Raw genomic sequence first — 55,309 nt, forward strand, 5'->3', positions numbered from 1 at the left:
AGAGACCATCGTCCCACCAGCTGTAGAACAGACCGGCGCGGAAGCCCGCGACGTCGAGGTAAGCGGAGTCGAGGATGGCGTCCTGATCGGTGGCATTGTCAGCATTGAACTGCATGACGATGACGCCGGTCAGCGGACCATACTCGGTGTCGCTCTTGGCCGTGAACTGAACCTGACCGCGGGTGACGGCATCCCAGTCCGAATCGCCGCCGACATCTTCGCCAACGTTGACCTGGAAACGGATGTAGCCTTCGATCTTGAGGCAGGTTTCGGTGCCCGGGATGTAGAAGTAGCCGGTGCCGTAAGCGTCGCAGACGCGAACATATTCAACCGGTTCCGGCTCAGCAGCAACAATAGCGTCAGCTGCAAGAACCGGCGTCGATGCAGCAAATGCTGCTGCTGATGCAAGCAAAACCATTCTGATGTTCATTTACCAATCCATTCCTTTGTCGATCGGGGCTGGCTTCAGATCGGGTAGTCGATTTGAAGCCGGCCCAGTTTGAACAGCCATCTCGGCGTGCGGATCGATCGAACCGCCAAACCGTCATCACATACAAGGCTCTATCAAGCAATTGTCGATATACGCCAGATGGGTTCTCACGGGCTACTTTCCCCGGCAACGTGATTTTTATACAACAATTTCAAATATTTATACGAAAAACATGCAAAACGGCTCCGCGACGGAGATCCTCCATCGCAAGCCGCACACGCTACACCCATTGTCAAATTCTCCACCGTCCGACCCCGTCGAACATACTGGTGAAGCGCATAAACTCTACCGCCGGCTAACAAGCACAAACAAGGTGGCGGTTTAGAACATAGTGTTCTGAATTCGATACCAATGAGACAAAATTATGACATGTCGCCCACTGGTTTTATCGACCATAACCCCAGAATCCTTACCAGRCTATTCATTTTTCCAGGAATTTGGTTCGATTTGAGCGTTTTTTCGCTATTTTTGAGGCTTTTTTCAGTCGGGGGACCGCACATCCCCAAACTCGGCCTTGCTAACTGGCATTCCCACGTGCGGCCAGGATGTCACAAGTCGCCTCCAACGGGCATATCCGAGGTCGCAGACTCACGCCTGGTATGAGGCCGCGCTGGACTTTGCAGTGTCGCGTGCGGTCACGGCCGCACGCTTGACTTCAATCCTCGTTGGATTTGGCATTATCGAGAATCATGTAGTCGAGTGGCAGCTGCGTCGAATACTTGATCTGCTCCATCGCAAAGGCGGAGGAAACGTCGCGAATCTCGATCTTGGCGATCATCCGCTTATAAAAGGCGTCATAGGCGGCAATATCGGGCACGACGACTCGCAAGAGATAATCGACATCACCACTCATCCGGTAGAATTCCACCACTTCGGGGAATTCGGCGACCACCTCGGAAAAGCGGCGCAGCCATTCGATCGAATGGGTGGCAGTGCGAATCGACACGAAGACGGTGACCTTGGTGTTGACCTTCTCCGGATCGAGGATGGCGACTCGGCGCTTGATGACGCCGTCTTCTTCCATCTTCTGGATGCGCCGCCAGCATGGCGTCGTCGAGAGACCCACTTTCTTGGCGAGATCGGCAACGGCAAGCGTCGAATCTTCTTGCAGAAGACGCAGTATTTTTCGGTCGAGGCGGTCCATGCGCACAACAGTCCTTTCGAATTATTTTCTTTGTATAACTCGATTCCGCGCAACTAAAAGAATTTTGTTTCAGGAAAGCAGCGTTTTCGTCCGTTCCCGCAAGACCGGGAGCAATTCTTTCTCGAACCAGGGATTGCGCTTCAGCCAGCCGCTGTTGCGCCAGCTCGGATGCGGCAGCGGCAGCACGGCCGGCGATCGGTCGGACAGAAGACAGTCACGCCATGCCCGCACCGTCTCGGTCATATTGTCCCGCTTTTCACCGGCCATATGCCAGACCTGCGCATATTGGCCGATGACCAGCACCAGTTCGATTTGCGGCATGGCTGAGATCACTCTTTGCCGCCAGAACGGCGCGCATTCGCGCCGCGGCGGCAGATCGGCGCCCTTGTCGTCATAGCCAGGAAAGCAGAAGCCCATGGGCACGATGGCGAATCGGCCGCGGTCGTAGAAGCTTGCCCTGTCAACGCCGAGCCATGACCGCAACCGGTCGCCCGAGGCATCGTCGAATGGCAGGCCGCTCTCATGCACCCGAAGCCCCGGCGCCTGCCCGGCGATCAGGATGCGCGCGCTCGACGAGATCACCGCCACCGGCCGCGGCTCGTGCGGCAGCCGGTGTTCAGGGCCTTTCGCCGGCGTGTCACGACAGATCCGACAGGAGACGATCTCCCGCCGGAGCGTCTCCAGCATGGCTTCGTCGGTCATGACTTTACTCCCATCCGACGATCTGCGCGATGAAACGCAGGGCGCCGTCGAAACCCGACCTMTGGTGCGCATGATTGCGCACGTCGCGCGGCCGCTCGAAAGTTCCGGCCCAGAGGCCTGCCTTCTGAGCCCTCGCCTCGGCCTCCTGTTTGCCATAACCACCATAGGAAATGGCCATACCCCGGCGCACCATTGCGGCATTGATGTCACCGCCTGCCCCGCTCCGGCAGATGACGAGCAGCCTGTCGTAGCGGTCGCGCCGGCTGCCCTGACAAAGTGTTCCCGATGCCAGCACCATGTCCTGCAGCGCCTCGCGCGCCGCGCGCCCGCAGGCCCAGGCTTTCCCCGCCCGCTCGCAGCTCTGGTTGAGTTCCGGCGCATCGATGCCTTCGAGGCGCAAACGTTCGTCTCCCAATGTCAGACTGTCGCCGTCGGCAGCATGAAAGGCGCCGGCATGCTCGATTTTTGCTGTATCGTTGAGCTTGGCGGCGATCAGCGCCACGAGCGCCAGCAGGGCAAAAGCGGTCACGCCGTCGCGAATCAGGCGCAGGCCCCGTGTCACGCTTTCGCCTCCTTAAAAAACAAATCCTTGGCAAAGATGGCAAACATCTTCTTAAGAATTGCCGGTTAAGCTCTTATCCACCCTGGGATGAAGTTTCAACGTGCACATGAGTACCGGCGTAAGCACATCGACCGACAAGATCATCGTCGACAGGTCGCGCAGCCACCGCAACAAGGCCGTTTCCAAGGCCGTGCGGCAGACGCGCGAACGTCTTCAGTCCGGTCACGCGTCCAATTCCTCCTTCGATCTTGACGTGCTCAAGATGTATGTGGCGTCGGTGCTGCAGAGCGCGACGATCATGCCCCTCTTCGTCGTCATCATCACCGCGCTTGGCGTCTATTTCACCCAGAACACGCAATTGCTCTTCTGGGCGCTGCTGACGCTCACCTGTCACGCCGGTAATATCCTGCTCGCAAGGCGCGCGCGCCGGCAGGAGATTACCTCCGAGAGCGCCCGCAAATGGCGCCGGCTGCTGCTGCTCGGCCAGTTCCTCCTCGGCTGCTGCTGGGCCGTCTTTGCGCTGCAGGGCTGCGATACCTGCGAGCCGTCGAGCTTCATTCTTTATAAGGGCGCGACGCTGCTGATCGCGCTCTCCGTCACGGCGATGTCGAACTTCATGCTGACGCCGGCCGTGCTCGCCGCCTTTTCACCTGCGGTCCTGGCACTCGCCGCCAAGAGCGGCCTGTCACGCGACCTCCTCGAAATCAGCCTGACGGGGGCCTTCACCACCACCCTTGTCTTCTTCAATTATATCAGCGACCGGCTCTTCAAGTCGAACCTCAGGATTCTCTCCTATCAGTCGGAGAAGGACGACCTGATCGCCGAGCTGGAAGTGGCGAAATCGATGTCGGACGAGGCTCGCCGCCGCGCCGAAGAGGCAAACCTCGCCAAGTCGCGCTTCCTTGCCTCCATGTCGCACGAGCTCAGGACCCCGCTAAACGCCATCCTCGGCTTTTCCGAGGTGATGTCGGCCGAAGTCATGGGACCGCTCGCCAATCCGACCTACAAGGAATATGCCGGCGATATCCACCGCTCCGGCCAGCATCTGCTCGATCTCATCAACGAGATCCTCGACCTGTCGCGCATCGAGGCCGGCAAATACGAGCTGAGCGAAGAGGCGATTTCGCTGCTCGATATCACCGAAGATTGCATCGGCATGGTCCAGTTGCGCGCCCGCGCCAAGAACATTGCCATTTCGGACCAGTTCGAGCGGCAACTGCCGGCCATCTGGGCGGATGAGAAGTCGATGCGCCAGGTGGTGCTCAACCTTCTCTCCAATGCCGTCAAGTTCACGCCGCAGGGCGGCGAGATCCACGTCAAGGTCGGCTGGACAGCTGGCGGCGGACAGTACATCTCGATCAAGGACAACGGACCCGGCATTCCGGAAGAAGAGATTCCTGTCGTCCTGTCGGCCTTCGGTCAGGGCTCGATCGCCATCAAGAGCGCCGAACAGGGTACCGGCCTCGGTCTGCCGATCGTCCAGGCGATCCTTGCCAAGCATGACGGACAGTTCCTGCTGAAATCGAAGCTACGTGAAGGCACCGAAGTTATCGCCATCCTGCCCGCCAAACGCGTGCTCCAGAGCCTGCCGGCCGTCGAGGAGGCTCAGGCCGTCGCGCGCAAGCGCAAGAGTTTTGCCTGATTCAGCTAAAGCATGATGCCGAAAAGTGTGATCGGTTTTCGGGCAACATCATGCTCCAATTTTTAGACTTGGATCCGGATGACTTCAGGCCGATCCAGCGTGAAATCATCCGGATCCAAAGAACAGGTGCTTGCTGAGGACGAAGCCGAGATAGAGGCAGCAGGCGGCGATCATGCAGGTCACCGCGAATGAGCCGAGATCCTTGGCATGTTTGCCGACGATTGAAATCTCCGGCGAAATCCGGTCGATCACCTCTTCAACGGCGGTATTCATCGCCTCCATCGAAAAGAGCCCGAGAAACAGAAGCACTGCGACGACGATCTCGCCCGCAGTCGCTCCCACCAGCGCCAACGCCGCGATCGAAACGACGAAGAAACCGAGTTCCTGGCGGAAGGCCGCCTCTTTCAGCGCCCGCAGGAAGCCCGCCCAAGAGTAGCTGGCGGCAGCGATGAAATGCCGAAGTCCGCTCTCTTTCGTCACCGCAGGCTTCGTCAAGATGCCCTCTCCTCTTACCGTTGCATCACAGACCGGGAGGGGCTTTGCCGTCTCCTCTTTGATGAGCGAATACGCAAATACCGAATCCACTTGAGGCGCGCAAGCGAACGCGTGCGGATCGACGGCGCCCACCGCGGCCTTAATGCTTATTCGACACACCTGCCTGGGCGAAAGTCGCCATGCCGGAATGACAGGCGGCAGCCGCCTTGACGATACCGGCGGCAAGCGCCGCACCGGTGCCTTCGCCGAGCCGCATACCGAGCGCCAGAAGCGGCGTCTTGCCGAGCATCTCGATTGCGCGAAGATGCCCGGGCTCGCCGGAGACATGGCCGATCAGGCAATGATCGAGCGCGGACGGATTGGCGGCTTTCAGGATCGCCGCCGCCGCGGTCGCGACATAACCGTCGATCAGCACCGGGATGCGCTCCATGCGGGCGGCAAGAATGGCGCCGGCCATCKCCGCGATCTCGCGGCCGCCGAGCCGGCGCATGATCTCGAGCGGATCGTCGAGATGGTCACCATGCAGTGCCACCGCCTTTTCCACCGCCGCGATCTTGCGCTCCAGCATCTCGCCTTCCGAACCGGTGCCGGGTCCCACCCAGTCGCGCGCAGAACCGCCGTAGAGCGCATAGTTGATCGCCGCCGCAATCGTCGTATTGCCGATGCCCATCTCGCCGATGCAAAGCAGGTCGGTGCCGCCGGCGATTGCCTCCATGCCGAAGGCCATGGTCGCGGCGCAATCGCGCTCGGAAAGCGCGGCCTCCTCGGTAATGTCGCCGGTGGGATAATCGAGCGCCAGGTCGAAGACTTTCAGCCCGAGATCATAGGCAACACAGATCTGGTTGATCGCAGCACCGCCGGCCGCGAAGTTCTCGACCATCTGTTGCGTCACCGTGGGCGGAAAGGGCGTGATGCCCTGTTTGGTGACACCGTGATTGCCGGCAAAGATCGCCACCAGCGGCCGATTGACGGCGGGTGTGCGGCCCGTCCAGGCGGCAAGCCAGAAGGCGATCTCCTCGAGCCGTCCGAGCGCGCCCGGCGGCTTCGTCAGTTGCGCGTCGCGTTCGCGGGCAGCCACCAGCGCGCGGGCATCCGGCCCAGGCAGGTCGCGGAGCAGGGTACGGAAATCGTCGAACGGCAGGCCTGAAACGCTCATTTGTGCGGTTTTCCTATGAATCCGGGTATTCTTGTTTTTTCCACGCAAATCAGCTTCCTTGCGGGTGGCAACTCTCTTAAAGCGGGCGGACGAGGCGAACAACTCCAAAAGCGCCGCCGCGACCATAAGCCGAGACCTCCGGGCGGAACGAAGTAGAATGAAGATCAAGGATCATGCGGTCGATACCGCCCGCGCCGTCGCCTTCCTCAGCCGTATTCCCCTGCCGCAATCACTGTTCAAAGGCTATGACGGCAGGCTTGGCCGGCTGGTGCGCGCCTTTCCCTTCGCCGGCATCGTCATCGGCTTTGTCCCCGCACTCGCCCTCCTCCTGCTTTTGGGGCTGCGCGCCGATCCGCTGATGGCGGCCCTGATCGCGCTTTCCGTCCAGGTCCTCGTCACCGGGGCGCTGCACGAGGACGGCCTGGCCGATACGGCCGATGGCATTGGCGGCGGCAAGAGCCGCGAGCAGAGCCTCCTCATCATGAAGGACAGCCGGATCGGCACCTATGGCGCGATAGCGCTGATCCTCTCTTTCGCGATCCGCGCAGCCGCGCTTGCAGCTATCGCCGGCCATTCCTCGCCGCTCGCTGCCGCCCTTGCCATTCCCGCCGTCGCGGCCCTCAGTCGCGGCGCCATCGCCTGGCACTGGCAACGGCTGCCGCCGGCAAAGGCCGATGGCGTAGCCGCCTCGACCGGCCAGCCGGATGAGGCGGCGATGCAGTTTGCGCTCGCCTCGGCCGGCCTCGTCGCAGCGCTTCTGATCTGGCCGGCTTTCGGCCTGCGGCCGCTCATCGCAAGCCTGCTCGCCACCGGTATCGCAGGCCTTGCCTTCACCGCTTTCATCCGCCGCAAGCTTGCCGGCCACACCGGCGATACGCTGGGCGCGACGCAGCAGATTTGCGAGATCGCCACTCTTTGCGCCCTTGCCACCGCTCTTTGAAACTCCGATATATCCTTCATGCAAACACCCTGCATTCACCTCTGCTCCCTCGTTTCAGCCACCGGATTTTGCGCCGGATGCGGGCGGACTCTTCAGGAAATCAGCAGCTGGATGAGCTACTCCGACATCGAGCGAAGACAGATCATGGCACTGCTGCCGGCAAGGCTTGCAGGTTCCGCCACGGTGCCGAACCATATCAAATCAAGCCTCGTCGCCGGGCCGGAGCGGCCTTTATGATTCGTTTGACTGTCTTCCTCGTCGTAATCGGCATCGGCCTTGCCGTGCTGATCGTCAACAATGACAACAGCCGCATCCTCGGCCTGCAGAGTGATGACTTCGGCCGTGTCGTCTACCTGCTGCCGATCGCGCTGATGCTATCGGCCGGCATCTGGGCGAGCCGGCGCAGCGTCGGTGAAACGATGCGACATATGATGATCTGGCTGGTCATCATCCTGGCACTCGTGACCGTCTATCTCTATCGCCAGGAAGCACTCGGCGTCGGCAACAGGCTGCTCGCCGGTCTCGTTCCCGGCCGTGCCGTTGTCGTCACGACAAGCGAGGGCGGCCAGGAAATCATTCTGCACAAGCTGCTGAACGGCCATTTCGAAGCCGATGTCGCTGTCAACGGCCAGACGATCGAGATGCTCGTCGATACCGGCGCCAGCATGGTGGCGCTGTCGCGCGAAGATGCCGAACGGATCGGTATCGACCTCTCCCGCCTCACCTATTCCATGACGGTCATGACAGCCAACGGCCGCGGCCGCGCAGCACCTGTCACCCTCGACCAGGTGGCGATCGGCCCGATCGTCCGCAACAATGTCGCAGCCAGCGTCTCCGAGGACGGCCGGCTCGACCAGAGCCTGCTCGGTATGAGCTTCCTGGAAACGCTGGGCTCGCTGCAGATGCAGACCGACGAACTCCGTATGCGCGACTAATTGCGGCTCCGCCGCTTTACGGCGACGACCGGATCTGACAGCTTGAGCCCAAGAACAACAAGACCACAAAGAGCAAAAAGAAACTCCTAGTCTGGTGGCACCGCATGTTCGACCGGCCTTTGCCCAAGGCGAGGCCTTGACCCATGGGTGCGACAGGAGTTTCGCAATGAATTCACTCTGGCCGATCGTCATCGGCGGCATTCTGCCTGCCATTTTCTGGGGCATCACCGCCATCTTCCAGAAGCAGAGTGCGACCGCCGCCACCGGCTCCGCCGTCTATCTGATCGCCTTCGGCGCTGCCTGCGCGCTCGCCGGCGTGATCGCCGCACTGATCTGGCGCCCCGCCCCCTGGACCGCCGAGGGCCTTGGCTTTGCCGCCACATCAGGCGCCTGCTTTGCCGTCGGTACCGGCCTCATCAGCTTTACGCTCTTCGCCTACGGCGTCCCGGTCTCGAAACTCGCCCCAATCTGGAGCTGCAACGTGCTGGTGACCCTGGCAATCGGCGCCGTCTTTCTCGGCGAAGCCTCTGATCTGAACATGGTCAAGCTCACCGCCGGCACGCTGCTCATCATATCGGGCGCGTTGCTCGTCAGCAGCGCCTGAGGGGAATCAGTAAGAGATGAGGACTTTACCGATCCTCGGGCGTCGCCTCACAACCAGCAGAGTCGTGATACCAGAGTCAGCCTCACCGGACAAAATATCGACAGTCGCTCGCCGACCGGAGAAATCGATCCGCGATCGCGAATTCTGGAAGGAACAAGGATTGGGTAAGCAATAGATACCCAATTCACCATGGGCCTTTGAGCCCGAATACAACGTGATCGTGAGATCGATGGTTGGATCGGTTTCGTCAGCGAGACTGCAGGGGCTATCTGGAAGGCATGACACCTCAGCAGAGAAAGGCTCCTTTCCCTCCATCACCACGGCATAGGTAACCTTGATGGGATGGGCGGTCTCCTGCGACAGGCTTTGCTGCGGGATTAGACAATAGATCGAAGCGATTGCGACACATCCAAGCACATTGCTGGTGACCATCAGATTGCCCCATGACCGATGACGTCTTGCTGAGCAATCCTTCATGTTGAAATTGCGGCATTTCTGCCGGATCAGTTGCGCAGCCGGTAGCCGGTCTTGAAGATCCAGCCGAGTGTTCCCAGGCAGATCACCAGGAACACTGTGATCATCGCCAGGCTGATCGCCGGGTTGACGTCGGCGATCCCGTAAAAACTCCAGCGGAAGCCGCTGACGAGATAGAGCACCGGGTTGAGGTGGCTGACCGCCTGCCAGAACGGCGGCAGCATGCTGACGGAATAGAAGCTCCCGCCGAGGAAGGTCAGCGGCGGCACGACCAGCATGGGAATGAGGTTCAGCTGCTCGAAATTACCGGCCCAGATGCCGATCATGAAGCCGAACAGGCTGAAGGTGATCGCCGTCAACAAGAAAAATAGGATCATCATGAAGGGATGTTCGATCCTGACGTCGACGAAGAGATTGGCGGTCAGGAGGATGATGAAGCCGATGATCATGCCCTTGGTCGCCGCCGCCCCGACATAACCGAGCAGGATCTCAGTCATCGCTACCGGCGCCGAAAGCACCTCGTAGATCGTGCYGGTGAATTTCGGGAAATAGATGCCGAAAGAGCCGTTGCTGATGCACTGGCCAAGCAGCGTCAGCATGATCAAGCCGGGCGTAATAAAGGCGCCGTAGGACACGCCCTCCACCTCCTGAATGCGTGATCCCACAGCGGCGCCGAAGACGATGAAATAGAGCGAGGTTGAGATGACGGGCGAGATGACGCTCTGCAGCAGCGTGCGGCGCGTGCGCGCCATCTCGAAGAAATAGATGGATTTGACGGCCTCGACGTTCATTTGCTCGCTCCCACCAGCGCCACGAAGATGTCCTCGAGCGAGCTTTGCCGCGTCGAGAGATCCTTGAAATGGATATTGTTCTCGCCGAGCCGGGTCAGCAGAGCCGCAATGCTTTCCTGCTCATCGTCAGTGTCGAAATCATAGGTCAGGCGGTTGCCGTCTGCCTCCAGCGTCAGTCCATTGCCGGCAAAACAATCCGGCAGCCCGCTCAGCGGTTCGGTGAGATCGAGGATGAGCTGCTTGCGGCCGAGCTTGGCCATCAGCGTCGCCTTGTCCTCCACGAGCAGCAATTCGCCGCCGTTGATGACTCCGACGCGGTCGGCGATTTCCTCGGCCTCTTCGATATAATGGGTGGTCAGGATGATGGTGACGCCGGAGGCCCGAAGCTCTTCGACGACATGCCACATGTCCTTGCGCAGCGTCACGTCGACGCCGGCGGTCGGCTCGTCGAGGAAAAGAATATCCGGCTCATGGGATAGCGCCTTGGCGATCAGCACCCGCCGCTTCATGCCGCCGGAGAGCTGGCGCAGCATATTGTCCTTCTTGTCCCAGAGCGAGAGCGCGCGGAGCACCTTCTCGATATGGGCAGGATTGGCTTTCTTGCCGTGCAGACCGCGCGAAAAGCTTACCGTATTGAACACCGTTTCGAACTGATCGGTGGTCAGCTCCTGCGGCACTAGCCCGATCATCCCGCGGGTGGCGCGGAAATCCTTCACGACGTCGCGGCCGGCGACCAGTACCCGGCCGCCGCTTGGATTGGCGATGCCGCAGATGATCGAGATCAGCGTCGTCTTGCCGGCACCGTTCGGCCCGAGCAGCGCCAGAATCTCACCCTTTTCGACGTCTAGGTTGATGCCCTTCAGGGCCTCGAACCCATTGGCGTAGGTCTTGGTAAGGTTTTGAACGGAAATGATGGGGGCCATGCGGGACTCTTGCGGATTCTCGGGGGTTACTTCGGCCCGCTATATAGTCCCTTTGTAACGCTTTAACATCCTTAAGCCTATGAACACTGCATTCGCGCGCTGCTAACATAGTTGGCCCGCCGAAGCGGTTGGCCGGCGAAAGAAAGGCAGCAACCGGCTTCAGATGTCATCATCCGGTGATCTTCGTGCCCGATAAGAGAGCCGAGGTCAGCACCGGCATCCGCCCCGCCGCCCACCCCTTTGCGGAGCCGTCTCCGGGTGTTCTCGTTGCGCCCCATTTTTGCTGCCTCGGCATGTAGTGAAAGTTATTGTTCAGTCACGAAGTGCTTGGAACCGGCCAGTATCCCCTGTTCAGCCGCGTTCCGTCTTAGCCGGCCCTGCGCCGGCTTTCTTTTTTCGTTCTGCACCTCATTCTTTCCGTGGTCCACCGCGGATGAAAGCGACCAGGGGTGCCCCTCACAGCTCGTCGTAATTGAACCAGTCAAAATCCGCGATCTTCGCCCGGCCTGACGTGTCGAAGRCAAACACGCCGGCGAAAGCGCCGGTGAAGGAGCCGTGTTCGCCGCGTCCGCCCTCGTCTGAGATCACACCGGCGTCGAGGACCGGGCCGATCGGCTGCCAGGCGCCCTTGCCCTCGGTCTGCCAGAAGAATTGCAGGTCGTTCTCGCGGATTTCCATGGCGAGCTGGACACGACCCTCGGCGGCAATCGCCACGCCGCTTTCGGCGGGAAAGCTCAGCCGTCCGTTCGGGTAGTCGCCGTTGCAGGAGAGGATCGTCACGCAGCGGCCCAGTGTCTCGTGCAGCGTCACGGCGACGGCGTGGAATTTGTGGCGGTTGTAGTAATGCGTCAGCCCCGCCACCTGCTGGTAGGTGTCGGGCGAGAATTCGACCACGGTCTCGGCACGGAAACTGTGATGCTCCTGGCGGCGGGCAACCAGCGACTGTTCGAACCAGGAGCCGATGCTTTCGCGCGCAATCAGGCGCAGATGGCCGGCACGATCCGTCAGGTTGAAGATGCGCGCGGGCTCTGGCGTGCGCAGCCATTGGAAATCGGCGGGCAGCGTGCCGCCATCGAAGCTGTATTCGCTGCGCATCGGCTTTTCCACCGGCACCGCGCCAAAGAGGCCCGGCACATCGACATCGGGCACTGAGGTGCCGTTTTCAAGATAGAGCCAGTCATCGTCGCGCCAGACGCATTTCTGTAAGGACGTCTCGCGCCCCAGCGTGCAGCGCCGTTTCGGTGGCAGCGGCCGGCCGCAGAGATGGGTGTGATAGGCCTCCCCCTCCGGCGTCTCGACATATTGGCCATGCCCTGCTCGCTGCAGCACTGCGCCCGGATGATCCTTGGAGGTGATGAGATGCATGTTCGGATGCATCTCATAGGGCCCGTCGATATCGCGCGACCGCGCCATGGTGACGGCATGGTCGTAGCCGGTGCCGCCCTCGGCGGTGGTCAGATAATACCAGCCATTGCGCTTGAAGAGATGCGGGCCCTCGACGAGGCCGAGTGGGCTGCCGGCGAAGACGTTCTTGATCGGCCCCTTCAACGCCTTTGTCGCCGGATCCCATTCCTGCAGCAGGATGCCGTCGAAGGCCGGCGATTTCGGCGAGCCGCCATAGCTTTCGGTGCGGTGGTTCCACTGCATGTTGACGAACCACTTGCGGCCGTCATCGTCGTGGAAGAGCGAGGGATCGAAGCCGGAGGAATTGACATAGACCGGCTCGGACCATTCGGCCTCGATCGTAGGTGCAGTGACGATGTAGTTCGGCGCGTCCTTGAAATTGCCGTCGTAGCGCTTGACGTCGGTATAGACCAGCCAGAACTGCCCGTCGGCATAGGACAGGCACGGCGCCCAGATGCCGCAGCTATCGGGATTGCCGCGCATGTCGAGCTGCGATCTGCGCTCCAGCGGCCGGCGCACCAGCGTCCAGTTCACCAGGTCGCGCGAATGGTGGATCTGCACGCCGGGATACCATTCGAAGGTCGAGGTGGCGATGTAATAATCCGCGCCGACGCGGCAGATCGACGGATCGGGGTTGAACCCCGGCAGAATGGGATTGCGGATCATGACAGGGTCTCCTCCGACCGGCGGTGCTTTTTTGCTGTACGTACATCAGATTATAGCAGAAAAAGGCCCGGAAGACTTGCCTCCGGGCCTGACGTGACTATTCGCGTTCGGCGGACTTGGCCCAGAGGTTGATGTCGGCCTCGCGGGCGTAGACGTCGATCTCGGCAAGCTCCTCGACGCTGAATTCGAGATTGTCGAGCGCTTTGACGCAATCGACGATCTGCGACGAGCGGCTTGCGCCGATCAGCGCCGAGGTCACGCGCCCGCCACGCAGCACCCAGGCGATCGCCATCTGCGCCAGAGTCTGGCCGCGCCTTTCGGCGATCTCGTTGAGCTTGCGGATATTGTCGATGATCGAGGGGCGGATGTAGTCACGCTTCAGGAAATGGTTTTGCGCCGCGCGGCTGTCTTCGGGAATGCCGCCGAGATATTTCGTCGTCAGCATGCCCTGGGCAAGCGGCGAAAAGACGATCGAGCCCATGCCGACCTCGTCGAGCGTATCGAGCAGCCTGTCGTCCTCGACCCAGCGGTTGAGCATCGAATAACTCGGCTGGTGGATCAGGCACGGCGTACCGAGCTCCTTGAGGATTGCCGCGGCTTCTCTCGAGCGCTGCGAATTATAGGAGGAGATGCCGACATAGAGTGCCCGGCCGGAACGGACGATATGGTCGAGCGCGCCGCAGGTCTCTTCCAGCGGTGTTTCTGGGTCGAAGCGGTGTGAATAGAAGATGTCGACATAGTCGAGGCCCATCCGCTTCAGGCTCTGATCGCAGGAGGCGATCAGATACTTGCGGCTGCCCCATTCGCCGTAAGGGCCAGGCCACATGTCGTAGCCGGCCTTGGATGAGATGATCAACTCGTCGCGAAGCCCGACGAATTCGGTACGCATGATTTCGCCGAAGGCGGTCTCGGCGCTGCCGGGAGGCGGGCCGTAATTGTTGGCGAGGTCGAAATGGGTGATGCCGAGGTCGAAGGCCGTGCGGCACATATCGATTTTGCGGTCATGCGGCGTGTCGCCGCCGAAATTGTGCCAGAGGCCGAGGGAGACGGCCGGGAGCTTCAGGCCGGAACGGCCCGTGCGGTTATATTTCATTTTCGAATAACGGTCTGCGGCCGGTTGCCAGCTCATCTGAATGTCTCCTTGATAAAATAGCTATATGGTCGTCATGAGACATTATCGGCCCAAGAGATTGCCGACACCTGCCCCTCATCCGGCTGCCGCCACCTTCTCCCCGTAAACGGGGCGAAGGGACACGCCGCGCCGCCTTCCTCAACCTCAACCTCGACCTCGACGCTGCGTTTGGCGCGTCCCCTCTCCCCGCCTTTACGGGGAGAGGGTTAGGGTGAGGGGCAGCCATCGGCGCGAACCGCACAGCCGTGGGACAGGCCCGAGGTTGACGAAACTATTGTAACAAGCGCGCCGATACGGCAAGCCCAAGGCGTGCGTGCTCTCTACTTCAGAAGCGCCTGCGCTTCTTCGATGCCAAGCGCGGCCGGTTGCGTGCAGGTCGTGGTCAGGTCGATGAAACGACCCTCTTCGCCCGATTTCAGGATCGAGGTCATGACGTCGACGCCGTGCAGCGTGCGGTCGAGCGAGCAGCGCGCATCGCGGCCCTCGATCAGCGACATCGCCATGTCGGCAAGGCCGGCGGTGCGGTAGTTGGCGCGCGATCCGTTCGGGCTTTCCTGGTTGATCTTGCCGAATGGATGCTCCCAGGCGTCGAGCGGCTTGATGTCCTTGTCGCGGCCGCTTGCCTCGACGGTGCCGCCGAAGAAGTTCGGGTCCGGCACGTAGAGCGAGCCGTCGGTGCCGTAGAGCTCCATGTTGGCGTGGCGATGCGACCAGACGTCCCAACTCGCCGTCAGCGTCACCGTGGCGCCGTTGACGAATTCGAGCAGCGCCTGGATCGTCGTCGGCGTCTTGACCGGGATGATCTCGCCGTTACGCGGCTGGCTGGTGATGGTGCGGGTCGGCGACGCCATCGAGGTCATACCGCCGACACGTTTGACCGGGCCGATCAGGTTGATCAGGTTGGCGATGTAATAAGGGCCGAGATCGAGGATCGGGCCGCCGCCCGGAAGGAAGAAGAAATCCGGGTTGGGATGCCACATCTCCATGCCGGGGCTCATCACGTAGCAGGCGCCCGAGGTCACTCGGCCGATGCCGCCGTCGTCGATGAACTTGCGGGCGAGCTGATGGGCGCCGCCGAGGAAAGTGTCGGGCGCGCAGCCGACGGCAAGGTTCTTCTGCTTGGCGATGCGGCGAAGCTCCTCGCCCTCTTCAAGCGAAAGCACCAGCGGCTTTTCGGAATAGACGTGTTTTCCGGCCTCGAGGATCGCCTTCGATACCCGGAAATGCGCATCCGGGATCGTCAGGTTGACGACGACGTCGATCTCGTCATTGACGAGAAGCTCGTCGATCGTCTGCGCTTTGACGCCATATTCCTTGGCGCGCGCCTCGGCCGCCTGCGCGTTGATGTCGGCGCAGGCCAGCACCTTCAGCCCCCTGAAGAGCGGTGCCAGTGAGAAGTAAGTGGTGGAGATGTTGCCGCATCCGATGATGCCGACGCCAAGTTCCTTGGTCATGATGAAGCCTCAGTAGGTCTGGAAGGATGCGATCGAGCGGCTGATGTTGCGGTCGATGTCATTCGGGTTGTCGTGTTCGACGACGTAGTGCTTGGCCTTGGTGGCGCGCAACGCCGTCATCAGCCTGGCCCACTCGACCTTGCCGTGGCCGACATCGGCCCAGCCGCTCTCATCCGTCGCCTCGCCGGCCGGTGCGATGTCCTTGACATGCACAGCGGTGATGCGCGGTCCGAGCTTCTCGATCCAGGCGAAGGGATCGGCGCCGCCGCGGATCACCCAGGCGATATCGGCTTCCCAGGAAATGTCGGGCGCGCCTTCGAAGATGTGCTCGATCGGCCGCGAGCCGTCCTGCAGCTTGAAGAATTCGAAATCATGATTGTGCCAGCCGAATTCGTAGCCGGCAGCCTTGTAGGGCTTGCTGATCTCCTGCAGGCGCTTGCCGAAGGCGACCCAGCCGGCAGCATYGGACGGGCGTTCCTCGGCGGCAAGATGCGGCGCATAGATCGAATCCATGCCGAGGATCTTGGCAATGTTCAGCGACTTCTGAACTTCCTTCTCCAGGAAATCAGGGCTGAAATGGCCGCTCGCCATGACCAGGCCATTCTTGTCGAGCTCAGCGCGAAGGCTCTTCAGCCCGGCATCGTCGAGATCGGCATAGATGCCGCCGAAGCCCTCGACCTCGGCATAGCCTGATTTGCCGAGCTTTTCGAAGATCGCCGAATAAGGCTGGAAGTTGCGGGCACTATAGAGCTGGTAGCTGAGTTTCGTCATCATGTTCTCCTTGGGCCTCGTGCCCATTCTTGCAAGATCAATCCGCCGACTGGCAGGAATACAGGTCGTAGAACCGGAACTCCGGAAGCGCGCCACGATCAAGCGGCCGTGCCGGGGTAAAGGTGATGCGGCGGCTCTCGCCGGCCGCAAGATCGAAGGCGTTGTCGGAATATTTGCCGTCCGTCTCGGTCTCGATCATCACAAAAAGCGCAAGTCCTTTCGCGGTGACGTTGATGTCGACGGAGCCATTCTCCTCGACATATTCGTGGGTAACAGCAAGCCCCGCGGGCTCCAGCTCCAACGCCTTGTAGGTGCCGTTGACGTAATGCCCCTCGCCGCCCATGCCGTTCGAAGCGGTGAAGTGCCAGGCAAGCAGCGTTCCCTCGGGAATATCGGAGACGTCGATGCTCGTGGCAGTGACGGCCGCATCCGGCGAACAAACGGCTTGCACGTCCTTCAGGTGCCGGCGTTCGCCCTTTACCGTCAGGATCGAGACTGCAAGATCAACGCTGACATCGGCAAGCGTGTCGTTGACGAGCGAGAAACGGATCGTCTTTCCGTCGTCGGAAGGAATGGCGGCGACTGCGACCGGCTGGAAGAAGCGCTTGACGAGATAGTGCATCGCCTTCCAGCGGCCGCCATAATCGAGGCTCGACCAGGAGGCGACCGGCCAGGTGTCGTTGAGTTGCCAGTAGATCGTGCCCATGCAATGGGGTTTGAGTGACCGCCAGTATTCCACCGCTGTCTTGATCGCCAGCCCCTGCTGGATCTGGCTGAGATAGACGAAGTTCGGAAAATCCTTGGGGAAGCGGAAATAACGGAACATCGTGGCGGCGATGCGCTCGTTGCCGCCGGCATTCTTCTGGTGCAGTTCCATGACTGGGGAAGCGACGTTCATGTCCTTCGCCTCGGCATAGGTCTTGATGACGGGCAGCGAGGTATAGGACTGGAAGCCGAATTCCGAGCAGAAGCGTGGACGCACCGTGCGGTAATTGTCGAACGACTTGTTCTCGTGCCAGACCGACCAGTAATGCATGTCGCCGGACCCGTCCGCATGCCAGGCATCGCCGAAATCGAGATAGCCGGACGCCGGGCTCGACGGCCACCAGAGCGCGCCGGGCAGCGCCTTCTTCACGGCCTGCTCGATCGTGCGGTTGAGCCGATCATAGGAGACGAGATAGCGGTCGCGATCCTTCCTCGACTCCTCGAACCAGGTCAGCGCTCCGACCAGCTCATTGTCGCCGCACCAGAGCACGATCGAGGCATGCGAGGAGAGCCGGCGCACCTGGTAATCGACCTCGATCGTTACATTGTCGAGGAAGTCCTCGGTCGAGGGATAGAGGTTGCAGGCGAACATGAAGTCCTGCCAGACCATGAGGCCCAGCCGGTCGCAGAGATCGTAGAAATGATCCTGCTCGTAGAAGCCGCCGCCCCACACGCGGATCATGTTCATATTGGCGGCTTTGGCCGATTGCAGCAGATCCTCGGTCTTCTCAGGCGAAGACAGCGAAAACAGCGCGTCGGCCGGGATCCAGTTGGCGCCGCGGCAGAAAATCTCGCGGCCGTTGACCTTGAAGGCGAAGCGGCTGCCTGACGCATCCGGCGTGGTGATCAGCTCGACGGTGCGAAGGCCGATCTGCTTGGTCACTTCATCGGTCGGCAATTCGACGGAAAGCCTGTAGAGCGCCTGCTCGCCGCTGCCGGAGGGCCACCAGAGGCGTGGATTGTCGATATGGAAGAGGTGGTTGACATGGGTCTCGCCATTGACGCCGACATCCAGGCGCACGCGCTCGCCGTCGAGCTCAAAATAGACCTGGGCAATGTCTGACCCCTTGGAAAACAGCGTCGCCGTCACTTTGAGGTCGACCGAGCCGTCGTTATTGTGGGTCTGGCGGGTGACCACATGTTCGATGCGCGCGGTTTCGAGCTTCTTCAGCGCGATCGTCCCGTAAAGGCCGAGCGGGGCAATGGCGATGTTCCAGTCCCAGCCGAAATGGCATTGAGGCTTGCGCAGCATGTTGCCGTCGGGGATTGGCGAATTACCGGTACTGTAGGGAATGTAGAACGGCTGCTGCTTCTGTCGCGCAGCGCCGACGGCAATGTTGGAGGCAAAGACGATGCGGATACTGTTGTCGCCTGATTTCAGCATGCTGGAGACATCAGGCCGGTAGCGGCGGAAGCTGTTATCGGCTTCGAGCGCCAGGAAGCCGTTGACGTGGACGCTGGCGACCGTGTCGAGATAGTCGATATCGAGATACCAGTCGCCCTCGACCTCCTGAAGCGTGAAGCTGCGCTCGACCGCCCATTCGCGCTCGGCGACCCACTGCACCTTTTCCTCGTTGCGGCCGAAATAGGGATCGGGGACCAATCCTGCCCGGTGCAGACCCGTGTGCACGTCGCCCGGCAGCATGATCGCGGTGCGGATCTCGCCGTCGACGGAGGCGAGCTGCCACGAACCGGAAAGGTCGATGTTGAAACCGTTCTTCGGCAAGGATGTCATAGTCATATCCTGATCGGACCGCTCCTGGGAATCGCCGGACAAGCCGGACCGCGGCCGAATTTGGCTGGCCTGATGGCCGATTGGAAATAGGGCGGCGCCATTTCGGCCCCGCCCGCAGAACCTTCTAGAGACGCAGCTCGCTTTCGGCGTCGAAGACCGAGGCGACCGTCATGTCGAAGCTGAGCTTCACCTTGGCTCCGACGTTGAAGCGGCGTGCGCCGTTGACACGTACCGACATCGTGTGACCGGCATGTTTCAGCCACAGCAGATTGTCCGCACCCATCGGCTCCTCGATATCGACGGTGGCGTCATGTTCTTCGCCGCCGGTATTCTCGTTGACCTTGATGTGTTCTGGACGAACGCCGAGCACCACCTTGCGGCCGGGCTGCAGCGTCTCGCTGGCGTCGTAGGCAGCGAGCGAGAAAATGACGCCGTTGGCCGAAAAGGCAATGCCGTCGCCTGATTTGACCAGCTCGCCGTGCAGGAAATTCATCGACGGCGAACCGATGAAGCCGGCGACGAACAGATTGCGCGGCCTGTTGTAGATCGTCGTCGGATCGTCGAGCTGCTGGATGATGCCGCTCTTCATGATGGCGATGCGGTCGGCAAGCGTCAGCGCCTCGATCTGGTCGTGGGTGACGTAGATCATCGTGTTCTTCAGCGACTGGTGCAGGCGCTTGATCTCGACACGCAGCTCCGAGCGCAGCTTGGCGTCGAGATTGGATAGCGGCTCGTCGAACAGGAAGACGTCGACATCGCGCACCAGTGCCCGGCCGATCGCCACGCGCTGGCGCTGGCCGCCGGAAAGCTCGGCCGGCTTGCGCTTCAGGAGCGGCTGAATCTGCAGGATTTCGGAGGCACGCGCCACGCGTTTGTCGATCTCTGCCTGCGGCACCTTGGCAACACGAAGACCGAAGGACAGGTTTTTCTCGACGGTCATCTGCGGATAGAGCGCATAGGACTGGAACACCATGCCGATGCCGCGGTCCTTAGGCTCTTCCCAGGTAACGTTCTTGCCCTTGATGAAGATCTGCCCTTCCGAGGCGTCGAGCAGGCCGGCGATGCAATTCAGCAAGGTCGACTTGCCGCAGCCGGACGAGCCGAGCAGAACGAGGAATTCACCGTCGTTGATGTCGAGATTGAGATCCTTCAGCACGCTGACCGCGCCGAAATTCAGGGATAGATCCTTGATAGAGACGCTTGCATTCATATTCATGAGATCAACCCTTCACTGCGCCGGCGGCGATGCCGCGGACGAAAAGCCGTCCCGACACGAAGTAGACGATGAGCGGCACGAGACCCGTCAGGATCGTTGCCGCCATGTTGACGTTGTATTCCTTCACGCCCTGGACGGAATTGACGATGTTGTTGAGCTGCACGGTCATCGGATAGGTATCCGGCCGGGTGAAGACCACGCCGAACAGGAAGTCGTTCCAGATGCCGGTCACCTGCAGGATCATCGCGACCACGAAGATCGGCAGCGACATCGGCAGCATGATCCGCAGGAAGATCTGCCAGAAGCCCGCCCCGTCGACACGCGCCGCCTTGAACAGTTCCTCCGGCAGCGACACGAAATAATTGCGGAAGAGCAGCGTCAGGATCGGCATGCCGAAGATCGAATGCACGATGACGAGGCCGGTCAGCGTGCCATAGATGCCGATTTCGCGCAGGATGATGACGATCGGATAGATCATCACCTGATAGGGAATGAATGCGCCGATGATGAGGATCGAGAAGAAAAGCTCAGAGCCCCTGAAGCGCCAGTTTGCCAGCGCGTAGCCGTTCACCGAGGCTATCGCGATCGAGATGATGACCGATGGCACCGTGATGCGCACCGAATTCCAGAAACCCCGCGACAGGCCATCGCAGTTGAGCCCGGTACAGGCCTGCGCCCAGGCTTTCACCCAGGGTTCGAAGGTGATCTCCACCGGCGGCGAAAAGATGTTGCCGAGCCGGATTTCCGGCATGCCCTTCAGCGAAGTCACCACCATCACATAGAGCGGCAGCAGATAGTAAAGCGCTGCGACGATCAGCGTGCCGTAGAGCATGATGTTGCGCGCCGACAGTGCCGGGCGTGGCCGGGGGCCGCTGGGGCCTTCGGCGAGTTTAGCCCCGACGGCGTCGATGCCGGCAGCGGTGGTGTTGAGAGTTCCTACTTCAGCCACGCTTGCGCCCTCCGCCGAATTCCAGATAGGCCCACGGAACGATGATGATCGCGACTGTGACGAGCATCATGGTCGAGGCAGCAAAGCCCTGCCCCAGGTTCTGCGCCTGGAACATGTAGTCGTAGACATATTTCGCCGGCACTTCCGACGAGATGCCCGGTCCGCCCGATGTCTGCGCGACCACGAGGTCGTAGACCTTGACGATGCCGGAGGCGATGATGACGATCGTCGTGATAAAGACCGGCCGCATCATCGGAATGACGATGAAGAGATAGGTCCTCCACATCGGAATGCCGTCCACACGCGCAGCTTTCCAGATGTCCTCGTCGATCCCACGCAGGCCGGCAAGCATCAGGCACATGACGAGACCCGTTCCCTGCCACAGCGCCGCGATCAGAATGCCGTAGATGACGATTTCAGGCGTATAGAGCGGATTGAAGGTGAAGCTCGTCCACCCGATCGAGCGCACCACCGCCTGAATGCCGAAATCGGGATTCAGAACCCATTGCCAGACGAGGCCTGTCACGATGAAGGACAGCGCGAAAGGATAGAGAAAGATGGTGCGGAAGGTGTTTTCGAAGCGGATTTTCTGGTCCATCAGCGCCGCGAGCATGAAACCGATGACCAGGCTGAAGATCAGCGAGAGGATGCCGTAGACAGCCAGATTCTCGATCGCCGTCACCCAGCGTGGTGCCGCCCAGAGGCGCTGGTACTGATCGAAGCCGACAAAGCTCAACCGCGGAAGGAGCTTGGAATTGGTGAAAGAATAAAAGACCGTCCAAAACGTGCCGCCGACAAAGATCACCAGCGCTGTCAGGATCATCGGGATAGACGCAATCTTGGCATTCAGATTGCGCAGTAACTTGTTTGGCCGGCCTGCTCGCGCTTGACCCGTCATAAACACTTCTCCTCAATCGCAACTGCGACAACTAACAGAACGGCAAGGCGCCGCCTGTCGTCTCCACCTCTGAAACCTGCTGAAGATACCAGAGAGACGCCGCCGCCCGCCGGACCATCACCGACCGTCCGGAACGATCCGGCCCCGATGGGAGCCGGACCGCAAGGGCAGCAAATCTGCTGATCAGTCAGCAGAAGCGATGATCCCGGCGAAACGCTTCTGAGCGTCTTCCGGCGTCATCGACGGATTGGCGAAGAATTCGGAGAAAAGGTCTTCCTTCTGCTTCTGGCTGTCGGCCGAAAGCAGCTGGTCGGTGCCTTGGATCACGTTGCCCTTGGCCAGGATGTCGAGACCCTTCTTCATGCAGTCGTTGGCGGCAGCGAGATCGACGTCGCCGCGAACCGGCAGCGAACCCTTCTTCAGGTTAAAGGCAACCTGGGTCTTGGGATCGAGCAGGGTCTTGGCAAGCACCGCCTGCGCCTTGGACTTTTCTTCGTCCTTCAGCAGCGGGAAGTAGAAGGCGTCGCCGCCGGTCGAGATGATCTCGTTCACGCCGAGGCCCGGCAGGCAGGTATAGTCGGTACCGGCCTTCTGACCGGCGAGCGCGAACWCACCCTGTGCCCAGTCGCCCATGATCTGGCCGCCGGCCTTGCCTGTGATGACAAGGTTGGTGGCCTGGTTCCAATCCTGAACGTTGCTGCCTTTGGCCATGCGCCGAGCATCGTCGGCCGCCTTGAACACCTTGGCGATTTCGGGACCGGCGGCAACTTCCGCATCCTTGTCCTTGAAGACCTTGTTGAAGGTATCCTTGCCGGCGACCGCGACCATCAGCACGTCGAAAGCGCCTGTCGCCTGCCACGGCTGACCGCCGACGGCGAGCGGAATGATGCCGGCCTTTTCGAGAGCCGGAGCCGCAGCGACGAACTCATCCCAGTTCTTCGGAACTTCGACCCCGGCCTTCTTGAAGGCGGCGTTCGAAAGCCACAGCCACTGCCAGGAGTGGATGTTGACGGGAGCGCAGTAGATCTTACCATCGATGGTGCAGGAATCGAGCAGGCTCGACGGACGAATGATATCCTTCCAGTGCTCGGCGGTCGCCACATCGGTCAGGTCGCGCATCAGGCCGGCCTGAACGAGTTCCTCGGCCTGGCGGCCATGGTTGAACTGAGTGGCGCCCATCGGATCGCCGCCGGTGATGCGGCTGATCATGATCGGACGGGCAGTGCCGCCGGAACCGGCGATAGCACCGTCTACCCAGTGGTTGCCGGTGGCGTCGAATGCCTTTGCCAACTCGGCGACGGCAGCGGATTCGCCGCCCGAAGTCCACCAGTGCGTGACTTCGAGATCGGTGGCGTTGGCGCCGCCGAACGGAAGCGCGACCGAGGCGGCAAGCACGGCCGCCAATATACGGATTTTCATGAGTTCTCCTCCCTCACTGAAACGTTGCCGGAAAAACTTAGATCAATCGATTTCTCCACGCAACTGTCCGCAGGCAAATTTTTCCGCGATAACGAGAATTGCTACTTTTGGCTGTTTCCATCAGAGGCGCCGCATCCCCTGAAGCGATATTCAGTCGGCCGTTCTCGCACATGCGTTTTCAATTTATCTATTTGAATTTACATAATAATTTTACATGATAAATTTAGCAGAGCGATTTAGCCTCTTCGCAAACGCAAAAAAACAGAGCACGAATTGCCGATTCAACCTATGCGTATGATGCTGCAATGCACACAACAAAAAGCACTCGACATTTCTACTGTATCGTTACAGATTGCATTCTTCAGGGAGGTGCGATTTTGGCATGCGGCGGGCTTACGACGCTGGAAAAAGCCTCTATAAGCGACACCAATTCGCGCAGGACGGCCTAAAGGGATGGAAAACAAGGGAAATTTCGGGAACGCGGCATCGACGCCGGCAGCGCGCGAGCGCCCGACGTTGAAGACGATCGCCTTCATGACCGGCCTTGGCGTGACGACGGTGTCGCGCGCGCTGAAGGATGCGCCGGATATTGGGGCGGAAACCAAGGAGCGGGTGCGCATGGTCGCCCGCCAGCTCGGCTACCAGCCGAACAGGGCAGGTGTGCGCCTGCGCACCGGCAAGACCAACGTCATCGCCCTCGTTCTCAGCATCGACGAGGAGATCATGGGCTTCTCGAGCCAGATGGTCTTCGGCATTTCCGAGGTGCTATCCGGCACGCCCTATCATATCGTCATCACGCCGCATTCCCACAGCAAGGACCCGATGCTGCCGGTTCGCTATATCCTCGATACCGGTTCGGCCGACGGCGTCATCATCTCCCGCATCGAGCCGGACGATCCGCGCGTGCGGCTGCTGAGCGAGCGCGGCATGCCCTTTGCCACGCATGGGCGCACCGATGCGGGCTTGACGCACCCCTTCCACGATTTCGACAACGAGGCCTTCGCGCATCAAGCGGTGGAAAGGCTCGTCAAGCGCGGCCGGCGCCGCATCGCCCTGCTGCAGCCGCCGAGCAAGCTCACCTACTACGCCCATATCCGCATCGGCTTCCAGACCGGCCTGCATGATTACGGCGCCGAGGAAGTGCCGCTACGCGTCAACACCGACGCACCGCTCGCCGACATCCGCGACATCGTCGAGGTGATGATGCGCTCGGGCAACGCCCCCGACGGCATCGTCTGTTCGGCCGGCAGTGCTGCAATCGCCGTCAATGCCGGCATCGAGGCCGCCGGCAAGGCGCTCGGCCGCGATCTCGACATGGTTTCCAAGCAATCGGTGCCCATCCTGAACTGGATCCGCCCCGAGATCATCACCGCGCAGGAAGACGTGCGCCAAGCCGGCCGCGAAATGGCAAAAGCCGTCATCGCACGCATCGACGGCGTCGAACCGGAACTGCTGCAGAGCGTAAGCCAGCCGACCTGGCCGGAGAGCGGCAGGTAGGCGGTCGGTTGAGGGAACGGAACGTCGGGCTCAAATCCGACGATCCGCTTTGGATCATCACAGGTCTTCGACGACGAAATTCACCAGTCGCCCCGGGACCAGAACTTCCTTGACCACCGTTTTGCCGTCGAGCAAGGCCATGACAGCGGGTTCGGATCGCGCCGCCGCAAGCAGCGCCTCGCCGAGGTCGGCGGCGGCTTCGAAGCGGTGGCGAACCTTGCCGTTGATCTGCACGACATATTCGCGGGTCTCCATCTCGATCATTGCAGGATCGAAGGTGGGCCAGGAAACCCATGTCAGTGTTTCCCCGTGACCAAGCTTGCTCCATAACTCCTCCGCGATGTGAGGCGCAAAGGGTGCGAGCAACAGCACGAATGTCTCCACCACTTCGCGCGGACGCTCTGCTTCCACCGTCAGTGCGTTAGCCAGTTCCATCAGCCGGGAAACCGCGGTATTGAACCGAATTGCTTCGATATCCGCCGTCACGGTCTTCACCGTCTGGTGGCGCAAGCGAAGAAGCTGCGGGCCGGGGGCCGCCTCCAGCACCACTGGAGACAATCCGTCGCTCTCGTCGCAGACAATACGCCAAGCACGCTCCAGAAACCGACGCACGCCGATCACGCCAGCGGTCTGCCAGGGTTTTGCCGCGTCCAGAGGTCCCATGAACATCTCGTACAGGCGCAAGGCGTCGGCCCCGAACTGATGGAYGACATCGTCGGGATTAACAACGTTCAGCTGCGACTTCGACATCTTCTCGACGGCGCGCTGCACTTCGACCGACCCAGCGAACCATCTACCCTCCTCTCCGACAACGGAAGACGGCGCGTAATACCGGCCCGCCGCATCGCGGTAGGAATGAGCAAGGATCATGCCTTGGTTGAACAGCCGCTGGAACGGCTCATCCGTCGAAACGACGCCGATGTCGTAGAGCACCTTATGCCAGAAGCGGGCATAGAGCAGATGCAGGACCGCGTGCTCGGCGCCGCCGACATAGAGATCGACCGGCATCCAATAGCGCTCGGCCTCGCGCCCGACGGGTTCGCTGGTGTTCTCCGGATCGAGGAACCTGAGATAATACCAGCAGGACCCCGCCCATTGCGGCATCGTGTTGGTCTCCCGCCGTGCCGGAATGTCGGTGCCCGGCACGATCGTTTCGACCCAGGCCTGCGCACGGGCAAGCGGCGGTTCGCCATCCGGCGTCGGAGCGTAGTCGTCCAGTTCAGGCGGCAGCAGCGGCAGGCATTCCTCAGGCAGCGGCATCACCGAGCCATCAGCCAGATGCAGCACCGGGATCGGCTCACCCCAGTAGCGCTGGCGGGAAAACAGCCAGTCGCGCAGGCGGTACATGACCTTCGGCCAGCCCGCGCCGTTCGCCTGCAGCCAGGCGATGATGGCGGATCTCGCCTCCGGCGAGCCCAGGCCATCCAGGAAGCCGGAGTTGACCATCGCCCCCTCGCCCTCATAAGCCGCCTTTTCGATATCGTCCTCGCTGTCGATCACGCGAATGATCGGCAGCTCGTGCGCATGGGCAAAAGCGTAGTCGCGCGCGTCATGAGCCGGCACCGCCATCAGGGCGCCGGTGCCGTAGCCAGCCAGCACGTAATCGGCCACCCAAACCGGCAGCCGGGCTCCGTTGGCAGGGTTGATCGCATAAGCGCCGGTGAAGATGCCCGTCTTCTCGCGCCCGGCATCGGCCCGTACAGTCTCTTCCAATCCTTCGGCCTCGGCAATATAGGCGGCCACCGCCTTGCGCATTTCCGGCTCGACGATGGCGGCAACTGCAGGATGCTCCGGCGCGAGCAGGATATAGCTTGCTCCGAACAGGGTCTCTGGGCGCGTCGTGAAGACGGTGATGACCTCTTTGCCGTGCTCGAGCGGAAACCGGATTTCGGCGCCCTCGGAACGTCCGATCCAGTTGCGCTGCATGGTTTTCAGGTTTTCGGGCCAGTCGAGGCCGTCCAGTCCCTGTAGCAGCCGATCGGCATAGGCCGTGATGCGCAGCATCCACTGGCGCATCCTGCGGCGAATGACGGGATCGCCGGTCTCGACATAGCGCCCGTCCTTGACCTCCTCGTCGGCAAGCACCGCGTTCTGGGCCGGGCACCAGTTGACCGCAACCTCCGCCTGATAGGCGAGGCCCTTCTCGAACAGCTTCAGGAAGATCCACTGCGTCCAGCGCACATAGGCGGGGTCGGTCGTGGCGAACTCGCGGCTCCAGTCATAGGAGAAACCCAACCTCTGCACCTGCCCGCGAAACGTCTCGATATTGCGCTTCGTCGTGATGTCGGGATGCACACCAGTCCGCATCGCGTGGCGCTCCGCCGGCAGGCCGAAACTGTCCCATCCCATCGGATGCAAGACATTGAAGCCGCGCATGCGTTTGTAGCGGCACGTGATATCAGTGGCCGTATAGCCGAGAGGATGGCCGACATGCAGGCCCRCACCGGAAGGATATGGGAACATGTCGAGTGCGTAGAATTTCGGTCTGGCCGGATCGATTTCCGCTCGGAAGATATGGTGGTCGGCCCAATAAGCCTGCCACTTCGGTTCGATCTTTGTGGGATCATAAGGCATGAATTACTCCTGGCGCCGGCCGGCTTTGCGGCGGCGTGTCCTGAAAAATGGAGGCGTTCTGTGGTTCAGGAGCAGCTACGGCTGCCGGTGCTCCGGTGACGTCCGGCAGCCGCGGCTAAGTCGAAACGCGCGCGGAGTTGCGGCGCAGGACGTCTGCGCGACGCTCCGGACGAAAAAAGCGCGATGTGGCTTTGGAAACGATCTGGTGTCCATGGACTGTGGCTCGAGGCAAATAAGGAGAAAGAAAACGACAGTGTTAACTCGGCTCCGATCAGGAGGCCGTGGTGGTAAGTCGTGCGTCGCGTGCGCGAGCGTCTGCTGCTTGAGTTGCCATAACCATGAACCAAGAGTGCCCGATATGATCGCTTCTGCCAAGAGTGCATTCGCGCGAAATCAGGATCTGTTCAAATCCCGCGGCGCGCTCTTTACCAGTTGTTCGAGCACCGCCGCGACCTTCGGGTTACGCACCTCGCCGCGCCGGGTAATCGCGTAGATGCTCCGGTAGGTGGATGACGCCAGCGGCTTGACGGTCAGGCCTTCGCCAAAATCTCGAAGCGCCAGTCCGGGCATCACCGAAATCGAGCAACCGGCTTCGACAAGTGCGAACACCACTTCGAAGCTGTCGCTGAAGCCGTTGATGACAGGCTCGAAACCGATGTCGCGGCAGGCCTGGCGGATGGCCATGGAATAGGCGCTAGAGGCGACGTCGAGCGCCCAATGTTCATCCCTCAGCTGTGCGAGTTCGATGATGGGCTCGCTCTCCAGCCTGTGGCCAGCGGGCAGAAGCACGAAGAGCTGGTCGCGGCAGAGGAACAGCGTGTCGGCCGTGCCCTCCAGCGTATACGGATTGAACGATATGTCGTCGGCAATGACGATATCGGCCTGCCAGGCCCGGAGTGCCGCCACGCCTTCGGCAGGTCCCATCGTCGTCATGACGATGTTGAGATGCGGATGGTGGATCGCGAGCTCGCGCATCGCGGCCGGAATGAAGGAGGACGCCGCGGACCGTTGGGTGGCGATCCTCAGGTCACCGGCGACGATATTCTGCAGCTCGGCAATATCGGTCTTGGCTTCCTCGACAATGCTGAATATCCGATCGGCATGCACAACGAGCCGTTGGCCGGCCGGTGTCAGCGTCACCCCTCGCCCGCGTCGCTCGACGAGCGCAATGCCGATTTCGTCCTCCAACTGGGCGATTTGCTGAGAAACCGCCGACGACGAAATGCCGATAGCATCGGCCACCGCCGCCATTGTCTCGCGGCGCGAAAGCTCGCGAAGCGTCCGTAATCTGAAAAAATCCAAACTTGGCTCCCTCGGCTGATCAATCGGCCATAATTTCTAATCTATATCCTTATTTTAATTAAGTAGACCTACGGAAAAACGCCCCCTACCGTCGGATCGTCAGCGTGCATCGGTTCGAAAAAAGCCAAGATTGCCCGCCATCTCAAGAGACGAGTCACGGGGATATCGACAGGATGCAGCAGAGCGGCGTGCCCTATTTCAGCCAATGGGAATCACCGGGCATGACGCTGCCGGTGCTTGCCGAGGGATCGCAGGCCTTGCTCAGCGATCCGCTCTGGCGCCATTCTGGGGCCGCAACAATCGAGGAATATGCACGCTGGGCGGTCAATGTCTGCGGCATGGCCTGCCTGAAGATGATCCTTGCCGCCCGCGGTGAAATCCACCCGACCCTCGAGCTTGCCCGCGCCTGCACCGCCTATGGCGGTTATGTCGTCAACGAGATCGATGCATCGATCAAAGGGCTGATTTACGCGCCCTTCGTCCGCTTCGCCGCCGAGCGTTTCGGACTTAGCGCGGAGACGATGACCGGCGTCAAGACGCCAGCTATTCCCGACCTTCTGTCGAAGCGCCGGTTCTTCATCGCCTCGGTGAACTCGGGCATCCGCTGGCCGGAGCGCGAGCCGCTCTCGAAAGGCGGACACCTGGTGCTGGTGACGTCAGCCTCGCAGGAGACGATTCGCTTTCACAACCCGTCCGGTCATGACGAAGCGAGCCAGGCCGATGTGACACTGCCGCTCGCCATCTTCGACCGTTTCTTCGCCAATCGCGGCATATCGGTCGACGCCTGACCCTTTTCAACACCAGATCGTTTCGGAGGCTTTCATGACCCCATCCCCAAACAGGCTGCGCATTGCCGTGCTTTTCGGCGGCCGCTCGGCCGAGCATGAAGTTTCCGTGCTCTCGGCAACCAATGTCATGGGCGCGCTCAAGCCCGAAAAATACGACGCCGTTCCTGTTTTCATCACCCGCGAGGGACGGTGGCTGCTGAGCAGCTTCGAGGACGGCATGCTGGCGACGCCTTCATCAGGCACGGAAATCTGCCTCGTGCCGGGCGGACGGGGCCGGATACTGGCAATTCCGGCCCATGGCGCGCCGCATGACCTACCAAAGGTCGACATCCTGTTTCCTGTCCTCCACGGCCAGCATGGCGAGGACGGATCAGTGCAAGGCGCGGCGGAGGTGGCCCGCGTTCCACTCGCCGGTTGCGGCATCCTCGGCTCCGCCGCAGCGCTCGACAAGGACATCGCCAAGCGCCTGCTGAGGGCAGCGGGCCTGCCAGTGGCGCGTGCGGTGACGATCCATGAGGGTGCCGTCCCTTCGCTGGCAGCCTTGGAAGGCGAGCTCGGCCTGCCGCTCTTCATCAAGCCGGCGCGCCAGGGATCGTCGGTAGGCGTTGCCAAGGTCCATGCCAGCCAGGAATTCGCGCCCGCCCTTACTGAGGCCTTCCGCCACGATCGCACGCTGCTCGCCGAGGAATTCGTGCGCGGCCGTGAGATCGAATTCAGCGTCTTGGAAGATACGGCAGGAGAACTCTTCGTCTCCCGGCCGGGCGAGATCGTGCCGGCCGAAAGTCACGGCTTCTATAGCTACGATGCCAAATATATCGACGAGAAAGGTGCGGCGCTGAAAGTGCCGGCCGAACTGCCGCAGGAGATCGAGACCGCCATGCGCGACGTGGCCGCAAAAGCCTTCAGAGCCGTCGGCTGCGATGGCATGGCCCGCATCGACTTCTTCCTGACGGATGACATGCGGTTCCTCGTCAATGAAATCAACACCATCCCCGGCTTCACCGATATCAGCATGTATTCCAAGGCGATGGCGGCAAGCGGCGTCACCTACGCCGAAATCATCGACCGCCTAGTGGACCACGGCCTGGCGCGCGCCCGACGGGCCGACTGAGACGGGAGCTTGATCATGAACAGGCTGGTCTTGATTTCGGGATGTTCCGGCGGCGGAAAATCGAAGCTTCTTGCGGAACTTGCCGCTCGCGGTCATGCCATCGTCGAAGAGCCCGGCCGACGGATCGTCAAACAGGAACTCGAAGGCGACGGCGCAGCCCTGCCCTGGGTCGACATGGCGGCCTTTGCCCGCCGCGCAATCGAGATGGCGATGGCTGACTACACGACGGCGCGTGAGCAGACCGGCTGGACGTTCTTCGATCGCGGGCTGATCGATGCGGCGGCAGCGCTGCAGCACCTGACTGGAGAACCGGTCCTGGAAAAATTGAGCGCCGCCCACCGCTATCACCCGAGGGTTTTTCTCACGCCGCCGTGGCCCGAAATCTACACGACCGACCCCGAGCGGCGCCATGGCTTCGACGAGGCGGTCGCCGAATATGATCGACTTGCCGCCGTCTATCCCACGCTCGGCTACGACATCGTCATGCTGCCGAAAATCGCGGTCACCGACCGGGCGGATTTCATCCTCGACTACCTCCTTCGGGAAACGAGGCAGCAGTAGACGAGATCGCCAGGGTGTCTCTCGGCCGCCTTCACAAAAAGGGCTCAGCGCCTGCGAAAAACGCACCACTGGAACGACTGCCGGCCACCGCCGGGTGTCGTGTGTTCCTCCCGCCAGTCACGCTGAAGCGCGAAGGTGGACGAGAATTCGGTCGTAAGCGCCACCGCGTCGTAACGCTGGACCGGCAAGCCGCTGCACCGTTCCGGCCCGTCCGGCGCGAAGGTCGCGATGATGACGACGCTGCCCGGCGCCGTGCCGGTTTCGAGTGCTCGACGATAGGCCAGCCGCTGCTCGGGTTCGGTGAGGAAGTGAAAAACGGCGCGGTCGTGCCACACATCGTAATGGCGGTCGGGCTGCCATGAAGTGACGTCGGCAACCACCCAGGCGATCCGGGCGGCTTCATCCCGCAGCCGCGCCTTGGCGACCTCGAGCGCCGGCGCGGCGATATCGAGGACGGTGAGGTCGGACCACCCGCGCTCGACAAGACGATCGACAAGGCTCGATGCGCCGCCGCCCACATCGATCAGCGAGGCCATGGCCGGCAGTTGCAGCTCGTCAAGCGCCCGCAAGGAAGGCTCGGGCGTCGGCTGATACCAGCTGACGCTGTCGGCAGATTTCGTGCGGTAGACCTCGTCCCAGTGTTCCCGCTTCTCGCCTGTCATCCGATATCCCCATCTCTTGCCGAGCCCGATATCCTACAGCGCCGAGCGTCTTTTCAGACGCGCAAAGGACGCTGTAGCGCTTTCAAGTATGTAGTAGCTGATCAACATGTAGGGACTGAGACGTCTGCAACCAATCGCAATGCGCCCAAGACCATGTTCCGCGTTTCAGGAAGCGAGGTGCCGGTAAACGAGATCGGCAGGATCCGTTCGGGGTGCTATGGGATCAAGACGCGCGCCCAGCCGTTCCGCAACGGCAGCAGATGCGACATTGCCGGGAGCGATATAGCTGACGAGCGACGGCAACTTGAGCGTCGCGAAGGCCCAGTTGCGTAGCCCGAACGCCGCTTCGGTCGCATAGCCTCTGCCCTCGTATCCCTCGTAGACGAACCAGCCCAGTTCCTTTTCCGGAAAAAGCGGCCCGTGATTGATCCCCACCTGGCCGACGCATTCGCCGGTTTCGCCAAGCTCGATCATCAGCGCTCCATGCCCGAAAAGCTGCCACAGGGCGACGTCGTGACAGAACATCCCCCATGCCGCACGCAGATCGAACGGGCCACCCATTCCGACGGATCGCGGCGACGCCATGATCTGCGCATAGGCAGCGAAATCGTCGATCTCTGGCATGCGGAGCCTAAGACGCTCGGTTCGAATGGTCATCGCGCCCGCTTCGGACATGTCGTTGCCTTCTCTGTCAAGTTGGGTTTGGAGTTTCGGCCGTTGAACGGAATATTCTAGCTTTCAAATGCCGGGGCGAATTGCAACGTCCCGCTTGGCGGAGATCCGCGAAAGACAATTCTCTGCACGAGCCGCGTATCGAGGTCGAGGTACGTCAATTGTCCGTCGCTGCTGAAACCGACACGGCTGTAGATCTCGGGATTGCCGATCAGGGCGCATCCGCTGGCGCCCATCCCCTTCAGCAGTTCCAGACCCCTTGTGATCAGCACCTTGCCGATCCCTTGCCGCTGTCTCTCCGGCTTGACCGATATCGGACCCAATCCGAACCAGCCTTCATGCATGCCGTTGATCGTCACCGGCGAAAACGCCACATGCCCGAGAATCTCGCCGCCCTGCTCGGCCACTAGCGATATCTTGAGATCGCCCGCCGCGCGAAGCCTTCGGACAATCTCCGCTTCCGTACCGTCGCTGTAGGGCATCGGCTTGAAGGCAGTCCAGGTCAGATCATGGATCGCATCGATATCATCAGGCGTTTCGTCTCGGATGAGCATCTCATTCAATTCCTCAAGAGCGATAGCTCACAGGTGCTATGCAGGGAAAGTCGAAGACCAGCAAGCCGGGCTCCTCCAGCGGCAGCTGCGCCACGACCTGCCCTTCCGGGTTCAGCACCGCCGTCGGCCCCCAGGCGATGCGCCCGTCGCGCTCACCCGTTACGTCGGACGATATCAGCCACAGGCCTGTCTCGCGGCATCTTTCAGCTTGAACGGCATTATGCAGCTGCTTGAATATTTCCGCCTTTTCCCGTGGCATCATGTTGTTGGACAGGCATAGGATCAGCGACGCGCCAGACGCGGCGACCTTTGCGGCCGCTTCCGGAAAATTGGTGTCGTAGCAGATGTTGATCCCGAAATGCAGGGCACCGATCGCAAAGAGCGGGCTGTCCTTTCCTGCCTCGAAAGCCCGTTCGCCGCGCAGCAGGTGGGCCTTCCGGTAGCGGCCGAGGAGAACGCCGCGCTCGACGACGACGGCAGTGTTGAACAATCGCCCGTCATCGATCTCGATCAGCCCTATGACCAGCACCAGTCCCGACTTCGGCAACCGGTCGAGGACCGCCGCGAACTCGGCCGATGCCAGATCGAGGGCAACGCGCCGCGCCGATGCTTCATCGGTCAGGTAGCCCTGGAGAAAACCTTCGGGAAAGACCAGCAGGGCAACACCCTCAGCCTCGGCACGAGCGGCGATGCCGCAGGCATAATCCAGTGCCGCCTCGACATTCTCCCGAAACTCCGGCGTCTGCGCGGCGGCTATCCGAATGCTATTCACCGTGATCTCCGGGTTTCAGCCTCGGCCTTTCATCAAAAGGCCCGGCGCGGTGGCCGGGCCTCTCCTTGAAAATCGGGCTGAACCTCAGAAAGTCGAGGCACCGCTGCCCCAGGGGCCGTGGTGGAAATCCTTGCCGTCCAGGCGGTCGAAGCCATGGGCGCCGAAGAAATCGCGCTGTGCCTGGATGAGGTTTGCCGTTCCCCTGCCCTGGCGATAGGCGTCGAAATAGGTCAGCGCCGAGGTCAGCGCCGGCACCGGCAGGCCGGCGGCAATCGCGGCACCGACGACACGGCGCAGCGCCGGGATCGATTCCTTGACCATGTCGGAGAAGGCAGGCGTGACGATCAGGTTGGCAGCATCGGGCGCCTTGGTGAAGGCCGAGGTGATCTCGTCGAGGAACTGCGAGCGAATGATGCAGCCGGCACGCCAGATCCTGGCAATCGTCGGCATCGGCAGCGACCAGTTGAACTCGCGCGATGCTTCCGCCATCACCGCGAAGCCCTGCGCATAGGCGCCGATCTTCGCGGCAAACAGCGCCAGTTCGAGATCCTTGTTCAGCTCGGGGCCGTATGCGATCGGGAAGGACACAGCCTGCGTGCCGAAGATCTTTTCGGCGGCTTCGCGCTGCGACTTCATCGAAGAGAGGCTGCGGGCGGCGACTGCGGCTTCGATCGCCGTTGCCGGAATACCCATGTTCTGCGCCTCGATCGCCGACCACTTGCCGGTGCCCTTCTGGCCGGCCTTGTCGAGGATCATGTCGACCATCGGCCCGCCGGAAACCGGATCGGTGGCCGCAAGCACCTTCTCGGAGATTTCGATCAGGTAGGAGTTCAGCCGGCCCTTGTTCCATTCGCCGAAGATGCCGGAGATTTCGGAGGCGCTCTTGCCGAGGCCGTCGCGCAGGATGCCGTAGATTTCGGCGATCATCTGCATGTCGGCATATTCGATGCCGTTATGGATGGTCTTGACGAAATGGCCGGCACCGTCATTGCCGAGCCAGGCGACGCAGGGCTCGTCATTGTAGCGGGCGGCAATCGATGTCAGCACCTTCTCGACGCGCTTCCAGGACTCTTCGGTGCCGCCGACCATGATCGACGGGCCATGGCGCGCACCTTCTTCGCCGCCGGAAACACCCATGCCGATGAAGGTCAGATCGGTATTCTTCAGCCGGTCGAAGCGGGCGACGGTGTCGCGGAAATTGGCGTTGCCGGCATCGATCATGATGTCGCCCTTGGAGAGATGCGGGCGCAGCAGCTCCATCTGCTGGTCGACGGGCTCGCCCGCCTTGATCATGATGATGATCGGACGCGGCGGCCGGATCGCATCGACGAACTCTTCGATCGTCTTGCAGGGAACAATCTGCTTCTTCAGATCGCCGGCGCTTTCGTAGAATTCGTCGGTTTTCTCCGGCGTGCGGTTGAACACCGCGATTTTATTGCCTTTCTCCGCGATGTTGAGCGCCAGGTTGGAGCCCATGACCGCAAGGCCGATCAGTCCGATTTCTGCCTTTTCCACGACAAACCTCCGATGTGTCATTTGGACCGGTGTTGTGGCACTGTCTCGGTCAAACGGCAAGTCTCGCAAGGGTCTAATCGGTTCGCAAAAGCCAATGAAATGAAGCTTGCAATATCGCCGCTTGTCCGACAACCCACAGGCTGCCGCTTAATCCGAAGCCGCAAGTTTTTCGAGCATCCTGCCCGTATTGCCCTATCTCATGTTATCATCAGTGCCCCGGGAGATATCGCATTGGCATCGGGAAGACGAAAAGATACGGCTCTCCTGGCGGCCCGCGCCGGCCGCTACCGCGAATATGCACCGCCACCGACGCTGCGACACCATTTCAGCCGCCTCTGGTCGCACGCGCTCCATGACGGGCCGCTGGCGATGGTGGCGATCGTGCCGGACGGCTATTGCGATCTCCTCTGGATCGACGGCCGGCTGGTCGTCGCCGGCCCCGACAGGGCGGCGGCCTTTCCCGTCATCCAGCCGGTTGCGACAGTGATCGGCGCACGTTTTGCGCCTGGCGCCGCAGCACCCTGGCTGGAGACGCCGCTCTCGGCACTGGTCGGCTGCTCGGTGCCCCTCGCTGACTTCGGCCGGAAGGACACTGCCGAATTCGAGGCGCGGCTTGCGGATTGCCCCGCCCCCTCAGCCGCCACGGCGCTGTTTGGCCGCCTGCTCGAAGAGGCCGCGCGCGATGAGGAAGAGCCCGCCCGAGAGGCTGCCGTGATCTTCGCCGCCGCCGACAGCCGTCGCCCGGCACCCGGCCTGCTCGACAGGCTCGGCATGAGCGAAAGGCAGCTGCGCCGCCGCTGCCACCACCATTTCGGCTATGGCGCAAAGACGCTGGAACGGATCCGCCGGTTCCAGCGTTTCCTCGACCTCTGCCGCAGGTCGGACACGATGCCGCTTGCCCGCCTTGCGCTCGAAGCGGGCTTTGCCGATCAGCCCCACATGACGCGCGAGGTCGGCGAGCTCTCAACGCTGACGCCCGCGGTCATTCTTGACCAGCTCAGCATGCGGCAAAGAGCCGACTGACCGTTTTGTTCAAGACGCTGCCGGCCGGTCTGTTATTCTGACGAAACCATGACAGGGACCTGCAGCCGATGACGACAATGCCCGCGAAAATCATCCACCTGTCGATCGAGCGCGACTGGCGCGACGTCTATGACTTCGCCGGCAAACCGGAGAACATGCCGCTCTGGGCTTCCGGCCTTGCGACCGGCCTCGAACCGCACGGCGCCGACTGGATCGCCCACGGCGCTCTTGGCAGCGTCAAGGTGAGCTTCGTACCTACCAATGAATTCGGCGTGATCGATCATACAGTGACGATCGAATCCGGCCTCAGGGTCTATAATGCCCTGCGCATCGTGCCGAACGGCGATGGCTGCGAGGTCATGTYCACGCTGCTGCGTCTGCCCGGCATGACCGACGCGCAGTTTTCCGCCGATGCCGCCCATGTCGAGAAGGATCTTGCCATGCTGAAAGCCCTGATGGAGAGATAGATGGCCGAGAAGACAGAAAACCACGATCGCCGTATCGATTATGTCGAATTCAACGTCGCCGACATCGCCGCCGCCAAAGCCTTTTACGGCTCGGCCTTCGGCTGGCGCTTCACCGATTACGGCCCCAATTATTGCGAATTCGACGATGGCCGGCTGAAGGGCGGCTTTACCGATTTCGGACCGGTGCGTCCGGGCGGCGGCCCGCTGGTCGTCGTCTATGCCAGAGACCTGGAAGAAGTGCTGACCTCAGTCGAAAGAGCCGGCGGCACGATCTGCCGGCCGATCACCGATTTTCCCGGCGGCCGTCGCTTCCACTTCCTCGACCGCGACGGTTACGAGCTCGCCGTCTGGGCGGCCGCTTAGCCAGACGACCCAAGGCAGCCGAGTTGGTCAGGCTGCCTAATGCTGCCGACCGGGATCAGGCAGCCTGCGACAGCCGATCGAGATCTTCCATGACGAGCAGGGCGCCGATCACCGTACCGCCCGCATCGCGCAGCGGCGACATGCGACAGCGCACCTGCCGCGATCCGCCGCTGTCGGCCGAGCGCTCATAGGAATAGTCGATCTGTTCGCCGGCAAAACAGGCGTCGAGCTTATGCTTGGCGCATTCGGCAAACCGCTCCTCGCCGATGAATTCGGAAAGGTGGCGGCCGATAAGCTCCATCGGCTTCCTGTTGAGATGGGCGCTGTTGGCTGGATTGGAATAGAGGTAGCGATAGTCCCTGGTCAGCACCGCCACGCGATCCGGCAGGCTTTCGAGGATCACCGCGTTGAGGAACTGGCCATTGTCGGTATCAGGCACATAGGCCGGCGGCGGCTCGATGCGCACATCCTGCGGCGAAGGCACGCGCCAGTCCGGCCCATGCGCCCCGAAATAGCGGTCGAGCAGGTAGGAAAGCACCGACGTGTGCTCCGTGACGCTGGCGCTGTCGTCGGCATCCTGGCTGATCAGATGGCTCACAAACTGCAGTTGCATGTAAACTTCGAGCAGATTGACTGCCCGGCAGGCGAGGATTGCCTCGACCAGCGGCTCGACATGGCGGTCGAGCGCCGTGACGCGCTGGTCGTCGCCCAAGCGTATGGCTTCCTCGATTTGCACGCAACGCAAGGAAAARGCTCGAAAAAGCTCCAGCAAGACGCCTCCACTCCCATTGTCCCAAGAGACGAGTCCGAAACCTCACATGGCTGCATTTCCCAAAAAATGCGCCTTCCGGTAGACATTATTCGCGTCTTGGTGGTGACGGATAACATGAAGTGCCCTCAGTTTCAATCCGAGAGCACCTGCCGCTTTTCACCGCTGATAAATGAGGGTGGACGTTTTTGGAGCATGATGCCGAAAGTGTGAGCGGTTTTCGGCATCATGCCGGCCTGAAATCATCCTGTTCTAAGGCGCGAGCGTCTGCTTGATCTGCCAGCGGTCGTGATACCAGAGCCACTGTTCCGGATATTCCCGCACCCAACTTTCCACCTTGTCGTTGAGCAACTGGGCGGCGGCCGGCAGGTCGAGATTACCCGCGGCGTCGCGTGGCATATCCAGCCGCGGCTCGATTTCCAGCCGGTAGCGATTTCCGGGCAGACGGATGCAGCGCGCTGGATAAACCTCGCAGTCGAACTGCCGCACCAGCTTCGGCAGCAGAGGATTGGTCTTGACCTCGCGTCCGAAGAAGGTGCCCTTCAGCCCCTTGCGGAATTTCTGATCGACGAGCACGCCCACGCCTTGTCCTGCTTCGAGCTGACGGGCGAGCGCGAAGGAGGAGCCGGCATGCGAGGGCACCAGCCTGCCCATGCGCGCGCTCCTGAAGTCGAACACCTTCTTGGCGACATAAGGATTATTCGGTGGCCGAAAGAGCACGGTCACGGTAAGCCCGAAGGCGGCGCCTGCAACCGGCAGGAGTTCGAAATTGGCGGTATGGCCGGTAAAGACGATGAAGGGCCGCGGACTATCGCGCAGGTCGAGGAAGATCGGGACGCCCGACACCTCCACCCTGCCCGGCTCCGACTTATCGGGATCATAGTCGAATAGCTGATCGAGGAAGACGTATTCGGCCGCAAGCCGGCCCATATTGCCCCAGCTGGCGAGCGCGATCTCCTCGATCTCGGCCTCGCTCTTCTCAGGGAAGGCATTGCGCAGATTGGTCAGCATCAGTCTGTGGCGGCTGGTCAGCCGGCCGAGGCGGCGCATCATCCTGTCGGCGAAGCGGATCGCGCCATCGGCCGGAAACAGCTTCAGGAAATTCAGGAAGCCGAACATCACCTGAGCCACCAGCCATTGCTGGAAATTCCTGAGCGCCAGAACGATCCGGGTGATGAACAGTTTCACGCGGTCAATCCATCTTCAGGATGATCTTGCCGAAGATCTGGCGCGATTCCATCCGCTCCAGCGCCCGGTCGATATCGCTGAAGCTGACCTCGGTATCGATGACGGGATGGACGAGCCCGCGGCCCATCTTCTGCATCGCATCCGCCATGTTCTCCATGCGGCAGCCGAAGGAGCCGAAGAGCTTCAGCTGCTGCTGGAACAGCATCATCAGGTTCATCTCTGTGGAAACACCCGAGGTCGAACCACAGGTGACGAGACGGCCGCCGCGCTTCATGCAGAGCATCGAGCCCGCCCAGGTATCCTTGCCGACATGTTCGAAGACGACGTCGACGCCCTTCTTCTTGGTGAGCTTGCGCACCACGCCCTCGAAGCGGTCGGTGCGGTAGTTGATGACGTGATCGGCGCCGAGGGCTTTGGCCTTTTCGATCTTGTCGTCGGAACCGACTGTGGTGATGACGGTGCAGCCGATCTTCTTGGCGAGCTGGATCGCTGCCGTGCCGATGCCGGAGCCACCGGCATGGACGAGGATCGTCTCGCCCGGCTCAAGCTTGGCATTGTCGAACAGCATGTGCTCGACCGTGCCGAAAGTGACCGGAGCAAGCGCCGCGCCGATCGGATCGACGCCGGGAGGGGCAGGCACCAATAGGCGCGCGGGCAGGTTGACCTTCTCCTGCGCAAAGCCGTCGAGATGGAAGCCGTGCACGCCTGAGACATGTTCGCAGAGATTGTCGCGGCCTTCGCGGCAGGGACGGCAGAGGCCACAGGTGCGCGCGCCATAGATCGCCGCCAGCTGGCCGGGCAGCACGTTGGCGACCCCCGGTCCGATCGCCTCGACGACGCCGGAGGCTTCGGCACCAATGACGAGCGGCATCTTGCGCTTGGCGAATGCCATGCCGCGCCATCCCCAGACGTCGATATGGTTGAGTGCCACTGCCTTGACCCGCAGCGTCACCTCGCCGGCACCTGGGGCATCCGGTTCCGGCAGATCGGTGATCTCAAGCTTGCGGTCGTCGATCAGTTGCAAAGCGCGCATGGCAAAATCCCTCGCCTGGAAGGCGTTTTTCTTGTCTTGAAATTGTCGGGAACCGCTTAAGCCGGTTCGAGCGCCATGACAAGGCTGGCATTCTGCCCGCCGAAGCCGAAGGAGTTGGAAAGCACGGCTGAAACCTGAGCTTCCCGCTTCTTGTTCGGCACGACATCGAGAACGATCGACGGATCGGGGTTGTTGTAGTTGATGGTCGGCGGCAGCGTTCCGGTCAACATCGTCTGCAGCGAGAACACCGCCTCGACGGCGCCCGCCGCCGTCAGCGTGTGGCCGATCATCGACTTGTTCGACGAAACCGGAATGCCGACCAGCTTCTCACCGAAGACGGCAGACATCGAACCATATTCCATCTTGTCGTTCTCAGGCGTCGAGGTGCCGTGGGCATTGATATAGCCGATATCGCCCTCGCTCATGCCGGCATCGGCGAGCGCTGCGCGGATCGTCGCAATCGCCGGGCCGCCGTCAGGCGACGACCGGGTGCGGTGGAAGCTGTCGGCCTTGTCGCCGGCGCCCTTCATGATGCCGAGCACCTTGGCGCCGCGGGCGACTGCTGATTCCAGCGATTCCAGCACCAGCGTCGCCGCACCTTCGGCAATCACGAAGCCGTCGCGATCCTTGCTGAACGGCTTGGAAGCCTTGGTCGGCGGATCGTTCTGCGTCGAAAGGGCTGACAGCAGCGAGAAGCGGATCAGCGCTTCTGCACTCAGCGATCCGTCGGTCGCGACCGTCAGCGCGCGATCGGTGCGGCCCTGGCGGATCGCCTCGATGCCGAGCTGGATCGCAGTGACGCCGGAGGCGCAGGCGGTCGACAGCGTCACGGGCAGGCCGCGGGTGCCGAACCGGTCGGCAAGCCGCTCGGATATCGCGCCGAACAGCGCCGCCTCATGGAAGGTCGGGTCCGGACGCTGGCGCAGCGCCGTCAGAAAGCGCTCGTAGGCATCACCCGGATGGTCGGAGGCCGGCGAACGGTCGGCAAGCTCGAAGCGTGCGCTCCATTCCGGTTCGATCGGCGGGGCGGCGAGGAATAGCGGGCCATTGAAATCACCGGAAAGGCCAGCATCGGCAAGCGCCTCGATCGTCGTTTCGCGGGCAAAGGCATAGGAGCGCTCGACGGCATTCGGCACCGGGATGCCGATAAAATCGACGGTGCCGGCGATCCGCGTCGACAGGCCCTCAGTCGGGAAGCGGTTGATTTCGTGAATGCCCGACGTGCCTGACGAAAGCGCCGCCCAGTTGTCGCTGAGGCCCTGGCCGAGCGAGGTGATGATGCCCATGCCGGTAACAGCCACGATCGGACGGCCGAGGTGATCTCTATAAGCGGAAGCTGTCATATCTCTCACTCCTCACGCATTTGCGGAAAGAACGGCGACGCCCTCGCCGCGCTGGTGTCCGACCGTGGTCACGACGGCGGCGGTGGCGCCTGCCCGCATCGGCGCCTCATGGGCGGCATCGAAGGGCGGAACTTTTGCCTTGCCGTCGACGGCAAGGGCTGCGAGCGCCAGACCCAGCGTGAACTGCGTCTCGATCGTGTGGCCGGTAACGCCGCCGAAGCCGCGGATCGCAACGTCGGGCAATTGATGTTCGAGCACCGCCCGCTCGCGGGCCGCCAGATCGTGCATGCCGGTCGAGCCGGAAAAGATCGCCGTGCTCTCAGTGGCAAGCCCGGCTGCCGGCCCCAGAAGCCGCTCCAGCCGAACCTCGAGATTGCCGGAATTGCGGTTGCCGCGGTCGCCCTCGACCGCATCGATGACGGCATAGATATGAGCGCCGCGGGCTTCGGCATGCTTGCGCGATTCCAGCACCAGGAAAGCGCCTGCCGAACCGGTGATCATGCCGCCGCCATCGCTCGGCTTGCGCGACCAGAGCGGCACCCAGTCGCCGCGCGCATGGGCGCCGATCGCTTCGGTGAGCAGGATCATGTCAGGCCGCTCGGCCGCGAACGCGCCGCCAACAAGCGCATGCGAGGATTCGCCTGATTTGATGCGGTAAAAGGCTGTCTCGACGGCAGAAATGCCGGCCGCTTCCTCGCCCATGAAGGTGCGAGACGAGCCGGTGACCTTGTGCACGATCGAGATATTGCCGGCGAGCAGGTTGGAAAGCTGGGCGAGGAACAGCGTCGGTCTCAGCTCCGTCGTCAGCTTCTCGTTGAGCAGCAGCTCGCGGTCATTGCGCTTCAGCGCTTCGTCGACGATCAGTGTGTCGACATTGATGTCGCGCTCGCCGCCGCCGGCCGCCACGATCATGTCCATCGTACCGCAAGCCTCGATATCGTCCTTGAAGCCGGCATCGTCGAGCGCAAGGCCGGCGGCGAAGACGCCGATGCGTTGCCAGTTCTCCATCTGGCGCTGGTCGCCGCGTTTGGCGATCTGCTGCGACCAGTCAATCTCGGGCAGCGGATGCACCGGATAGGGCTTGAACTTTTCGGTCTCGACGATCGCTTTCGGCGCGCTGGCGGCCGAAAGCAGCGCGATATGCGTCATCAGGAAGGGCATGGCGGCAAAATTGGTGACGGCAAGCACCAGCATGCCGGAGGCCTGCGCCATGGTCTCGATCAGGAGCACGCCGGGAACGAGCGGCATGCCGGGAAAATGACCCTCGAAGACGGGGCTCTTGGCCGGCACGACGGATCGCGCCTTAAGCGTGCCCTTCTTCAGGTCCACCGCTTCGACGCGGTCAATCATCTGGAAATATTCCAGCAGCATTCGGATCCTCCGGCCCGACAGGCCAGATCCGCCCGCCGGTGACGCCTACTTAGGAACAAAATCGCCCGGCCGCCATATTCACGGCGGCAGGGCGTTCAAAAAAGACGGTTATGTCGCTCAGGCCTTGGCTGCTTTGAGCTCGTCGATCTTGGCGCAGAGGTTCTTCAGCACGAAGTATTCTTCGGTGGAAACCTTGCCTTCGTTGACTTCCTGCGTCCACTTTTCGAGCGGGATCTTGATGCCGAATTCCTTGTCGATCGCAAACACGATGTCGAGGAAATCAAGGCTGTCGATACCGAGGTCGTCGATMGTATGGCTCTCCGGCGTGATCGTCGCGCGGTCGATCTCGCTGGTCTCTGCAATAATGTCGGCAACTTTATCGAATGTAGCGGTCACGCGCTGTACCTCATGAAATGACGATTTAAACCCCCTCATAGGCAAATCCATTTCAAAAGCCAATGCTTTCGTCCCGGCACGATGGCAATTTGCCGATCGGGTGTTGCTTAAACAGCAATGGAATGCCCGCCTTTGCGGTCATCCGAACAGGCGTCGAGGCGGAAGGCGAGGCCTCTGTGGAAGGCCCGCCGCGCCGGCAGATCGGAGAAGCCGTCCGAATCAAACCCATGGATGGCCCGCGCACCGGGGCAACGCGGTTCCCGACAAAACCCACGGGCGGGCATGCTTTGATCTAGATCAAACAGCGATCCCGGCAAAATTGATAATCCTCAAGCGGCGCTGGGGCATGCGCGGGCATGCTGTCCATGCCGAACGCGCCAGTCGTGCCAGCCACACGAGGATTTCAAAAGGGATCAGGACATGGATGTTGCCCGCAGTGAGCTTTTCGAGACCGGCACTCCCGTCGCTTGCGCTTCCTGCCAGGCGCGGCACGGCGTCGTCTGCGGCGCCCTGTCGAGCGGTCAATTGAGAGAGCTCAACCGCCACTCTCTGCGCCGCAAGATCGAGGCCGGCTGCGAGATCATCGCCCAAGGGTCGGAAAGCTCTTTCTATTCGAACATCATGCGCGGGGTGGTGAAGCTCTGCAAAGTGATGCAGGACGGGCGCCAGCAGATCGTCGGCCTGCAATTCGCCCCCGATTTCGTCGGCAGACCGTTCATCCGTGAAAGCTCGCTGTCGGCTGAGGCCGCGACCGATGCCGAAATCTGCGTCTTTCCCCGCAACCTGCTCGACCGGATGATATCTGAGACGCCGGAGCTGCAGCGCAGCCTGCACGATCAGGCGCTAAAGGAGCTGGACGCCGCGCGCGAGTGGATGCTGACCCTCGGCCGGCGCACCGCAGGCGAGAAAGTCGCAAGCCTGCTTTACCTGATCGCCACACACGCCGAACCGCAGACCGCCACGAGCACCGCGTTCGACCTGCCGCTGTCCCGCGCCGAGATCGCCGATTTTCTTGGGATGACGATCGAAACCGTCAGCCGCCAGATGACCAGGCTGCGCAAGAGCGGCGTCATTCGCATCGAGAACTTCCGACATATCATCGTGCCCGACATGGATGAACTGGAGCGGATGATCAGCGCATAGAACGGGACCATCTGCCGACATCGGGGTCAGGCGCTGATCCGGGATCAGCGCGTAATGACCACGCGGGTATTGGCAAGCCCGGCCTGCCGCGCCAGCGAGAAGAACTCGGCTGCATTGTTGGGATGCAGGCGAACGCAGCCATGCGAGGCCGGCGTGCCCAGGCGCTTCAAATCGAAGGTGGCGTGAACGGCGTAACCGCCGTTGAAGAACACCGCAAACGGCATCGGCGCATTGTCGTATTTGCGTGAGCGATGATCGCGCGACAGCCACTTGGCGCTCCACGAACCCGTCGGCGTGACATAGCCGTTGCGCGCGGTCGAAACCTTCCAGCGATACTTGACGAAGCCGTTCTCGGAAACGGTCATCATCTGCTTGCCGATGCTGATATTGGCGACCAGCGTCGCTGCCTGAGCGGCAACGGGAGAAAACTGCAGCAATAAACTTGCGGCCGCAGCCGCCAAAATCGTCTTCATCATAACCCCTCTTCGAACTCGCGCAGCTTAATTGCGCCCTCACGAAAGAGAGACTACGGCAATACTTATTATATTGCTTTAATCCGAATGGTAATCACAATTTTAACGAGCCAAGCGGGAGCTGGCGCCGGAAGATAGCGGCACCTGCCTCACTGGAGTTTGCGCGCCGCCGAAGGCTTCTTGAGCCCTTGGTAGGCCTTGTTCATCTTCTCGCGGATCGAGGCCATCGTGCCGAGATTATGCCCGCAGGCCGCACAAGTGATGATGTCGGTCTCCCGGATCTCGGGCCGCTCGAACTTCATCTTGGTGCTCTTGCACTTCGGGCACGGTAATTCAACCTGAACTGTCATCGCTCTGCTTCCGGTCTGATGGAGATATGAGGCGGTCGGAATAAACGTTTGAGCCTGGCCTGTCCACTGGGGGCATGCACGCAACAATCCTACAGAAAACACAAAAACAGCCCGAAGGTGATGCCGGCGAGTACCATGCAACTGGCGTAGAATACCGATACGCCGTCCTCGATGTCGCCCGAGGTCGCCACGTCGCGGCCGGTGTCGTTGATCATCGGTTCGCGCACGATGACGCCGCCATAGATGCGCGGCCCGGCGAGCTGGACGTTCAGCGCGCCCGCCATGGCCGCCTCCGGCCGGCCGGAATTCGGCGAGCGGTGCAAGGCCCCGTCGCGCATCGCCACGCGGATCGCCTCACGGCCGGCGCTTGTTCCCCGCCGGATCCAGGCGCCGGCGGCAATCAGCAGGATGGAGAGGCGCGCGGCCGGCCAGTTGGCGACATCGTCGAGTCGGGCGGCAGCCCAGCCGAAGTCGATGTATTTTTCCGACTTATGGCCGATCATCGAATCCGCCGTGTTCAGCATCTTGTAGGCGAAGAGCCCCGGCAGGCCGAAGACGGCATACCAGAGCGCCGGCGCGACGACGCCGTCGGAGAAATTCTCGGCGAGGCTTTCGATCGCCGCGCGGCAGACGGCCGGCTCGTCCAGCGTCTCGGGATCGCGCCCGACGATGCGGGAGACGGCGGCCCGCCCGCCGGTAAGCCCCTCGTCGCGCAGCGCGACGGCGACGGCCGCGACATGATCGGCAAGGCTTTTCTGAGCCAGGAAGATCGCCACCAGCCCGGTCTCTAGCAAGATGCCGACAGGGCCGAACAGCGCGAAGAACCGGTTGAACACGAAGCCTGCGGCTACCGTCAAAAGAAGCAGCGCCAGGATGGCGGCAATACCGTTCATTCGGCGTTGCGAGCCCGTGAGGCTTGCTGGGTTGAGCTGCCGGTCGGCATAGGAGATCGCCGCGCCGAAGACGACGACGGGATGCGGCATCCGCGACCACAGCCATTGCGGATCGCCGGCGATCCGGTCGAGCAGCAGCGCCAGAAGCAGTACGAGAAGGTTTTCGTCGATCGTCATCGCTCAAATCTCTGAAGGGCTTCGCCAAGCCGCCTGTCTGCTGCCGGATCGGGCGTCAGCCCGAAACGCAGCCAATTCGGCGCATAGCCGAATTTGCGGACGAGAATATGATGGCGGCAGAGATGCATGTAAATGTCGCCGGCTCTCGCATCGGCGACAAGGGTGAAGAGTGCCGTTCCTCCAGCCATCCGCAACCCCGCGGCCTTCAGCACGGCATGCAGACCGGTGCAACGTTCGTTGATGCGGCTGCGGATAGCAGAAACGTCCGATCGCAGCAGCGAACCTGCAATCGAAAGGGCCGGTCCGGAGACCGCCCAAGGTCCGAGCCAGTCTTCGAAACGCGCGAGAATATCGCCGCGCGCAATCGCGAAACCGAGCCGGAGGCCGGCAAGTCCAAAGAACTTGCCAAAGGAGCGGAAGATGATGATGTTGGAAAGCTGCGGCGCACGGGATGCAAGGCTGAGCGCTGGATCGGTATCACCGAAGGCTTCATCGACGACGAGAAGCCCGCCTGCTGCCTTCATCCTGTCGTGCAGGGCAATCAGTGTTTCGGCCGGCCATGCCAGTCCGTCAGGATTGTTCGGATTGACGACGACAGCCAGCCTATGCTCGATCCCGATCGCGGCAACATTATCGACCGCGTCGACGGTAAAACCGGCCGAGGTGAAGGCGCGCGCATACTCGCCATAGGTCGGCGTTACCACGGCAACCCTGTTGTCCGTCACGGCGATCCTATCGTCCGTCGCGGCAACCCCGTTGTCCGTCACATCGACTCGCTCGGCCGTGACGCCAACCACCCTACCCGCCTCGACCAGACGTGGCAGAAGCTGGATCACCGATTGTGTGCCAGGCACTGGTAGCGGCAGAATCTTGCCGCTGCCGTAGTGGTCGCGCGCCGCGCGCCTTGCCTCATCAAAAAGATGTCGGTCCGGCAGGCGATGCCAGGCCCTTGCCGGAATGTCAGGCAGCGCGACGGGGCACGGATTGATGCCTGTGGAAAGATCGAGCCAGTCTTCCGGCCTGCCGCCGAAGACGGCGGCAGCGGCGGTGATGCCGCCGCCATGGGCGATCGGTGCGCTCATACGGAGGCTCCGGCCAGATCGATCAGATGCATGTAGGAGCCCGCCACCTGCTCGCGCCGCAGCCCGGCCATGCCGAGATCGGTTCCGAGCGCGTCCTGTACCTGAAACAGCCGCTTGCCCTCGCCCTCTGAGACGACGCTGGAATAGTGGAATTCATGCGCCGTCATCATCCGCGCGAAGAAGGCGCCGTCGAGCGGCACAACACGGCGATAGCCGAGATGGCGTTTCCGCTCGGCATAACTGGTGACGACGGGCAGCAGGCCGAGCATCTGATGACGCTTGCCCTCCGCATCGATCAACCCGTCGCCGAGCACCATATAGCCGCCGCACTCGCCATAGATCCGGATATCGCGCGCTGCCGCATCGAGCATGCCGGCGCGGAAATTCTGCGCCTCTGCAAGCCGTCCGGCATGCAGCTCGGGATAACCGCCGGGCAGATAGATCGCATCGGCATCCAAAGCCGGCGCCTCGTCAGCGAGCGGCGAGAAAAAGGAGATCGCAGCACCCCGGCGGCGCCAGCCGAGCAGCATATGCTCGTAGGAAAAGGCAAAGGCGACATCGCGCGCCACGGCGATGCGTGCGCCCAGCGGCGGCAGGCGGTCAATATTGGCGGCCGATGGCCGGTTGAGCCCCTGCTTTGCAATGCGCAGCAGAAATTCGAAATTGCATTCCTCGGAGACCGCATCCGCCGCATGATCGATGAAAGCGTCGAGCGTGGCATGTTCGCCGGCCTGGACCAGCCCGAGATGGCGCTCCGGCAGGGAAAGCCCTTTGTCGTTGCCGATGACGGCGATGACGGGCATGCGGATAGCCTCCAGCGCCTGTCGCAGCATCGCCTCATGCCGGTCGCTGCCGACCTTGTTGAGGATGACGCCGGCAACGCGGACATCGGCGCGGAAGCCGGCAAACCCGGCAACCAGCGGCGCCACCGACTGCGACATGCGCGAGGCGTCGACGACCAACACCACCGACAGCCCGAGCTGGGCGGCAAGATCGGCCGCCGTGCCCCGCCCGTCGGCTGCTCCGTCGAAAAGCCCCATCATCGCCTCGATGACGAGGATGCGGTCGCCGGAGCGGTGAAGCGCGGCATTGGCCGAGATCAATTCCCCACGCATCGCCCAGGGATCGAAATTCAGGCAGAGCGTGCCGCTCGCCGCTGCATGGAAGGCGGGATCGATATAGTCGGGGCCGGCTTTGCCGGGCGCGACCGCGATGCCGCGCCGGCGAAGCGCTCGGAGCAACCCGAGCGTTACCGTCGTCTTGCCGGCGCCGGAGGAAGGGGCTGCGATCAGGAGGCCGCTCATGCTCGCACCTTGCCGGACCGGCGAAACGGATCGGGCTGCAGCCGCCGTCCAGCGAGTGCGCCGAGCCAGTCGAGCGAGGCCCTCAGCCGCACAACCTCGCCGACGACGACCACCGCCGGCGGCTCGAGCCCGGAAGTCGCAACAGCCTCGGTCGCCTCCCCGAGCGTCGTTTCCAGCACCTGCTGCCGGCCAGTGGCGGCATTGCAGACGAAGGCGACGGGTTCCGATGGCAGCCGGCCGGCGGCGATCAGGCGGGCGCTGATCTCGGCGATATGCTTCATCGCCATGTACATGACGATGACGGGCGAACCTCGGCCGATCGCGTCCCAGTTGATCCTGTCGGGTACGATGCCGGAGGAATCATGGCCGGTGAGGAAGGTCACGGCATGGTTGATGTCGCGATGCGTCACCGGAATGCCGGCATAGGCGAGCCCACCGATACCGGCGGTGATGCCGGGCACGATGCGGAAGGGGATGTTGTACTCGACCAGCGTCAGCGCCTCCTCGCCGCCGCGCCCGAAGACGAAGGGATCGCCGCCCTTCAGCCGCAGCACTCGCTTGCCGGCGCGCGCCAGTTCCACCAGCCGCAACGAGATATCGCGCTGTTTCGCCGAAGGCTTGCCGCCGCGTTTGCCGGCATATTCGACCAGCGTTTCCGGCCGCGCCAGCGCCAGGCATTCCTCGTTGACCAGCGCGTCGTGGACGATGACGTCGGCCTCGGAAAGCCCCTTGGCGGCTAGCAGCGTCAAAAGGCCGGGATCGCCGGGACCGGCGCCGACGAGCCAGACGCTGCCCGGCTCCAGCGCCGGAAGATGGGAGAATGCGGCATCGATCATCCTGCTGATCTAGGCCCCGCAAAGGGCAAGGTCAACGCCGCGCCCATCACCTCACTTGAAGTTGCTAAGACGACCATGACTCACTTTGCGAAGAGGCGGATTCGAATTCTCGAAAAACCGGCACAACAATATGAATATATTATCATATATCGAAAGCCGGCGCGATGCGCCGGCTCTCCCATCCCTCAGGCTGCGAGCAGCGTGTTGCGGATGAGGTCGAGGACCTTCTCCGATTCAATACCGGTGCAGACGACCTGGCTCGGCAGGCCATCCCAAGCGCCGTCAGTCGGAAAACGCCGGGCGTCCGGCCTGACGATCGTCTGACCGTCGGCGATGCCGCCGCAGACGACGCGCACCGCACCCGATATCGACGAGAACAGCTCCGGCACCACGACATAGACACAGGCGCAGCTGTCATGCACCATCATGCCGTCTTCAACCGCGTGCTTGTAGAAATCGATGTAGGACTGCGACAGTGCGTCGAGCTGCTTGACCGCCTTGTCACCCCTAGCCGCCATCTCGCCGAGATAGCTGCGGCTCATCGTGGTGATCGCGGTGACGTCGAGGCCGATGACGGCGACCTTCCAGGGCGCGGTCATGACGATGTCGGCAGCCTCAGGATCACCGTGGATATTGGCCTCGGCGACCGGCGAGACATTGCCCGGCACATAGAAATTGCCGCCCATGATGACGACGTCCTTGGCCAGCGTCGCAATCTCGGGATCTTCCTTCAGCGCCAGCGCCAGATTGGTCATTCGGCCAACGGCGACGAGTCGCACTTCGCCTGGATGGGCGCGCACCGTGTCAATGATAAAGCGATGCGCCGGGCGCGGATCGAGCGGCAGGTCGATCGTCTCGGGCACGTCGATATCACCGAGGCCGTTCTCGCCATGCACCATGGCCGGCCATGGCCGCTCCGCGCGCGAGGAATCGATGGTGACGCTGGCGCCTTTGGAAACGGGTGCCGGAATATTCCATTCGCGCTTGAGGAAGAGCGCATTGCGCGTTGTCGTCTCGACCGAGGCGTTGCCGAAAACCGTGGTGATGCCGAGAAGGTCGATTTCGGGATGACGATGCAGGAAGAGAAGCGCCATGGCGTCGTCGACGCCAGGGTCAGTGTCATAGATGACCTTGTGCATGAGATATCCTCTAGATGTGAACCGTGAAGCAGCCGGACGGCGCCGCGAATTGGCGCCACCATAACGTCCACTAGGCTTTCTGCAACCCGCTACGGGCAACTGCCGCCGTCGCATGTGCAGATTTGATCTTGGCGACAGCAAGCTCGGCATCCGGCCCCGCAGCCGCCAGCGCAGCTGCCTCGGAGACCCCATGGCAGCCGACGCGGGCAAAGACGATCGCGGAGGGATTCGCGAGCCGMGGCGTCTCCTCCTCCAGCCGCAGCGCGCCGAAAAACACGGCAGGCACGGAAAAATGCGCGGCAACGGCAAGGATCGCCGGCTCCAGTCTTCGGCTGTCGATCGAGGCAATGGCTGTGAGTCCCGCCGCGCCGATAGCGGCTGCGTCGAGCGCCTCGATCGCAAGCGCCAGCACCTCGGCAGGCGGCGTCCCGCGCTCGCAGCCGAGGCCGAGCACGTGGCGCCTCGCCGTATCGAAAGAGATATCGCTCATGGAAACCGTCAAATACGCCCTGCCCATGTCTTTGCAGCCATTGCAGCTTGGGGCGGCAAATGCAACAAGGCCGTCCGAAATCCCTGCCCGGAATACCACCTTGCCCGATGTCGCCTTCCATCTGCTTCTGCTGCTCTGCGCAGCGGCTTTCTTTGCCGGGTTCGTCGATTCCATTGCCGGCGGCGGCGGCCTCATCACCGTCCCCGTCATGCTGATCGCGGGCATTCCGCCGCTCCAGACCCTCGGCACCAACAAGGTGCAGTCCCTCTTCGGCGCGGCCTCGGCCACGATCGCCTATACCCGCAAGGGCCATGTGCAGCTTGCGGAACAATTGCCGATGGCGCTGATGGCTGTCATGGGCGGTTCGCTCGGCGCCGCACTCGCCACGGTCGTTCCAGGCCAGGTGCTGCAGGCCATCATGCCGGTGCTCCTGGTGACGATCGCCATCTTCTTCGCCGTCAAGCCGAACCTCAACGACCTCGACACCCACCGCCGCATGCCCCCCTTTATCTTCGGTCTGACGCTGGTGCCTGTCATCGGCTTCTATGACGGCGTCTTCGGCCCCGGCACGGGCTCCTTCTTCATGCTGGCCTTCGTCACGCTCGCCGGCTTCGGCATGCTGAAGGCGACGGCCCACACCAAGCTTCTCAATCTCGGCTCGAATTTCGGCGCGCTGATCGTCTTCGCAAGCTTCGGCGCGATACTCTGGAAGATCGGCCTGTTGATGGGTGCTTGCCAGTTCCTCGGCGCACAGCTGGGCTCGCGGCTGGCCATGCGCATCGGCGCAAAGCTCATCAAGCCGCTGCTCGTGATCATCTGCGTCGCCCTTGCGGTAAAGCTGCTCGCCGACCCAGTAAATCCGCTGCGTGTCTGGCTCGGCGTCTGACAGACCCCTCGACCATCTTCCATTACCTCTGGCGTAATTGATAAGGTGCATCGCCTTCCCGCATGATCGGACTGCCAGGAACTGATGGGCGATCAAAAGGAGATGACCCGATGAACGACGCAAACACCAACGCAGAGCGCTATCTCGCCATCTGGAATGAGACGGATGCCGCTCGCCGTCGCGCTCTCATCGCCGAGAGCTGGAGCAAAGCCGCGACCTATATCGACCCACTGATGCGCGGCGAAGGCCATGAGCAGATCAATTCACTGGTCGAGGCGGTGCAAAGCCGCTTCCCCGGCTTCCGCTTCGCCCTCATCGGGGCGGCCGACGGCTACGGCGACAACCTGCGCTTCTCCTGGGGCCTCGGCCCGGAAAACGGCGATGCGCTAATCAAGGGCACGGATTTCGCCGAGCTCGAAGGCGGCAAGCTGAAATCTGTCCGCGGTTTCATAGATTTGCTGCCGGAAGCCGCCTGATGACGCCGACCGCCCGCTCCCTTGGAGACCATCTGCGTGAATGGCGCCAGCGCCGCCGCATGAGCCAGCTCGACCTCGCGCTGGAGGCGGAGATCTCGCAGCGGCATCTGAGCTTCATCGAGAGCGGGCGCTCGACACCGAGCCGCGACATGCTGCTGCATCTTGCCGAACGGCTCGACGTGCCCCTTCGCGATCGGAACCCGCTGCTGCTCGCGGCGGGTTTCGCTCCTGTTTTTGCCGAACGCGCGCTCGACGATCCCGCATTGGAACCGGCCCGTCGCGCCATCGACATGGTGCTGAAAGGGCACGAGCCCTTCCCAGCAATCGCTGTCGACCGCCATTGGACACTCATCGCGGCCAATGCGGCCATCGCTCCGCTGCTCTCAGCCGTTTCCGACCAGTCTCTGCTCACACCACCCGTCAACGTACTGCGCCTCAGCCTGCATCCACAAGGATTGGCGCCCCATATCAAAAACCTTTCCGAGTGGCGCGCCCACCTTATCGGCAGGCTGCGCCAACAGTTCTCGGCTTCGGGCGATCCAATGTTGGACAAGCTTTTGAAGGAGTTGCTGTCCTATCCAGCGCCTAAAACTGCTGGCGAGGTCCATACCGACTATGCCGGCATCGCCGTTCCTCTTCAGCTTTCCACCAAGGCCGGCTTGCTTTCCCTGATCTCGACAACGACTGTCTTCGGCACGCCGGTCGAAATCACTTTGTCGGAACTCGCGGTCGAATCCTTCTTCCCGGCGGATGAGGAAACGGCTGCCATCCTGCGCAGCCTCGCGCTCAACTGACCGCCTCAGAACTCCACGCCCGGTTGCCCCTTGATGCCGGAGCGGAAGGGGTGTTTGACGAGCTCCATCTCGGTCACCAGATCGGCGATTTCGATCAATTCTTCCTTGGCGTTGCGCCCCGTCAGCACGACATGCGTCATATGGGGCTTCTCGCTCTTCAGAAAGGCGACGACTTCGTTGATGTCGAGATAGTCGTAGCGCAGCGCGATGTTGATCTCGTCGAGCAACACCATGGAGTTGCTTTCATCGCGGATCAGTTCCTTGGCCTTTTCCCAGGCGGCCGACGCTGCCGCGACATCGCGGGCGCGGTCCTGCGTCTCCCAGGTGAAGCCCTCGCCCATCGTGTGGAACTGGCAGAGATCGGAGAAATGTTTCTCGATCAGGTCACGCTCGCCGGTCCACATCGCGCCCTTGATGAACTGCACGACGGCCGACGGCTTGCCGTGGGCGATATGGCGGAAGATCATGCCGAAGGCGGCAGACGACTTGCCCTTGCCCTTGCCGGTGTGAACGATGATCAGGCCCTTGCCATCGGTCTTGGTCGCCATGATCTTGTCGCGCGCGGCCTTCTTCTTCGCCATCTTCTCAGCATGGCGCGCGTCGTCCTTGCCAACTCCGCCTTCTGCGATCTCGCTATCAGGGGTCTCGTCGCTCATTGGGTCACCTCATTCTGCTGTGTAGCAGCCAGGTCGAACCGGGCCGAATTGCTGCGCGGCGTCCAGAGGCTGCGGTCGATCGCCTCAAGCAGCCGCTCTCTCATCTCGTCGAATGCCGCAGGGTTCTTCTCGGCCATAAAGCCGGCGACGGCGGGATCGGCGACGAAGGCCTGGTAAACCGCCTCGAAATGATGTTCGCCGACCGCACCCGTCGTTGCTGCGAAGGCAAAGAGATAATCGACAGTGGCGGCGATCTCGGCTGCCCCCTTGTAACCGTGGCGCATGACGCCCGCGATCCATTTCGGATTGACGACGCGCCCGCGCACGACGCGGCCGATCTCCTCTTCCAGCGAACGGATCACCGGCTTTTCCGGCTTGGAATGGTCGTTGTGATAGATCGAGGGACGAGCGCCCGCGAGCTGCTCGGCGGCGGCGGCCATGCCGCCCTCGAACTGGTAATAGTCGTCGCTGTCGAGCAGGTCGTGCTCGCGATTGTCCTGGTTCTGAATGACGGCCTGCACCGAGCGCAGCCGTTCCTCGAACAGGCCGCGTTCGGCCCTGCCCTCCTCGCCGGCGCCATAGGCATAGCTGCCCCAGACGAGATAGGCTTCGGCGAGATCGGCGCGCCGCTCCCAGCCCTTTTCGTCGATGAGCGCCTGCAGGCCGGCGCCGTAAGCGCCGGGCTTCGAGCCGAAAACGCGGTAGCCCGCCCGGCGCTTTGCCGAGACTTCGTCCAGGCCGGCGGCACCAAGCCTTGCCGCCTCGCCGCGCATGCGCGTTGCGATCGGATTGTCGGCCTCGTCCTCTTCAAGCGCTCCGACGGCGCGGATCGCCTTGTCGAACAGCGCGATCTGCTCGGGAAAGGCATCGCGGAAGAAGCCGGAAATGCGGAGCGTCACGTCAACGCGCGGCCGCCCGAGCATCGCCGGCGGAATGATCTCGTAGCCGGTGACGCGGCGCGAACTCATGTCCCAGAGCGGCTTGACGCCGATCAGCGCCAGCGCCTGGGCGATATCGTCGCCGCCGGTCCGCATGTTTGACGTGCCCCAGGCCGTCAGCCCGAAGGAAACAGGCCACTCGCCGTGATCCTGCACATAGCGGCGCACCAGCAGTTCCGCGGATTTTTTGCCAAGCTCATAGGCGGCCGGCGTCGGCACGGCGCGGCTGTCGACCGAATAGAAATTGCGGCCCGTCGGCAAGACGTCAGGCCGCCCGCGTGTAGGTGCGCCAGAGGGGCCGGGCGCGACGAAGTGGCCGTCGAGCCCGTTGAGTAGACCGTGAATTTCGGCGGGGCCGCAGGCGAGGATGGAGGGCTTGAGGCGGGTTTCGATCTCGGAGAGGACAGCCTGCGTAGCCTTCCAGTTCCCGGGGCATTCGATCTC

General features: G+C 62.0%; 56 protein-coding genes and 2 pseudogenes. 16 read left to right on the forward strand and 42 right to left on the reverse strand.

All coding sequences use genetic code 11. From position 1 onward, the window contains the following. The 4 genes from AC1ECN_RS28635 to AC1ECN_RS28650 form a co-directional block, all read right to left on the reverse strand. The coding region (locus AC1ECN_RS28635) for a porin (protein WP_477954853.1) at nucleotides 1-430 on the reverse strand (430 nt) is incomplete at its 3' end. A 715-nt stretch (nucleotides 431-1,145) separates the two neighbouring features. Next, entirely contained in the window at nucleotides 1,146-1,634 is a 489-nt protein-coding gene (locus AC1ECN_RS28640) for an Lrp/AsnC family transcriptional regulator (RefSeq protein ID WP_003540387.1), read from the reverse strand. Nucleotides 1,635-1,703: 69 nt separating this feature from the next. Then, a complete protein-coding gene (locus AC1ECN_RS28645) occupies nucleotides 1,704-2,336 on the reverse strand; it encodes a uracil-DNA glycosylase family protein (protein ID WP_130661729.1) in 633 nt (210 codons plus the stop codon). Between the two features lie 4 nt (nucleotides 2,337-2,340). Further along, complete coding sequence (locus AC1ECN_RS28650; protein ID WP_477954854.1) at nucleotides 2,341-2,898, reverse strand: thermonuclease family protein; 558 nt, start codon at nucleotides 2,896-2,898, stop codon at nucleotides 2,341-2,343. 106 nt (nucleotides 2,899-3,004) lie between these two features. Here AC1ECN_RS28650 and AC1ECN_RS28655 point away from each other — a divergent pair, with 106 nt between their 5' ends. Continuing rightward, the gene (locus AC1ECN_RS28655) at nucleotides 3,005-4,540 is read left to right on the forward strand and encodes a sensor histidine kinase (RefSeq protein WP_075224922.1); all 1,536 of its coding nucleotides are present in this window, start codon (nucleotides 3,005-3,007) and stop codon (nucleotides 4,538-4,540) included. Nucleotides 4,541-4,645: 105 nt separating this feature from the next. Here AC1ECN_RS28655 and AC1ECN_RS28660 read toward each other — a convergent pair whose 3' ends face one another. Then, the gene (locus AC1ECN_RS28660; protein WP_018074639.1) at nucleotides 4,646-5,035 is read right to left on the reverse strand and encodes a diacylglycerol kinase; all 390 of its coding nucleotides are present in this window, start codon (nucleotides 5,033-5,035) and stop codon (nucleotides 4,646-4,648) included. Nucleotides 5,036-5,174: 139 nt separating this feature from the next. Next, nucleotides 5,175-6,191 (reverse strand): nicotinate-nucleotide--dimethylbenzimidazole phosphoribosyltransferase, encoded by a 1,017-nt coding sequence (gene cobT, locus AC1ECN_RS28665; protein ID WP_477954855.1) that lies wholly within the window; start codon nucleotides 6,189-6,191, stop codon nucleotides 5,175-5,177. A gap of 157 nt (nucleotides 6,192-6,348) precedes the next feature. Here cobT and AC1ECN_RS28670 point away from each other — a divergent pair, with 157 nt between their 5' ends. From AC1ECN_RS28670 to AC1ECN_RS28685, 4 genes are all read left to right on the forward strand, one after another. Continuing rightward, nucleotides 6,349-7,131, forward strand: coding sequence for an adenosylcobinamide-GDP ribazoletransferase (locus tag AC1ECN_RS28670; RefSeq protein WP_130661730.1), 783 nt, complete (start codon nucleotides 6,349-6,351; stop codon nucleotides 7,129-7,131). A gap of 18 nt (nucleotides 7,132-7,149) precedes the next feature. Next, on the forward strand, nucleotides 7,150-7,368 hold the full coding sequence (locus AC1ECN_RS28675) for a DUF1289 domain-containing protein (RefSeq protein WP_130661731.1): 219 nt from the start codon (nucleotides 7,150-7,152) through the stop codon (nucleotides 7,366-7,368). Then, entirely contained in the window at nucleotides 7,365-8,066 is a 702-nt protein-coding gene (locus tag AC1ECN_RS28680) for a TIGR02281 family clan AA aspartic protease (protein WP_130661732.1), read from the forward strand. Before AC1ECN_RS28675 ends, AC1ECN_RS28680 begins: the two co-directional genes overlap by 4 nt. Before the next feature lie 166 nt (nucleotides 8,067-8,232). Continuing rightward, nucleotides 8,233-8,670, forward strand: coding sequence for an EamA family transporter (locus AC1ECN_RS28685; protein WP_130661733.1), 438 nt, complete (start codon nucleotides 8,233-8,235; stop codon nucleotides 8,668-8,670). Between the two features lie 6 nt (nucleotides 8,671-8,676). Here the strand turns inward: AC1ECN_RS28685 and AC1ECN_RS28690 are convergent, their stop codons facing one another. The 12 genes from AC1ECN_RS28690 to AC1ECN_RS28745 form a co-directional block, all read right to left on the reverse strand. Beyond that, nucleotides 8,677-9,102, reverse strand: coding sequence for a hypothetical protein (locus tag AC1ECN_RS28690; protein ID WP_018074634.1), 426 nt, complete (start codon nucleotides 9,100-9,102; stop codon nucleotides 8,677-8,679). Nucleotides 9,103-9,173: 71 nt separating this feature from the next. After that, nucleotides 9,174-9,935 (reverse strand): ABC transporter permease, encoded by a 762-nt coding sequence (locus AC1ECN_RS28695; RefSeq protein ID WP_477954857.1) that lies wholly within the window; start codon nucleotides 9,933-9,935, stop codon nucleotides 9,174-9,176. Beyond that, the gene (locus AC1ECN_RS28700; RefSeq protein ID WP_018074632.1) at nucleotides 9,932-10,858 is read right to left on the reverse strand and encodes an ABC transporter ATP-binding protein; all 927 of its coding nucleotides are present in this window, start codon (nucleotides 10,856-10,858) and stop codon (nucleotides 9,932-9,934) included. The genes AC1ECN_RS28695 and AC1ECN_RS28700 overlap by 4 nt, the downstream gene beginning before the upstream one ends. A 456-nt stretch (nucleotides 10,859-11,314) precedes the next feature. Continuing rightward, entirely contained in the window at nucleotides 11,315-12,928 is a 1,614-nt protein-coding gene (locus AC1ECN_RS28705) for a glycoside hydrolase family 43 protein (RefSeq protein ID WP_477954859.1), read from the reverse strand. Nucleotides 12,929-13,025: 97 nt separating this feature from the next. Beyond that, the gene (gene mgrA, locus AC1ECN_RS28710; RefSeq protein WP_018074630.1) at nucleotides 13,026-14,057 is read right to left on the reverse strand and encodes an L-glyceraldehyde 3-phosphate reductase; all 1,032 of its coding nucleotides are present in this window, start codon (nucleotides 14,055-14,057) and stop codon (nucleotides 13,026-13,028) included. 323 nt (nucleotides 14,058-14,380) lie between these two features. Further along, nucleotides 14,381-15,514: a Gfo/Idh/MocA family protein gene (locus AC1ECN_RS28715; protein ID WP_130664714.1), complete on the reverse strand. Its 1,134-nt coding sequence runs from the start codon at nucleotides 15,512-15,514 to the stop codon at nucleotides 14,381-14,383. 9 nt (nucleotides 15,515-15,523) lie between these two features. Continuing rightward, complete coding sequence (locus AC1ECN_RS28720) at nucleotides 15,524-16,285, reverse strand: sugar phosphate isomerase/epimerase family protein (protein WP_477954861.1); 762 nt, start codon at nucleotides 16,283-16,285, stop codon at nucleotides 15,524-15,526. A 37-nt stretch (nucleotides 16,286-16,322) separates the two neighbouring features. After that, entirely contained in the window at nucleotides 16,323-18,785 is a 2,463-nt protein-coding gene (locus tag AC1ECN_RS28725; protein WP_130661737.1) for a beta-mannosidase, read from the reverse strand. Between the two features lie 124 nt (nucleotides 18,786-18,909). After that, nucleotides 18,910-20,001 carry an ABC transporter ATP-binding protein gene (locus tag AC1ECN_RS28730; protein WP_018074626.1) on the reverse strand — a complete coding sequence of 364 codons (1,092 nt, stop codon included), beginning with the start codon at nucleotides 19,999-20,001 and terminating at the stop codon, nucleotides 18,910-18,912. Between the two features lie 4 nt (nucleotides 20,002-20,005). Then, nucleotides 20,006-20,950 (reverse strand): carbohydrate ABC transporter permease, encoded by a 945-nt coding sequence (locus AC1ECN_RS28735; protein ID WP_024322072.1) that lies wholly within the window; start codon nucleotides 20,948-20,950, stop codon nucleotides 20,006-20,008. Continuing rightward, on the reverse strand, nucleotides 20,943-21,848 hold the full coding sequence (locus tag AC1ECN_RS28740) for a carbohydrate ABC transporter permease (RefSeq protein WP_017964644.1): 906 nt from the start codon (nucleotides 21,846-21,848) through the stop codon (nucleotides 20,943-20,945). Before AC1ECN_RS28740 ends, AC1ECN_RS28735 begins: the two co-directional genes overlap by 8 nt. A gap of 183 nt (nucleotides 21,849-22,031) precedes the next feature. Continuing rightward, on the reverse strand, nucleotides 22,032-23,267 hold the full coding sequence (locus AC1ECN_RS28745; protein WP_477954867.1) for an ABC transporter substrate-binding protein: 1,236 nt from the start codon (nucleotides 23,265-23,267) through the stop codon (nucleotides 22,032-22,034). 453 nt (nucleotides 23,268-23,720) lie between these two features. Here AC1ECN_RS28745 and AC1ECN_RS28750 point away from each other — a divergent pair, with 453 nt between their 5' ends. Next, nucleotides 23,721-24,764, forward strand: a complete 1,044-nt coding sequence (locus AC1ECN_RS28750) for a LacI family transcriptional regulator (protein WP_024322074.1) — start codon at nucleotides 23,721-23,723, stop codon at nucleotides 24,762-24,764. 57 nt (nucleotides 24,765-24,821) lie between these two features. Here the strand turns inward: AC1ECN_RS28750 and leuS are convergent, their stop codons facing one another. Both leuS and AC1ECN_RS28760 read right to left on the reverse strand, forming a co-directional pair. Next, nucleotides 24,822-27,338, reverse strand: a complete 2,517-nt coding sequence (leuS, locus tag AC1ECN_RS28755; RefSeq protein WP_477954868.1) for a leucine--tRNA ligase — start codon at nucleotides 27,336-27,338, stop codon at nucleotides 24,822-24,824. Between the two features lie 393 nt (nucleotides 27,339-27,731). Beyond that, nucleotides 27,732-28,640: a LysR family transcriptional regulator gene (locus tag AC1ECN_RS28760; protein ID WP_130672687.1), complete on the reverse strand. Its 909-nt coding sequence runs from the start codon at nucleotides 28,638-28,640 to the stop codon at nucleotides 27,732-27,734. A gap of 173 nt (nucleotides 28,641-28,813) precedes the next feature. Between AC1ECN_RS28760 and AC1ECN_RS28765 the strand changes: the two genes are divergently transcribed. The 3 genes from AC1ECN_RS28765 to AC1ECN_RS28775 are packed head-to-tail and all read left to right on the forward strand — an operon-like array spanning nucleotide 28,814 to nucleotide 31,100. Next, nucleotides 28,814-29,428, forward strand: a complete 615-nt coding sequence (locus AC1ECN_RS28765) for a C39 family peptidase (RefSeq protein ID WP_075224913.1) — start codon at nucleotides 28,814-28,816, stop codon at nucleotides 29,426-29,428. A gap of 34 nt (nucleotides 29,429-29,462) precedes the next feature. After that, nucleotides 29,463-30,539 carry a D-alanine--D-alanine ligase family protein gene (locus tag AC1ECN_RS28770; protein ID WP_130661738.1) on the forward strand — a complete coding sequence of 359 codons (1,077 nt, stop codon included), beginning with the start codon at nucleotides 29,463-29,465 and terminating at the stop codon, nucleotides 30,537-30,539. 15 nt (nucleotides 30,540-30,554) lie between these two features. Further along, entirely contained in the window at nucleotides 30,555-31,100 is a 546-nt protein-coding gene (locus AC1ECN_RS28775) for an AAA family ATPase (RefSeq protein WP_024322079.1), read from the forward strand. Between the two features lie 44 nt (nucleotides 31,101-31,144). Here AC1ECN_RS28775 and AC1ECN_RS28780 read toward each other — a convergent pair whose 3' ends face one another. The 5 genes from AC1ECN_RS28780 to gndA form a co-directional block, all read right to left on the reverse strand. Beyond that, on the reverse strand, nucleotides 31,145-31,762 hold the full coding sequence (locus AC1ECN_RS28780) for a class I SAM-dependent methyltransferase (protein ID WP_018074618.1): 618 nt from the start codon (nucleotides 31,760-31,762) through the stop codon (nucleotides 31,145-31,147). A gap of 165 nt (nucleotides 31,763-31,927) precedes the next feature. After that, complete coding sequence (locus AC1ECN_RS28785; protein ID WP_130655713.1) at nucleotides 31,928-32,437, reverse strand: GNAT family N-acetyltransferase; 510 nt, start codon at nucleotides 32,435-32,437, stop codon at nucleotides 31,928-31,930. 56 nt (nucleotides 32,438-32,493) lie between these two features. Beyond that, nucleotides 32,494-32,988: a GNAT family N-acetyltransferase gene (locus AC1ECN_RS28790; protein WP_130655714.1), complete on the reverse strand. Its 495-nt coding sequence runs from the start codon at nucleotides 32,986-32,988 to the stop codon at nucleotides 32,494-32,496. A gap of 13 nt (nucleotides 32,989-33,001) precedes the next feature. Further along, nucleotides 33,002-33,760 (reverse strand): carbon-nitrogen hydrolase family protein, encoded by a 759-nt coding sequence (locus AC1ECN_RS28795; protein ID WP_130725868.1) that lies wholly within the window; start codon nucleotides 33,758-33,760, stop codon nucleotides 33,002-33,004. Nucleotides 33,761-33,844: 84 nt separating this feature from the next. Beyond that, the gene (gene gndA, locus AC1ECN_RS28800; RefSeq protein WP_024322083.1) at nucleotides 33,845-35,296 is read right to left on the reverse strand and encodes an NADP-dependent phosphogluconate dehydrogenase; all 1,452 of its coding nucleotides are present in this window, start codon (nucleotides 35,294-35,296) and stop codon (nucleotides 33,845-33,847) included. A gap of 210 nt (nucleotides 35,297-35,506) precedes the next feature. On the opposite strand from gndA, the gene AC1ECN_RS28805 reads away from it, so the two are divergent. From AC1ECN_RS28805 to AC1ECN_RS28815, 3 genes are all read left to right on the forward strand, one after another. Next, complete coding sequence (locus AC1ECN_RS28805) at nucleotides 35,507-36,298, forward strand: helix-turn-helix domain-containing protein (RefSeq protein WP_130661740.1); 792 nt, start codon at nucleotides 35,507-35,509, stop codon at nucleotides 36,296-36,298. A 68-nt stretch (nucleotides 36,299-36,366) separates the two neighbouring features. Further along, a complete protein-coding gene (locus AC1ECN_RS28810; RefSeq protein WP_477954873.1) occupies nucleotides 36,367-36,765 on the forward strand; it encodes an SRPBCC family protein in 399 nt (132 codons plus the stop codon). Further along, nucleotides 36,766-37,128 carry a VOC family protein gene (locus AC1ECN_RS28815; RefSeq protein ID WP_018074611.1) on the forward strand — a complete coding sequence of 121 codons (363 nt, stop codon included), beginning with the start codon at nucleotides 36,766-36,768 and terminating at the stop codon, nucleotides 37,126-37,128. It abuts the gene before it with no gap. 55 nt (nucleotides 37,129-37,183) lie between these two features. Here AC1ECN_RS28815 and AC1ECN_RS28820 read toward each other — a convergent pair whose 3' ends face one another. The 7 genes and pseudogenes from AC1ECN_RS28820 to AC1ECN_RS28850 all read right to left on the reverse strand — a co-directional run bounded on the left by AC1ECN_RS28820 (nucleotide 37,184) and on the right by AC1ECN_RS28850 (nucleotide 43,228). Continuing rightward, the gene (locus AC1ECN_RS28820) at nucleotides 37,184-37,900 is read right to left on the reverse strand and encodes a PAS domain-containing protein (protein ID WP_024322086.1); all 717 of its coding nucleotides are present in this window, start codon (nucleotides 37,898-37,900) and stop codon (nucleotides 37,184-37,186) included. 249 nt (nucleotides 37,901-38,149) lie between these two features. Continuing rightward, nucleotides 38,150-39,085: a lipid A biosynthesis lauroyl acyltransferase gene (locus AC1ECN_RS28825; protein ID WP_130672688.1), complete on the reverse strand. Its 936-nt coding sequence runs from the start codon at nucleotides 39,083-39,085 to the stop codon at nucleotides 38,150-38,152. Between the two features lie 4 nt (nucleotides 39,086-39,089). Then, entirely contained in the window at nucleotides 39,090-40,118 is a 1,029-nt protein-coding gene (locus tag AC1ECN_RS28830) for a zinc-binding dehydrogenase (RefSeq protein WP_130672689.1), read from the reverse strand. A gap of 56 nt (nucleotides 40,119-40,174) precedes the next feature. Further along, nucleotides 40,175-41,461 carry a beta-ketoacyl-ACP synthase gene (locus AC1ECN_RS28835; protein WP_130672690.1) on the reverse strand — a complete coding sequence of 429 codons (1,287 nt, stop codon included), beginning with the start codon at nucleotides 41,459-41,461 and terminating at the stop codon, nucleotides 40,175-40,177. A gap of 12 nt (nucleotides 41,462-41,473) precedes the next feature. Continuing rightward, nucleotides 41,474-42,604: pseudogene (locus AC1ECN_RS28840) on the reverse strand (beta-ketoacyl-ACP synthase); the annotation flags it as partial. A 48-nt stretch (nucleotides 42,605-42,652) separates the two neighbouring features. After that, nucleotides 42,653-42,832, reverse strand: a pseudogene (locus AC1ECN_RS28845) (ApeI family dehydratase); the annotation flags it as partial. Nucleotides 42,833-42,949: 117 nt separating this feature from the next. Beyond that, nucleotides 42,950-43,228 (reverse strand): acyl carrier protein, encoded by a 279-nt coding sequence (locus AC1ECN_RS28850; RefSeq protein WP_003540486.1) that lies wholly within the window; start codon nucleotides 43,226-43,228, stop codon nucleotides 42,950-42,952. A 420-nt stretch (nucleotides 43,229-43,648) separates the two neighbouring features. Between AC1ECN_RS28850 and AC1ECN_RS28855 the strand changes: the two genes are divergently transcribed. Continuing rightward, nucleotides 43,649-44,371 (forward strand): Crp/Fnr family transcriptional regulator, encoded by a 723-nt coding sequence (locus tag AC1ECN_RS28855; protein ID WP_024322088.1) that lies wholly within the window; start codon nucleotides 43,649-43,651, stop codon nucleotides 44,369-44,371. Nucleotides 44,372-44,415: 44 nt separating this feature from the next. On the opposite strand, the gene AC1ECN_RS28860 is transcribed toward AC1ECN_RS28855, so the two are convergent. The 8 genes from AC1ECN_RS28860 to AC1ECN_RS28895 form a co-directional block, all read right to left on the reverse strand. Next, nucleotides 44,416-44,844, reverse strand: coding sequence for a L,D-transpeptidase (locus tag AC1ECN_RS28860; RefSeq protein WP_032996078.1), 429 nt, complete (start codon nucleotides 44,842-44,844; stop codon nucleotides 44,416-44,418). Nucleotides 44,845-44,993: 149 nt separating this feature from the next. Next, complete coding sequence (locus tag AC1ECN_RS28865; RefSeq protein ID WP_018074603.1) at nucleotides 44,994-45,194, reverse strand: ECs_2282 family putative zinc-binding protein; 201 nt, start codon at nucleotides 45,192-45,194, stop codon at nucleotides 44,994-44,996. Nucleotides 45,195-45,283: 89 nt separating this feature from the next. Beyond that, nucleotides 45,284-46,264 carry an adenosylcobinamide-phosphate synthase CbiB gene (gene cbiB / locus AC1ECN_RS28870; RefSeq protein ID WP_130672692.1) on the reverse strand — a complete coding sequence of 327 codons (981 nt, stop codon included), beginning with the start codon at nucleotides 46,262-46,264 and terminating at the stop codon, nucleotides 45,284-45,286. Then, nucleotides 46,261-47,346: a threonine-phosphate decarboxylase gene (locus tag AC1ECN_RS28875; protein WP_130672693.1), complete on the reverse strand. Its 1,086-nt coding sequence runs from the start codon at nucleotides 47,344-47,346 to the stop codon at nucleotides 46,261-46,263. The genes cbiB and AC1ECN_RS28875 overlap by 4 nt, the downstream gene beginning before the upstream one ends. Continuing rightward, nucleotides 47,343-48,650, reverse strand: coding sequence for a cobyrinic acid a,c-diamide synthase CobB (locus AC1ECN_RS28880; RefSeq protein WP_130661741.1), 1,308 nt, complete (start codon nucleotides 48,648-48,650; stop codon nucleotides 47,343-47,345). The genes AC1ECN_RS28875 and AC1ECN_RS28880 overlap by 4 nt, the downstream gene beginning before the upstream one ends. Beyond that, nucleotides 48,647-49,486, reverse strand: a complete 840-nt coding sequence (gene cobA, locus AC1ECN_RS28885; protein WP_130672694.1) for a uroporphyrinogen-III C-methyltransferase — start codon at nucleotides 49,484-49,486, stop codon at nucleotides 48,647-48,649. Before cobA ends, AC1ECN_RS28880 begins: the two co-directional genes overlap by 4 nt. A 185-nt stretch (nucleotides 49,487-49,671) precedes the next feature. Next, nucleotides 49,672-50,625: a nucleoside hydrolase gene (locus AC1ECN_RS28890; RefSeq protein ID WP_130672695.1), complete on the reverse strand. Its 954-nt coding sequence runs from the start codon at nucleotides 50,623-50,625 to the stop codon at nucleotides 49,672-49,674. A 70-nt stretch (nucleotides 50,626-50,695) separates the two neighbouring features. Further along, a complete protein-coding gene (locus AC1ECN_RS28895; protein ID WP_130672696.1) occupies nucleotides 50,696-51,115 on the reverse strand; it encodes a cobalamin biosynthesis protein in 420 nt (139 codons plus the stop codon). A gap of 100 nt (nucleotides 51,116-51,215) precedes the next feature. Between AC1ECN_RS28895 and AC1ECN_RS28900 the strand changes: the two genes are divergently transcribed. From AC1ECN_RS28900 to AC1ECN_RS28910, 3 genes are all read left to right on the forward strand, one after another. After that, entirely contained in the window at nucleotides 51,216-52,001 is a 786-nt protein-coding gene (locus tag AC1ECN_RS28900) for a TSUP family transporter (RefSeq protein WP_130673533.1), read from the forward strand. A gap of 62 nt (nucleotides 52,002-52,063) precedes the next feature. Then, entirely contained in the window at nucleotides 52,064-52,477 is a 414-nt protein-coding gene (locus tag AC1ECN_RS28905; protein ID WP_017988609.1) for a nuclear transport factor 2 family protein, read from the forward strand. Beyond that, nucleotides 52,477-53,271, forward strand: a complete 795-nt coding sequence (locus AC1ECN_RS28910; protein WP_130672697.1) for a helix-turn-helix domain-containing protein — start codon at nucleotides 52,477-52,479, stop codon at nucleotides 53,269-53,271. The genes AC1ECN_RS28905 and AC1ECN_RS28910 overlap by 1 nt, the downstream gene beginning before the upstream one ends. A gap of 5 nt (nucleotides 53,272-53,276) precedes the next feature. On the opposite strand, the gene cobO is transcribed toward AC1ECN_RS28910, so the two are convergent. Both cobO and AC1ECN_RS28920 read right to left on the reverse strand, forming a co-directional pair. Further along, a complete protein-coding gene (gene cobO, locus AC1ECN_RS28915) occupies nucleotides 53,277-53,927 on the reverse strand; it encodes a cob(I)yrinic acid a,c-diamide adenosyltransferase (protein ID WP_018480804.1) in 651 nt (216 codons plus the stop codon). Next, nucleotides 53,924-55,309 (reverse strand): cobaltochelatase subunit CobN (locus AC1ECN_RS28920; protein WP_477954879.1); only part of this gene is annotated, 1,386 nt, incomplete at its 5' end. The genes AC1ECN_RS28920 and cobO, both read right to left, overlap by 4 nt.

This window comes from Rhizobium sp. 01N447_2 (assembly GCF_056399245.1).

Excerpts from the sequence above, each read along its gene's own strand:
- cobA (WP_130672694.1), bottom strand. The coding sequence starts at position 49,486 with ATGATCGATGCCGCATTCTCCCATCTTCCGGCGCTGGAGCCGGGCAGC.
- AC1ECN_RS28905 (WP_017988609.1), top strand. The coding sequence starts at position 52,064 with ATGATCGGACTGCCAGGAACTGATGGGCGATCAAAAGGAGATGACCCG.
- AC1ECN_RS28785 (WP_130655713.1), bottom strand. The coding sequence starts at position 32,437 with ATGTCCGAAGCGGGCGCGATGACCATTCGAACCGAGCGTCTTAGGCTC.
- AC1ECN_RS28880 (WP_130661741.1), bottom strand. The coding sequence starts at position 48,650 with ATGAGCGGCCTCCTGATCGCAGCCCCTTCCTCCGGCGCCGGCAAGACG.
- AC1ECN_RS28725 (WP_130661737.1), bottom strand. The coding sequence starts at position 18,785 with ATGACATCCTTGCCGAAGAACGGTTTCAACATCGACCTTTCCGGTTCG.
- AC1ECN_RS28680 (WP_130661732.1), top strand. The coding sequence starts at position 7,365 with ATGATTCGTTTGACTGTCTTCCTCGTCGTAATCGGCATCGGCCTTGCC.
- AC1ECN_RS28875 (WP_130672693.1), bottom strand. The coding sequence starts at position 47,346 with ATGAGCGCACCGATCGCCCATGGCGGCGGCATCACCGCCGCTGCCGCC.
- AC1ECN_RS28775 (WP_024322079.1), top strand. The coding sequence starts at position 30,555 with ATGAACAGGCTGGTCTTGATTTCGGGATGTTCCGGCGGCGGAAAATCG.
- AC1ECN_RS28780 (WP_018074618.1), bottom strand. The coding sequence starts at position 31,762 with ATGACAGGCGAGAAGCGGGAACACTGGGACGAGGTCTACCGCACGAAA.
- mgrA (WP_018074630.1), bottom strand. The coding sequence starts at position 14,057 with ATGAGCTGGCAACCGGCCGCAGACCGTTATTCGAAAATGAAATATAAC.
- AC1ECN_RS28855 (WP_024322088.1), top strand. The coding sequence starts at position 43,649 with ATGGATGTTGCCCGCAGTGAGCTTTTCGAGACCGGCACTCCCGTCGCT.
- AC1ECN_RS28815 (WP_018074611.1), top strand. The coding sequence starts at position 36,766 with ATGGCCGAGAAGACAGAAAACCACGATCGCCGTATCGATTATGTCGAA.
- AC1ECN_RS28685 (WP_130661733.1), top strand. The coding sequence starts at position 8,233 with ATGAATTCACTCTGGCCGATCGTCATCGGCGGCATTCTGCCTGCCATT.
- AC1ECN_RS28655 (WP_075224922.1), top strand. The coding sequence starts at position 3,005 with ATGAGTACCGGCGTAAGCACATCGACCGACAAGATCATCGTCGACAGG.
- AC1ECN_RS28670 (WP_130661730.1), top strand. The coding sequence starts at position 6,349 with ATGAAGATCAAGGATCATGCGGTCGATACCGCCCGCGCCGTCGCCTTC.
- AC1ECN_RS28765 (WP_075224913.1), top strand. The coding sequence starts at position 28,814 with ATGCAGCAGAGCGGCGTGCCCTATTTCAGCCAATGGGAATCACCGGGC.
- AC1ECN_RS28715 (WP_130664714.1), bottom strand. The coding sequence starts at position 15,514 with ATGACCAAGGAACTTGGCGTCGGCATCATCGGATGCGGCAACATCTCC.
- AC1ECN_RS28830 (WP_130672689.1), bottom strand. The coding sequence starts at position 40,118 with ATGCGCGCTTTGCAACTGATCGACGACCGCAAGCTTGAGATCACCGAT.
- AC1ECN_RS28770 (WP_130661738.1), top strand. The coding sequence starts at position 29,463 with ATGACCCCATCCCCAAACAGGCTGCGCATTGCCGTGCTTTTCGGCGGC.
- AC1ECN_RS28640 (WP_003540387.1), bottom strand. The coding sequence starts at position 1,634 with ATGGACCGCCTCGACCGAAAAATACTGCGTCTTCTGCAAGAAGATTCG.
- cbiB (WP_130672692.1), bottom strand. The coding sequence starts at position 46,264 with ATGACGATCGACGAAAACCTTCTCGTACTGCTTCTGGCGCTGCTGCTC.
- AC1ECN_RS28860 (WP_032996078.1), bottom strand. The coding sequence starts at position 44,844 with ATGAAGACGATTTTGGCGGCTGCGGCCGCAAGTTTATTGCTGCAGTTT.
- AC1ECN_RS28835 (WP_130672690.1), bottom strand. The coding sequence starts at position 41,461 with ATGACAGCTTCCGCTTATAGAGATCACCTCGGCCGTCCGATCGTGGCT.
- AC1ECN_RS28675 (WP_130661731.1), top strand. The coding sequence starts at position 7,150 with ATGCAAACACCCTGCATTCACCTCTGCTCCCTCGTTTCAGCCACCGGA.
- AC1ECN_RS28700 (WP_018074632.1), bottom strand. The coding sequence starts at position 10,858 with ATGGCCCCCATCATTTCCGTTCAAAACCTTACCAAGACCTACGCCAAT.
- cobO (WP_018480804.1), bottom strand. The coding sequence starts at position 53,927 with ATGAGCGACGAGACCCCTGATAGCGAGATCGCAGAAGGCGGAGTTGGC.
- AC1ECN_RS28730 (WP_018074626.1), bottom strand. The coding sequence starts at position 20,001 with ATGAATATGAATGCAAGCGTCTCTATCAAGGATCTATCCCTGAATTTC.
- AC1ECN_RS28690 (WP_018074634.1), bottom strand. The coding sequence starts at position 9,102 with ATGGTCACCAGCAATGTGCTTGGATGTGTCGCAATCGCTTCGATCTAT.
- AC1ECN_RS28865 (WP_018074603.1), bottom strand. The coding sequence starts at position 45,194 with ATGACAGTTCAGGTTGAATTACCGTGCCCGAAGTGCAAGAGCACCAAG.
- AC1ECN_RS28790 (WP_130655714.1), bottom strand. The coding sequence starts at position 32,988 with ATGCTCATCCGAGACGAAACGCCTGATGATATCGATGCGATCCATGAT.
- gndA (WP_024322083.1), bottom strand. The coding sequence starts at position 35,296 with ATGACACATCGGAGGTTTGTCGTGGAAAAGGCAGAAATCGGACTGATC.
- AC1ECN_RS28740 (WP_017964644.1), bottom strand. The coding sequence starts at position 21,848 with ATGACGGGTCAAGCGCGAGCAGGCCGGCCAAACAAGTTACTGCGCAAT.
- AC1ECN_RS28645 (WP_130661729.1), bottom strand. The coding sequence starts at position 2,336 with ATGACCGACGAAGCCATGCTGGAGACGCTCCGGCGGGAGATCGTCTCC.
- AC1ECN_RS28910 (WP_130672697.1), top strand. The coding sequence starts at position 52,477 with ATGACGCCGACCGCCCGCTCCCTTGGAGACCATCTGCGTGAATGGCGC.
- AC1ECN_RS28750 (WP_024322074.1), top strand. The coding sequence starts at position 23,721 with ATGGAAAACAAGGGAAATTTCGGGAACGCGGCATCGACGCCGGCAGCG.
- AC1ECN_RS28890 (WP_130672695.1), bottom strand. The coding sequence starts at position 50,625 with ATGCACAAGGTCATCTATGACACTGACCCTGGCGTCGACGACGCCATG.